This window comes from Rhodococcus sp. FG69, assembly GCF_057808915.1.
In genome coordinates this window covers 1-57,671 of sequence record NZ_JBMDIX010000025.1, presented here as the reverse complement: position 1 = coordinate 57,671, position 57,671 = coordinate 1, and the positions used below count along the sequence as shown (strand labels likewise).

Below are 57,671 nucleotides of genomic sequence, written 5' to 3'. Positions count from 1 at the left end.
TCGATGCCATGACCCGAACCGCTAAGGACGGTGAGTTCACCGCCGCGAATCTCGAGCGGTTCCGTCACGAGGTCGTCGCTCATGTCGAGAAAGTTGGAGAGCTCCCCGGCTCGACGCGACGTCAGATCGAACGCGGCACCGAAGGCTACTGTGCAGGCGGAGCCGAGTTGACTGTCGATCTGGTTGCCCATCACCACGTCCAAGCCCAAGCCTTCGCACAGATGATGGATGCGCATCGAGTCGGTGAAGCCGGTGCGCGCGGTCTTGATGCTCACAGCGGTGGCTGATCCGCCGAGGATTTCGCGCGTCACTTCGGCCGGGGTGGTGACCGATTCGTCGGCGACAAAGGGAACATCGAGTTGCTGGACGAGCCAGCGACGACCGAGAACGTCGTCGGCCGGGCACAGTTCTTCGGCGAGGGTCAGTCCGAGATCGGCCATCTCTTTCATGGCGCGTGCCGATTCCGCTGCAGACCAGCCGCGATTACCGTCGACGTACAGTTCGACGCCGTCACCGAGTCCTTCGCGAAGTGCGCGCACAACGGCAGTGTCCAGTGCGACGGGTCGGCGGCCGACCTTGATCTTGAAGACCTCGATTCCGTAGGTGTCGCGCATTCGGGCGGCTTCGTCGACCATCGCTGTGGGAGTGTCGAATCCGAGCATGTGACTGACCCGCATTCGGTCGGTGTATCCACCGAGCAGTTCGGTGACGGGCACATCGAGGGTGCGGCCGAGCGCATCCCAGATGGCCATGTCGATCGCAGCCTTGGCCACCGGATTGCCCACGGTGCGGGTCAGCCTGGAGCGAACCACCTCTCGATCGACCAGAGTCAGACCGAGAACGGCGGGCGCGAACAGGCTGTCGATGACGGCCACCATTCCGCGCTGGGTTTCGCCATAGGTGAAGGGACGCGGCGGTGCGTCGGCGACGCCGACGAAACCGTCGTCTGTGTGCACGCGAACCAGCACGTGATCGGCTGCGTGCACCTCGCCGCTGGCGAACTTCAACGGCTTGAGGTACGGGATGCTGTACGGAATCGCGTCGACTGCAACGATCTTCATAGAACTGCCTTCGGATCGGGTGACGGAGAGTGCGTGTCGGGACGGGGCAGGACCCCGGCTTCTTCGAGTGCACCGACCAGAGCGTCGACGAGTGCCGACGGACGGTCGCGATGCCAGGCCAGTGCCAGATCGATGGTGCTCGCGCCGGCGATGTCGCGGAAGACGACCCCGGTGAGTTGGAGCGCTCGAACGGATTCGGGAACAAGGGCAACCCCGAGTCCGGCAGCGACCAGCGCCAACAGCACAGACGTGTCCGGAGCCTCGTGCTCACGCCGCGGGCTGAAACCCGCTGCGCGACAACTACGGATCACCGCTTCGTTGACCACCGAGTGCGAGTCCGCATACATGACGAAATCCTCGTACGCGAGGTCCGCTATCTCGAGTGCGGCCTCGGCCGCGTACCGATGATCGACGGGTACCGCCAGCAAGAGAGATTCGGTGGTGATCGTGCGGATCACCAAGTCGTTGCCAGCGACGGGCGGCCGCAGAACTGCCACGTCGAGCTGCTCCGAACGCAGCCCCTCGACCTGAGCGGGAGTGAGCAGATCCCCGTGGATTTCGAGGGCGACACCGGGCAGGCGTTGTTTGATCGCTCGGGCGATCGGCGGAAGTTGATCGAAGGCAGCGGTACCGGTGAACCCGATACGAACCAACCCGTAGCGCCCCTCGGCGATGCGTCGAACACCGTGGGTGCTGCGCTCGATGCTCTCCAGATTCCGCACGGTCTCGCGATAGAAGAACTCCCCTGCCGGCGTGAGGCTGACCTGCCGAGTGGTCCGCGTCAGCAGAGTGACGCCGAGCTCGGCCTCCAGTTGACGTACCGACTGGGAGAGAGCCGGCTGCGCCAGATGCAGACGCTTGGCTGCTTGGCCGAAGTGCCGGGTCTCCGCCACGGCCACGAATTGATACAGGTGCCGCAGCTCCATGGTGGCCTTTCTGTTCGGTCGACATTCCTCTACCGAAAGCGCTTCGGCGTGACCCTGCCCACAGTAAGCCGCGTATCCATTGATGACAAAGACCTATTTCGTACTCATTGATAAGCCAGAGCGATCAAAAAGCCATCCTGGTCAGGCCTAGGCAAAGCCCTGGTGTGACCGACACCACTCACTGTCAGAGTCGGAGGTAGCCGCCACACGACTGCACTGCAGCGGAATCGAACGACAGCGAGGACACGACCATGACGGAAATCCTGGATCAGGCACACGCCGCCATCGACGGCGCGGTGGTCGACGATGCCGACGCCGGCGTATTTCGAGCCAATCGAAGCATCTTCACCGACGAGGAGATTTTCGAGCTGGAGATGAAGCACATCTTCGAGGGCAACTGGATCTACATCGCGCACGAGAGCCAGATTCCGAACAATGGCGACTACTTCACCGTGCACATGGGTCGTCAGCCCGTGGTCATCACCCGCGACAAGGACGGCGAGCTGCACTGCCTGATCAACGCCTGTGCACACCGCGGGGCGATGTTGTGCCGTCGAAAGACCGACAATCGCCCCACCCTCACGTGCCCGTTCCACGGCTGGACGTTTCGCAACGACGGAACGTTGCTCAAGGTCAAAGACCCCGAGGGGGCCGGCTACCCGGCTACGTTCGACATCGACGGCTCGCACAACCTGACCAAGGTGCCCAGATTCGAGAGCTACCGAGGATTCCTGTTCGCGAGCCTGAGCGACGACGTTTCGACACTCGGCGAGCACCTCGGCGACACCACCAAGGTCATCGACATGCTCGTCGATCAGTCACCGGACGGCCTCGAGGTACTGCGGGGATCGTCGACCTACACGTTCGACGGCAACTGGAAGGTGCAGGCCGAGAACGGTGCCGACGGCTACCACGTCAGTGCGGTGCATTGGAACTACGCCGCGACCACCTCACGACGGAACAACGGCGAATCGAAGAACACCACCAAGGCTCTCGACGCGGGCGGTTGGGGCAAATCCGGTGGCGGCTACTGGTCCTACCCCAACGGGCATCTGTGCCTGTGGACGTGGGCCGCAAACCCCCAGGATCGTCCACTGTGGGACCAGATGGACGCGCTGAAGAAACAATTCGGCGATGCCAAGGGCGAGTTCATGGTCAAGGGCTCGCGCAACCTGTGCCTCTACCCGAACGTCTACCTGATGGATCAGTTCAGCACCCAGATCCGGCACTTTCGTCCGATAGCCCCGGACAAGACCGAGGTCACCATCTACTGCATCGCGCCCAAGGGCGAATCGAAAGCTGCTCGCTCGCATCGAATTCGGCAATACGAGGACTTCTTCAACGCATCCGGCATGGCCACCCCGGACGATCTCGAGGAGTTCCGCTCTTGCCAGCTGACGTTCCAGGCCACCAATGCGCCCTGGAACGACATGAGCCGCGGTGCCGAGCACTGGCTGACCGGGCCGGATCCTGTGGCCGAGGCGCTGGACATGCACGGCGTGATCTCCGCGGGAGTCAAAAACGAGGACGAAGGCCTCTTCCCCGTCCAGCACGGCTACTGGCGCACAACGCTGCTCGGCGCCATCGAGAAGACTGCCACCGAGAACCAGGTGAAATGACATGACCTCCACCGAAACCCGAATCACACAGAGCTCGATCGAGCAGTTCCTCTACCGCGAGGCCCGCTATCTGGACGATCGCGAGTTCGAACTCTGGCTCACCTGCTATGCCGACGACGTCGAATACTGGATGCCTTGCTGGGGCGACGACGATCTGCTCACCGAGGATCCACAGACCGACATCTCGCTGATCTACTACGAGAACAAGGGCGGCCTCGAGGACCGCGTGTTCCGAATCCGTACCGAGCGATCCAGTGCCACTTCGATTCCCGAACCGCGCACAAGCCACAACATCAGCAACGTCGAGGTCATAGAGCGCCGCGGCGATCTGGTCGATGTCCGATTCAACTGGCACACGATGTACTTCCGGTACAAGACGATCGATCCGTACTACGGTACGTCCTTCTACACGATCGACTTCTCGGGTGAATCACCGTTGATCCGCCGCAAGACCGTCGTGCTCAAGAACGACTACATCCATCACGTCGTCGACATCTATCACTTCTGATCGCGAAAGGAGAACCCTCGTGAGCCATTCCGTCGCACTGTCCTTCGAGGACGGCGTTACCCGATTCGTCAGCTGTTCCGACGGCCAGACCGTCGCCGACGCCGCCTACCGGTCGCGAATCAACATTCCCCTCGACTGCCGGGACGGGGCGTGCGGAACATGCAAGGCACGGTGCGAATCCGGCGACTTCGACGGTGGGACCTACCTCGAGGACGCGCTGAGCGTCGACGAGTCCGAGCAGGGCTACTGCCTGCCGTGCAGCATGACTCCGAAGTCCGACCTCGTACTCCAGATCGCCAGCACCTCCGCGGTTGCGAAAACCCAAGCGGCGACGCACGAAAGTGTGGTCACGGCAGTCGATCGACTTTCTCCGACGACGGTCCGCCTGGCCGTCGAGGCACCACAGGCCGGCGAACCAACCTTCCTGCCCGGCCAATACGTCAACATCACCGTGCCCGGATCGGAGCAGACGCGGTCGTATTCGTTCAGCTGCGTGTCCGGATCGAACGAGCTCGAATTTCTGGTCAAACTCACCCCGGGCGGGTCGATGTCGACTTACCTCGCCGACGTCGCAACCGTCGGGGACAAGATCTCGTTCACCGGACCGCACGGCAGTTTCTTCCTTCGGGAAGCACAACGGCCCGCACTGCTGTTGGCCGGCGGTACCGGGCTGGCTCCCATCCTGTCGATCCTGCGCACCCTTGCAGCCGAGTCATCCTCACGCCCAATTCATCTGGTATATGGGGCGAGCACCGACGAGGACGTCGTGTTACTCGACGAACTGACCGAACTCGCCTCGCAGCTCGACATGTTCACTTGGGATCACTGCGTGTCGGATCCGACGAGTACAGCCGCGAACAAGGGTTACGTAACCTCGCTGCTGAGCGAGGAGCACCTGCACGGCGGCGATGTTGCTGTCTACCTGTGCGGACCACCCCCGATGGTCGAGGCTGTGCGGTCGCACTTCGCCGAGTCGGGGATCGAACCGACCGGCTTCTACTACGAGAAGTTCGCGCCGTCCGCTCCGGCCATCGACCGGCCTGCTCCGCGCAGCGAGCCTGAAACCATGGTTGCCGAAACCGTCGTGGCCGAGCCGGTGACAGCGCAGGTCGCCGTCGCCGCGGAACCAGAACTCCGCACCGGCGACGAGTCGACCTCGGACGCTCGCTCCCTGTGCGGCCGAACGGTATACGACACTCGTTCCGAGAATCCCCTGCATGCCGTCAACGCGGTTTCGACGAGCGACGAGGCGAATGCGATGAGCGCGATCGCGGGGCAACGCATCTGGCCCGCCCAAGACGTCGAGCCGTCTATCGATCACGTCGAACCGATCTCGGATGCCGTCGACTACGAGATCGGCGAGGAACATCCCTCGGTGCACGAGTCCGACGCGGTCTTCGAAGCCCGGCGCGCATTGGAACTCGGCGCCCTGGAGTTGGTCATCGGCCGGCTCACGTCACAGCAGATCGCGGGCTACCGTCTGCTGGCCGACGCCACCACCCGCTACGTGGATGGCGACCGCTTCGTCGACGCCGCCGCGTACACCGAAACCAACGCTGCGTTCCACGACTACCTGTTCATTCAGACACGCAACGAGCATCTGCTGCAGGCGTATCGGGCCCTCGGAGTGGAGGCAGCAATGGAAGATGTGCTCCGCAATGCGACGTGGTGCGATCCGTTGTGCGCACAGGATCACCTGGACATCGTCGACGCCTTCGAGGCCGGCGACCGGGGCCGTGCCCGTACGTTGATCGCCGATCACGCGGACCGGTCCAAGACCACGATGAAGCGCGCCATGCACGATTCCGCCGTGAGCAAGCGTCCGAAGTTCGTCAGTCCGGGCCGCTTCACCGGAAAGGTCGTGCTGATCACCGGCGCGGCCCAGGGCATCGGAGAATCTGTCGCTCGCAGAATCGCTGCGGAGGGCGGCGCGCTGATGCTCGCGGATCGATCCGAACTCGTCGAGGACCTGAACGAGGAACTCACGCGCGACGGCTCCGAATCAGGCAGCGTGCTGGCCGATCTGGAGACCTGGGCGGGGGCGTCGGCCGCAGTGGACGCGGCGCTCGCCACGCACGGACGGATCGACATCTCCATCCATGTGGTGGGCGGGACCATTTGGGCGAAGCCGTTCGCGGAGTACGCGCCGGAACAGGTCGAGAAGGAGATCTCGCGCTCGCTGTTCCCCACGTTGTGGTCGTGTCGCGCGGTGATCCCGCACATGATCTCGCAGGGAGCCGGAACCATCGTCAACGTGTCCTCGGTGGCGACCCGCGGAGTACACCGCGTGCCCTACTCAGCAGCCAAGGGTGGAGTCAACGCCATCACCTCGGCGCTCGCCCTCGAAGCTGCTCCCCACGGCGTTCGGGTGGTCGCCACCGCGCCGGGAGGTACGGAGGCACCACCGCGCCGAGTCGCTCGCGGACCCGCGCCGTCCACCGATCAGGAGCAGCAGTGGTACCAGGCCATCGTCGACCAGACCGTCGACTCGTCCCTGCTCAAACGCTACGGGACACTGGACGAGCAGGCCGCAGCTATCTGCTTCCTGGCCTCCGACGAGGCGTCGTACATCACCGGAACGGTACTGCCCGTCGCCGGCGGCGACCCGGGCTGAGTGCGCGCGATGTCGGTTCGATCGCGGGACGTACCCGCACGTCACCGATACGGTGAGCTGATGTCCTCCTCGCCTCTGATTGCTCGCGGCGAACTGCTCGATGCGCTGGTGAGTGCGGTGCACGACGCCGCCGAGCGGTCGACGTTCATCGTCGTCGACGGGGCGGCGGGTGTCGGGAAGACGGCCGTACTGCGAGAACTGGCCGCACACCTGGACTCGTCCGAGCCTCGGACATCCCTCCGGCGAGTCTCCGCTGTCCCATGGGAGACGAACCGGCCATGGGAGATCGCTCGTCAGTGCTTTCCAGCAATCGACACCTCCGATGCGGAGAGCCTGCCGGAGCGGATCGCCGACCGCTTTGCCTCAGCCACGCTCACCGCCGTGTTGATCGATGACGCACAGGACTCCGACGCGGATTCGCTTCGAGCTCTCGCCTCGACGGTCCGTCGCTACCGAGAATCCAAGATTGCCGTCGTCTGCACGCGCCGGATGCTACCCGCGGGAAACATCGACTCGCACGACGTTCTCGATCGCGCGGCCGATACCCGGTTCGTCGTCGAGCCGCTGCAGAACGACCATGTCGCGGGACTCGCTGCGATGCAGGGCGTCATCCTCTCCCCCTCGTCGGCGGCCCACCTGACCGCACACACCGGCGGGCGACCGAAACAGGTGTTGGCGCTGCTGCGCGAACTGCCCTCCCACATGTGGACGGGCGTGCGTCCCGAACTACCGGCGCCTGAGTATGTGCAAGCAGCCGTTCGAGCGGCGCTGGGCGAGAGTTCCGCCGACACCGTCCGACTGGTGCGCGCGGTGGCGGTGCTCGACGGTGCTCGACCGCTCGCGACGGCATGCGCGGTGGCAGAGATCGACGTTCCCTATCCTGCAGTCGATCCGGCGGAAGCATTGGGTTTGATCGTCGTGCGTCGCCGATCGGGTATCACCCTGCTCGAATCTCCGGACGGAATGATTCGCGCGGCCGTGCTGGCCACCATGAGCAGAACCTGCGTCGCCGACGTCCACAGGGCCGCAGCCGAAGCCGAAGCCGACCCCGCCGATCGACTGGCGCACCGAGCAGAGGCGACGCCTTTACCCGAACAACTCATGGCCGACGAACTCGAAACCCTTGCGGCCGAATGCGCGCGGACCGGCGAATGGGCCAATGCTGCGAGACTCTTCATGCTCTCCAGCAGGGCGTCCAGCGAACCCGGCCTGCGCGAGGACCGACTCGTGCGCGGCGTCGACGCTCTGATCGGAGCCGGTGATGTCCGCGGAGCCTCGGACTACATCGCCGAGATCGAAAGTCTGCACGAAACACCCAGCCGCAACGCTGTTCTTGGATATCTGGCCATTCTGCGAGGTCGCCCCCAGGAGGCCGACGCCCGATTGACCCGGGCATGGCAGCTCGTCCGCACCCGCCACGAACACGACGTCGCGGCCGTCATCTGCCATCGCCAAGTACTACACAACCTCGCCCGCTGCGACGGGCATTCCCTCGTTCTCTGGGCCGATCGGGCCGTCGAACTCGTCGGTGCCGATCATCCGACGGCGGTCGAGGCGCAAGCAATTCGAGGGCTCGGCCTAGCAGGCACCGGTCGGGTTTCCGAGGCCCTGGCCAGTTACGACGACCTGTGGGGACATGCCGGTACCGGGGCCGTGGGGCAACGGGTCCAGATGGGCGCGGGATGGCTGCACCTGGCCACCGACTCCGTAGAGCTGGCGCGGGCCGAGCTCGAAGCCGCGGCACCGACGGACTTCCTCGGCGGCTCCACCCGAATTGCGCTGTGGGCGAACGCGTGGCTGGCACGCACCTACTTCGTCACCGGTGAGTGGGACGCCGCATTGCGGATCGTCGGACTCTCCTCCGACCTGGCGGACAGTTCCGGCGCCGCCCTGATCGTCCCGCTTCTGCAATGGACGGCGATGCAGATCCATGCTCTGCGGGGTGACTGGGATGCCGCCGCGTCGAGCTCGCGTCGGGGCGATTCCGGCGCTCGAGACTACGAAATCATGCGTATTCCGACGGCTCTGGGTCGTGCGGCGATCGCCGAAGCACGAGCCGACTATGCCGGTGTTCTGCGTGCGTTGAGTCCGCTCACGCAGCAATGGGCACAGGCGGATGTCTCCGAACCGGGCTTCTGGGCGTGGCCGGATGTGTACGCCAACGCCCTCGTCGTGGAGGGCAGGCTCGACGAGGCCGATGCATTCCTCGCTCCTCATGAAGTCCGGGTGGCCGAACGCGGCCACCGATCCGCGCACGCACGTTTGGCCTGTGCACGTGGCAGATGGCACGGCGCAACCGGCGATTTGGTCTCTGCTCGAGCTTCTTTCGAAGGTGCACTCGATTCGCTCATGCCCCTGCCCCTGGTGTACGACCGTGCCCGCGTGAACTATGCGTACGGCCAAACACTGCGGCGTGCAGGCAAGCGACGCGAGGCCGATGTGGTGATCTCCGCGGCACGCGAAGACTACCTCTCCCTCGGCGCCACGACGTACGTCAGGCGGTGCGATCGAGAGCTGAAAGCAGGCGGAGTCCACGCGATCCTCAAGGACAGACCGCACAACGCATTGACCCCGCAGGAGGACGCGGTGTCCAGCCTCGTCGCCACGGGCCTGACCAACCGAGAAGTGGCCGCGGAGCTGTTCCTGTCGGTGAAAACCGTGCAGTTTCACCTCACCCGTGTCTACGCCAAGCTCGGCGTTCGTTCCCGTTCCGAGCTGGCCGCGGCCCGTGCGACCGAAACATCGCCATCTTGACTGTGCTCCAACAAATTTCGACGACCACCCTGGGTCGTTCCTAGGCAAATCGCCAGTGTGACTCAGCACACATCCAGACACACTTCTCGTAACGCACCGATCGTGCGCAGCACTCGCCCGCCTTCACGGGCTCCCTCTACCGAAGGACAGTCGATGAGCTCACCGACAATTCCGACGCCCCGCAGCACAGCCCCCGGGGCCTGGGCCAGCGGACGTCACCGACGCAGCGTCATCTGGATCGTCGCACTTGCCACTGCAGCAATCATTTTCGACGGATACGATCTGGTTGTCTATGGAACCGTTCTCCCGACGCTGCTGGCCGATTCGACCCAACTGGGTGCTCTCGGTCCCGAGCAGGCGGGTGCCCTCGGCTCCTACGCCCTGATCGGAGTCATGGTAGGCGCGTTGACGGCCGGTGCCTTCGGTGATCGGATCGGCCGTCGGCGCACGATGCTGACGTGCATCGTCTGGTTCTCGGTCGGCATGGCTGCCACCGCGTTGGCCCAGAACATCACCACGTTCGGAATCCTCCGGTTCGTCACTGGAATCGGCGTTGGCGGGCTCGTCGCCACGGTCGGTGCGATGATCGCCGAGTTCGCGCCGCCCGGTCGCCGGAATCTGTTCAACGCCATCGTTTACAGCGGCATTCCGGCCGGCGGTGTCCTGGCGTCCCTGGCCGCAATTGCCCTGCACGACACCATCGGCTGGCGTGGCCTGTTCTGGATCGGCGCGCTGCCCCTGGTGATCCTGTTGCCCCTCGCACTGCTACGCATGCCCGAATCCCCGCGTTGGCTACTCGCACGCGGCCGCAATGCCGATGCTCGGGATGTCTGCGCGAAGACGGGCATCCCAATGCCCGAGGCAGAACCCATTGTTGCGGGTGACCGTGTCGGATTCGCTGCACTAGCCCGCACACCGCTGCGTCGACCGACCGCTCTGCTGGGCTTGATGAGCTTCTCCGGCCTGCTGCTCACCTACGGGCTCAACACCTGGCTCCCGCAGATCATGTCCGAGGCCGGATACAACGCCAAGGGATCACTGTCGTTTCTGTTGGTTCTCAACGGCGGAGCCATCATCGGCGGATTGATCGCGTCACGGGTCGCCGATCGAACGGGACCGCAACGCGTGATAGCGGTCACCTTCTGTCTTGCAGCACTGTCGTTGGTGTTGTTGACGTTGAGCTTCCCGCTCGGCGTGCTGCTCGTCGCGGTGGCCGGTGCCGGCATCGGCGCGATCGGCACCCAAGTGCTGATCTACGGCTTCGTCTCGAACTACTACCCCACCACGGCTCGCGCAGCAGGCGTCGCGTGGTGCGCCGGCTTCGGGCGCCTCGGCGGCATTCTCGGGCCGCTGCTCGGCGGGTTCCTGCTCGGTGCCGGAATTGCGTCCTCGCAGGCGTTCTACATCTTCGCTGTCGTTGCCCTGCTCGGGGCCCTGGTGACCACTGCGGTGCCTGCCCTGCGATCGATCCGCAGCACCGACGCGGCCCGGATCGAAGCCGACGAAGCTCCGGTGAAAGTGACCGAATGACAGGGGTCGACGAGCGCTCGGCTGGCGTGGTCCGGCACGTTCCCCGGCCGCCGAGTCTGCGCGCACTGCGCGCGGATTTCAGCGGTCGGTACATCGGTGCCGGAGCGACCGGAGTGCTGTTCTCGGCAACCGGACCGGTGGCGGTGATCATGGGTGCGGCGGCGGCCGGCTCACTCGGTGCGCAGCAGACGGCATCGTGGATTTTCGGGGTCTTCGTACTGAACGGGATCCTGACGGTCGCCGCGAGTTGGGCCTACCGAATGCCATTAGCATTCTTCTGGACCATTCCAGGGACGGTTTTGGTCGGAGAATCCTTGACCACCCTGTCCTGGGCCGAGGTGGTCGGGTCCTATTTCGTGACTGGTGTGCTGATCGTCGTGCTCGGCGCCACCGGTCTCGTCGCGAAGCTGATGGCGTTCCTCCCCCACAGCGTCGTGATGGCCATGGTTGCCGGGGCATTCCTGTCGTTCGGAACCTCACTCGTGCAGGCGGTATCGAGTGATATTGCGGTTGCAGGAGTCATGGTTGCTGCCTGGGTCGCCCTGACCCGGTCGGGTACCTGTTCGATCAGAGTGCCGCCGGTGTTGGCCGCGCTTGTGGCAGGTCTCGCGGCGCTGGCAATGACGGGTGGCTTCGGCGTGGTGACGGGTCCGGCCGCGCAGCTACCCGTGATCGGATGGCCCGATCTGGTCGCGCCGGTGTTCAGTTGGGATGCCATATCGCAGCTGGTGATACCTCTCGCCGTCACCGTGGTTGCCGTCCAGAATGGTCAGGGCGCGGCTGTACTCGGCGCGGCTGGACATCGACCGCCGATGACCGTCGTCACCGTCGCCTGCGGGGTGTGGTCGCTGCTCGCTGCGCCGTTCGGCGCAGTGTCGACGTGTCTGGCCGGTCCCACCAACGCACTACTAGTTGCTGTCGGCGAGCGCGAGCGGCAGTACATCGCGGGCATGACGTGCGGTGCGATCGCCATCGTGGTGGGTGCGCTCGCACCGCTGCTGGTGCGGGGGCTCGCTGTGGTCCCAACGACATTCATCGCTGCGCTGGCGGGACTGGCGATGCTCGACGCCTTACGCGGGGCATTTTCGGCTGCGTTCGTCGCCGTCGACCGGCCGGTACTTGCACCCCTGATCACCTTGTTGGTGACCGTTGCCGGATTCGACGTTGTAGGTCTCGGTGCGCCGTTCTGGGGATTGATCGCCGGGGTAGCGGCGACGTACCTTCTAGACCGACGGCCCTGATGGCGTTTCGGCAGTGCAGAATTCGGCAACGACATCGCCGACGCGATCCGGCAGGGTATCGATCCCGGGGAGATCAAGCTCGCGGTGCCAGGCGACGGCGAGAGACCGGTCATCACCGTCAACACCAACCCCCGCACGGGAACATTCACCGTGGCGCTGATGCCGGGGGTTGCCACCGAGGCACTCGCGCAGGCCAATTCGCGGGTTTCCCCCCCCTAGGGGCATTGGTCGGGTCACGCACCTCCGAACTCCACGACAGTCTTGCTCATCGGCAGCTCGTCCTTTCGAACACCTTCGTCGGACGGGTCGACCGGTACTGCGTCCACTGCGGGGTCGAGTGCCATCAACTGATCGAGGGCTGGGCCGTCACCAGTGAGGACGAACTCGTCGAATACGTAGGGAAGACCGTCTGCGACGAGAGCCGATGGCTGGTTCATCAACTGGAAATGGAGGTGCGGGCCAGTCGAGCTACCCGAGTTTCCGGTCCGCCCGATTTCCTGGCCTGTCGTTACCTTGTCTCCCACAGCGACTGCGACACTCCCTGGTCGCAGATGGGCGTAGAACGCGTAGACATCGTCCGACAGTTTCAAGATGACGTGGTTGCCGTCGGCCTCCTCGATCGTCACCGGCCGCGGTGCCGTAAGGCTTTGATCCTTGAAGTCGTTGGCAACTTCCACGACTTCGGCGTCCGCCACCGCCCATACGGGCTGATCGTAGGTGAACCAATCCGCGTTCTCGGTCGGGTCACCCCCGACGAGAAGATTTCCGTCACCTAGGCGGTTGAAGTCGATTGCGAATCGCTGCGCGACCCACAGTGAATTGTCGATCGGTTGGGCTGTTCGCCGGTGAGGACCGTCGCAGCAGCTCCCCACCGCCATCCATCCTGCCCCTGCCAGCGGTGGGCCGATCGAAATCGGGCCGGTTCGATCGACATCCGCCTCGGCGCCGTCGTAAGTGATCGATTCCGGCACCGGCAATCCCGGCGGCACCGACACTGTGACACGGTGTTCGACCCGTTCCGGAATGTCCCGTACATCGTCGAATTCGACATCCATCCACAGCACACCCACAGTCGACGGTTCCAAGGTGTCGGTCGGACCGGCTCCTCCGACCAACAAAGACATCGCGGAGGTCACCCCATTCTCATCCAGTGACGCGAGGACGCCTCCACCGTCGGCGTCGAGCACCTCGACTCCGGTGACTGTGGCCGCGATGGGAAAGCCATTTATCAGTTGCACCTCGTACACCAGGTGAACACGACCGTCGGATCCGGTGAACCACCGCGGCAACGACATCACCTGCATTACTGCGGGCGTGAATTGTTCCGGTGTGTTCGAGGAACCCGGCTCCGAGGACACGGTGGTCGCGGTGCCGGTGACCTGAGAATCCTCGGCACCGCAGGAAACTGCTGTTCCACACAGTGCCAAGGCGATCACCATCGCAGCCGATCGTCGGAATATGGGTGATCGCATTGGTGTAGAGCGAACCCACGGAGACGTTGGCGATTCAGTCATGGCGGCCCTTTCCTCAGCCAGGATTACACACTCGGCGCGCAGTGACGGCGCAAACCGGCAACTCGACCGCAGGATGTCGAGCCCGCGCTCTCAGGCTGTCCGAGCTGCGTGTTCGCCCACTTCGGCTGAGCGAGATACCGAGCGAACTCGCTGAGGAGCACATCAGACGAGCTAGTGCATCGATCGGAGATATGCTGGGCACGCTCAGGCACACCAGCGCACGACGAAGGACCCGAAGATGCCGGATTCGCGTTCTCCTCGGTCGATAACAGATGTACTCGGATCGCCTCGATTCTGGCTTGCTCCGATACTCGTCGTGTCGGCGTTGATGTCGCTGTTGGCTGCGCTGTATCTCGGTGGGATCCTCAACCCACAGGACAACCTGCGCGACTTCCCGGTGGTTCTGGTCAACCAGGACGAGGGCGACACCGTCGAATCCAATGGTGCGACCACGGTGCAGAACATCGGCAACGACATCGCCGACGCGATCCGGCAGGGTATCGATCCCGGGCAGATCAAGCTCCTGGAGACAGGACCTGCCGAGGCTCGAGACCTCCTGTCATCGGGGGACGCCTACGGTTCCATTGTCATTCCATTCGATTTCACCAAACGTGCCTTGATATTCGCTCGCGCGAGCGTGGTGCCAGGCGACGTCGAGAGACCGGTCATCACCGTCAACACCAACCCTCGCGCGGGAACATTTACCGTGGCATTGATGCAGCGTGTTGCCACCGAGGCACTCGCGCAGGCCAATTCGCGGGTTGGATCGGCGCTCACAGCCGAAGTCGATGCGCAACTTCAACCCTCGGGCGATGAACTGACCGGAGCGGCCAGACTTGCCCTCGCCGAACCGATCAACGTGATCGTCACACCGTACGACCCGCTGCCCGACGGCACCGGCAGCGGCCTTTCCGCGTTCTATTACGCGTTGCTGCTCGTCCTCGCCGGGTTCACAGGTGCCACGATCGTCAGTGCGCTCGTCGACGGACTCCTCGGTTTCACCCCGACCGAATTCGGTCCGCGAGTGATTCATCGAGGTCCCACGAACATCAGCCGTACCGGCACCCTGGCCGTCAAGTGGCTGATCATGTGCGTGGTCGCCGCTGTCGTCTCGGGGCTGTACCTGTGGATCAGCACCTCTCTCGGTATGCCGTCGCCTCACTCGTTCGCGTTGTACCTGTTCGGAGTGTTCGTGATCATCGCAGTCGGTATCACTGCATTGTCGGTGATGTCGGCGTTCGGTACAGCCGGGCTGCTCATCAACCTCGTGGTGTTCATCGTTCTGGCTCTGCCGTCCTCCGGAGGTACCTTGCCGCTCGAAGCCAGCCCGACGCTGTACGGCTGGCTGGCGCAGTTCGAACCGATGCACCAAATCTTCCTCGGCACCAGATCTATCCTGTACTTCAACGCACGACTCGATTCCGGACTTCTGCATGCTGTTGTGATGACCGGAATCGGTTTGCTGATCGGTCTGGTCGGTGGACTGCTGTTCACGCGGCTGTACGACCGCAAAGGCTTCGATCGTGCGCCATCCACCGGCCGAATCGAGGCGTGACAACGTGGACGACTACTACGACTTGGGTAGCCACTCCCGACGGATCACAACTTCGGTTCCCGATGCGCAAACCTGGTTCGACCGAGGGCTGGTGTGGTCGTACGCGTTCAATCACGAGGAGGCCGCGAAGTGCTTCCAGAACGCGATCGATGCCGACCCGTCCTGCGCGATGGGCTATTGGGGATTGGCGTACGCACTGGGACCCAATTACAACAAGCCTTGGGAGTTCTTCGACGAGGCCGATCTGACGACGACCATGGCTCGTACTCACAGTGCCGTCGACACGGCCGCCGAGTTGCTCGGAGATACTCACACGATCACGGAGATAGGGCTCGTCAAGGCGCTGCAGCACAGATTCCCCACGGATCGAAGCGACCATTCTGGCCCAACGCCCTGGGCTGTGTGGAATGTCGACTACGCCGACGCCATGCGCGAGGTCCACCGCATCGACGTGGCCGATCTGGACGTCGCGACGTTGCTCGCAGATGCACTGATGAACCTGACACCCTGGGAACTCTGGGATCTCCGCACCGGCGAACCGGCACCGGGCTCGCGCGCAGTGGAGGCCCGGGCCGTCCTGGACCGTGCGCTCGAATCCGACCGCGGTCGGGTACACCCGGGAATACTGCACATGTACATCCACCTCATGGAGATGTCCGGCGTACCCGAACAAGCATTGGTCGTTGCAGACAGACTGCGCGGACTGGTTCCCGATGCCGGCCACCTTCACCACATGCCGTCGCACCTGGATGTTCTGTGCGGGGACTATCGCCGCGTCGTCAGCGCAAACACGGACGCGATCGTCGCAGACGAGAAGTTCCTGCACCGTGCGGGACCGATGAATTTCTATACTCTCTACCGCGCACACAATTACCACTTCAAGATCTACGGGGCCATGTTCCTCGGGCAATCGGCGGTTGCCATAGACACCGCGAGCCAGCTCGAAGCTGCAATTCCAGACGAACTGCTCCAAGTCGAAAGTCCGCCGATGGCTGACTGGCTCGAAGGTTTTCTGGCGATGCGCGTACATGTCTACATCAGATTCGGTCGCTGGCAGGACATCATCGACCTGCCGATGCCCTCGGACGACAGCCTGTACTGCGTCTCGACTGCAATGCTGCACTACGCGAAAGGCGTTGCATACTCGGCAACGTCACGGATCGAATCGGCCGAGCGCGAGAGTGAATTGTTCGCGGGGGCACTGACACGAGTCGCCCCGACACGAATGCTGTTCAACAACACCTGTCTCGATATCCTCGCTGTCGCCGCTGCAATGTTGGAGGGCGAGCTCGAATACCGCAAAGGCAACTACGACAGAGCCTTCGACGCACTGCGCCGATCGATCGAGTTGGACGACGGCTTACCCTACGACGAGCCGTGGGGATGGATGCAGCCCACTCGGCACGCGTACGGCGCGTTGCTCCTCGAACAGGGGAATGTCGAGGAAGCGGCGGCAGTCTACCGTGCCGATCTCGGACTCGACGCTACTTTACCTCGGGCACAACAACATCCGTCGAACGTGTGGGCTCTCCACGGCTACCACGAATGCCTCCGACTACTCGGTCGCGACGACGAGGCCGCCATTGTCGGACAACAGTTGAAGCTCGCTGTTGCGATGGCCGACGTCCCGATCGAGTCATCGTGCTTCTGCCGGCTGACCGCACCACCGAACGAAGAACCGGGAGGTCACTGCTGTTCGGTGTAGGCCGCTCGCGTCGCACCCCCACCCGCACCGAACGACTCATTCGGTCACCCGCGCGACCTAACGCGCAGGTTCCAGCGACCGCGCAGGTTGCAACTTGCGCGTGGGCTGAAAGGTGCGCGTCGCACCCCCACCCGCACCGAACGACTCATTCGGTCACCCGCGCGACCGAACGCGCAGGTTCCAGCGACCTATTACAGGTGGCGACTCGGGAATCTGCCGAGCTGTAGCCCTCGCATTCGAGAGAGAGGGCGCCGACGTAGTCACGTCCGAGACGAATCGCAGTGCTCGCGTCTTGTGACCAGCGCTCGAAAACCATGGGCGGGTTGGACATCGTAGTCAACAATGCTGTTTTTCAGATGGCTCAGATGGGCGGATTCGCACATTTCACCACCGAACAATTCGACCGCATACTCGAGACCGACATCTATGCACTGTTCTGGATCTCGAAGCAGGCCTCCGCGATCATGATGCCCGGTGCGGCCATCATCGATACCGCATCCATACAGGCGTCCACCCCGCCACCGGAGTTGCTCGACTATGCAACGACGAAGGCAGGGATAGTTGCTTTCACCAAGGGATTGGCGGGCGGTCTTGCCTCACGCGGCATTCGGGTCATGCCCGCGACGATGCCGTTCAATTGAGCTGCCGCAGAACCGTAGTCGCCAAGCCTTGGCGTCAACCACGTCCCATGTAGGGCATTCGGTTGGCCATGATGGTCATAGTGGGGACCGAGACGTCGAGTGGCAATTCGACGAGATGCGCGATGGCGTCGGCGACGTGGATCGGATCGAAAGTGGGTTCCGGTCGGGTCGAACCGTCGGCTTGCCTGGCCGAGTGCGCGAACCCTGCCGTCATGTCGGTGGCAGCGTTGCCGATGTCGATTTGGCTGCAGCAGATGTCGAAGTCGCGGCCGTCGAGTGAGATCGACTTGGTCAACCCCGATACACCGTGCTTGGTCGCCGTGTACGCGGCGCTGGCAGGTCGTGGGGTGTGCGCGGAGATCGAACCATTGTTGATGATCCGGCCCCCTCGTGGAGTCTGGGCCTTCATGATCCGCACTGCTTCGCGTGCGCACAGAAAGACGCCGGTGAGGTTGGTGGCGACGGTCTCCGACCACGCTTGCGGGTCGATCTCGTCGACACTTCCGGACGGCCCGAACGTACCGGCGTTGTTGACGAGCACATCGAGTCTGCCGAACTGCGCCGACACCCACCCGAACAGTTCGTGCACCGACTCGACCGAGGAGACGTCACACACGAACACCGCTGCCCTCTCGTGCCCCGCAGCCGTGTCGTCGAGACTCCGTGCGTTCCTGCCGACCAGCACGACGTGATGGCCAACCTCGAGGAGCCGGACAGCCATCGCCCGTCCCAGCCCGGAGCCTGCGCCCGTCACGACAACCACGCGCGAAGCGCGTCCTGTAGGTGTCACCATCATCTCCAATCCCATGAGGTACGAGATCAGTCCACGGTTCGCTGTGCGACAGTGTCGATGACACCGCGCAGTTCGTGCCGCTTGCTGACCCCGAGTTTCGGATACACATGGTAGAGGTGTGAACCGATTGTGCGAGGAGAGAGATGTAGCTGCTCACCGATCTGACGGTTGGTCAAGCCGTCCGCCGCGAGAGATGCAATGTGCTGCTCCTGTGCGGTGAGCGAGCTCCAGCCGCCCGCGGATTCCCTCACCAGCGAACCGCGCGATCCCCCGGCCGCACGTAGCTCAGCGCGCGCGATATCTGCGAACATGACAGCGCCGACATGTTCGAAGGTCTCGAGCGCTGCGGACAGAAGCGGACGCGCATCGGTGGGACGGCGCGTGCGGCGCAACCACTCGCCATAGTGCATCTGCGCTCGCGCTCGTTCGACGGGCCACTCGTCTGCGTCGGGATCCAATGCCGCAAGCCGGTAGTGCCGTTCCGCAGTCTTCGTCGTCTCGCTGACCAATGCCGCGGCCAAGTGGCGGAGCAGCCGAATCCGCATCGGCGGGCGCGATCCCAGTGCGCGACCGATAGTCGTAACCGACCTTCTGGCAGTCGCATGCTGACCACTCCGGGCTCCAGCCCATGCAAAATCTGCCAGGGCACGCGCAGATTGAACACTGTGCAGGGGTGTGCCGTCGGCACCGAATAGACCTTGCAGCCGCTCGAAGGCACCCTCGAAATCTCCCCGGGCACAGGATATCGTCGCCAACACGCGTTGCAGGTCCACTGCGAGCGCAACGTTCGCGCGCGGTTCGAATAGCGCCGCGGCCCGTGCGACATGGTCGTCGGCACGCGCGAGATTGCCCCGATAGGTCTCGATCGTCGCCCGATGAGTCTCGACCGTAGCGTCGACAAGCGCCATCCTGCCGACTGCCGCGACATCCGAGGCCTCGTCCGCAGCCGCATCGACCTCGTTCCAGCGGCCGGTGTCGATCAGCGCACCGACACACGCGGCCATTCCCATCGCACCTACTCCGAGGCTCCCGGACTCGCGGAGAGCGCTGATCCCCTGTGTGAAGTAGGTCAACGCGTCGACGCTGTTCTCGCTCAGGTACGCACGGGTCCCTTCCGACAGAAGAACTGAAATTTGTGCCGAGATCGACACTGCCTCGGCGCGGTGTTCCACGGTCTCCGTTCCCAACGTCGACGAGGAGTATTCGGTGATCAGGCGACGCACGGACTCTTTCGCTGCCTCCGGCATCGGCGACATGAAGTCGCCACCGTCGGATATCGTTTCGGGCAGTTTCTCGGCCAGCCGTCGAAGCTCCTCACGCCGCGCCTCTCCGCCACTGAAGTGCGCGGCACCGACGGCTGTGAACAGAAGAGCCAGCACAAGGCTCTCGTCGGTCGGCGCGTCCTCGGTGAGGGTCCGGCGGATGACGTCGAAAGACTCATCCGGATGCGCGGTCTGCAAGAGGATCGATGCGGTGGGTAGTGCTGCAGCACTACGGATATCGGCCACGTCGGTTGTTCGTCGGGCCATGCCGGCCAGCGCGAGACCCCATCGAGGGTCACCCGCCATGTATGCCGCGTTCGCTGCCATGGCGTATCGCCGTGCTGCCTCGTTCACGTCCGGTGAGCACCGGCCCGCCCGCTCCAAGGCGCGAGCTACCTCGAAGAATCCACCCCGACGCTGTGACAGTTCGGCGGCATCCTCCAGCTCTCGTGCAACGGACTCGTCCGTGCCCTCCGCAGCAGCTGCCCGGTGCCAGGCTCGACACGGTGGATCATCGTGAAGTTGCTCGGCGAAGTCCTCGTGCGCGCGGCGACGGGCGTCGACGGTGCAGTCCGAGTAGGCAGCTGCACGGGCCAGTGGATGGGTGAACTGGACCCGGCGATCGTCGACAGTAATCAGACCTGATCGTTCGGCTTCTGCCCACACCGACAGGTCGGAGCCGAACCCTGCGGCTTCGGTGACGATGTCTACGCTCTCGTATCCCGAACCGGACGCGGCGTACAGCAGGAGTGTGCGAGTGTCAGGAGCCAGAGCGGCGAGCCGATCCGAGAAAATGGACTGCACCCGGCGAAGACGGTCGAGTCCCGCACCCGCCAGCATGCCACTGCCCGACCGCGCCACTGCGCGGCCGAACTCGATGAGCGCGAGCGGATTGCCCTCGGCCTGGAAGATGATGTCCAGCCGGGCAGCATCGGACGGGATCCCTGGCTGACGGTCGAGCAGTACCGCCGACTCGGCGTCGGTCAGGCTTGGAACTTCGACAGCGGGCACTCCGGGGTCGACGCCGTCGGGAACTCGATGTCCGCGTGCGCTGCAGAGCGTCGTCATCGGCCCGGCGACGCGGCGTGCGGCATAGACGACCAAGTCGAGTGAGTCCCTGTCGAGTTGATGTGCGTCGTCGACGATCAGAACCAGGCCCCGTTCGTCCGTCAGTAGTTCGAGAAGATGAAGCACGGCATGTCGGCAGGCGAACATGTCGATCGCGGCGGGCATGGGCGCGCGCCCGAGCACCTCGTCCAGTGGCCTCCTGATCGCTGCGGGGAGTCGGTCGACGTACGACAGGACAGGCCACAGAAGCTGGTGGAGTCCGGAGAACACCTGCTGGGTTTCCGCATCGACGCCGGATGCCTCCAGGACACGGACCCCGGCGCTGGACGCGATGTCATGCGTGTACCGCAGCAGGGTGCTCTTGCCGATTCCAGCCTCACCCAGAAGCCACAACACCCGGTGTCCGCTCCCAGGCTCCCGAGCGAGCCGCGCCAGGGACTCGGCCAGGTCGTCCCGCCCGATCAACGGCGCGCCGAGCGTAGGTCCGTCGATACGACTGCCCGCCATGCCCACCGCCCAATAGTTCTCGCCTCGATCGCCGAAGTCGACCCATTGTGGCACCGGACGCTCATGCATCGACAGTCGATCGACTGATGACCGACGCAGTGGTCGCCACGGATACTTCGAACTTCGGGTCTGGTCGAGGGAGTGTGATGTCCGAAGTTCGAGTGGTGATCGCCGACGACGATGTTCTGTTGCGAGAAGGCTTGTCGAGCCTGCTCACCCAGGCAGGACTCGAGGTTGTCGGCCAAGCCGGTGACGCAGATGAACTTCTGACGTTGCTCGGCCGGGAGCAACCCGAGTTGGCGATCATCGATATCAGGATGCCTCCTACGTATACAGCCGAAGGACTCGATGCCGCGGTGCGAATCCGAACCGAATACCCGGGTGTCGCAATGCTGCTGTTGTCGGCGCACGTGGAGGTGGATCACGCGCTCGAGCTGCTCGAAGGCGGTGACGGTCGGAAGGGAGTCGGTTACCTCCTCAAGAGCCGAGTAACCGATATCGCCGACTTCGTCTCCACCATCGACCGAGTAGCGGGCGGAGCGTCGGTGATCGATCCCGCACTCGTCTACGAGCTGGTAGCTGCCAGGCGACGGAATGACCCACTGGGGGCTTTGAGTGCCCGTGAGCGAGACGTGCTGACCCTCATGGCCGAAGGCCTGTCGAACGCGGGCATCGGCCGAAGACTGTGGATCACCGAGGGAACCGTCGAGAAGCACGTGCGCAGCATCCTCACAAAGCTGGACCTGTCGGAGACGGCGGACGATCACCGCCGGGTCCGCGCGGTGATCATGTACCTGGACACAGTCGCTTGAACTGCAGTCATCGGAGCAAGTTCTCGATAGCGGTCGCCGATAGCTCGAACTTCTGCAAGTACCCGATGGCTGAACTGTTTTCGACCAATTCGGCAAAGTCCTCCTCGTCGTGTGTCGACACCAGAATGATCGACGGCTTCGGGTGCAACGCGGCAGCATCCAGGGCCTCCACGACGTCGAATCCGCTTTCGGCTCCGAGGTCGATGTCGACCAGTACGAGATCCGGATGGGCCGTGACCGCCGTATCGACCGCGTCCGCCAACGTCGAGGCAGTTCCGACGACGGCAATGCCAGCCTCTTCCAGCACCCGGCGAGCAGCAACGCAGAACGCGTTGCTGTCGTCGACGATCAGGCAGCTGAACGATGAGGACATCACCTGGTCGAGAATGTCAGAGATCGCGAGGCCCGACATTCCGGCTAGCGGTAATTCCACCCGCCGGTATTTCCGATGACTACCGAGGTCGCGCGCCGCGACCGTCTCATCGCTATGGTGCTTCGACCGAGCTCACCACCGGTGGCATGGGGAATCGTTCTGGCTGCGGCCATGATCGCCACGGAGATCTTGGTCGTGCTCACGCTCAAACGAATCGCACCCGAAAACGCGTTCGGGGCTGTCTTTCTGTTCGGAGTGCTCGTCGTGTCCGCGGGTTGGGGCTTCCGGATGTCGATCGCCACCTCAGTGGCCAGCGCAGCCGCGTACGCCTACATCCACGTCATCGAGAGTAGCGAGAGCCTCGTCCCTGCCGTTATCGTCTTTCTGGCACTGGCTCTGCTCACCAACACTCTCGTCGGTCAATCGCGGCTGCGCGCCATGGAATCCGACCAACGTCGCCGGGAGGCCGACCTGTTGGCGTCGCTGGCGCGCACAATGCTGCGATCGAACTACAGCCCGGAGATGCTCGACGCAGCCGGGACTCGGCTGTCGGACGTTCTCGACCTGCCCTACGCAGTGTTGGGGCCTGAAACCGCATCCGCTTCTTCAGATCAGAACAAGATTCTTCTCCGAGACGGTGACGTCGTCGTTGGGTCCCTTCTCGTGCCGTCGACACTCGACCCGACCGACCGTCGCCGGATCCGACGCGTAGTGCCCTCGCTCGAGGCCTTGCTCGCCGCCGCGAGGGATCGGCAAGTGATGCACGAGCAGACCATCGCATTAGGGCGTCAACAAGCGTCACTTCGCCGCGTCGCTACGCTCGTAGCACTACGGGCCGAACCGGACGATGTGTTCCCCGCTGTCGCTCACGAGCTCGCCGACGGTCTCGACATCGAGCATGTCTCCGTGGTTCGCTACGACGCCGACAGGTGCTACACAATCCTGGCTCTGCGCGACGACAACGCAGACGACCCCCGTTTGACCGTCGGGGATCGATTGCCGATCGGCGGACACAACGTAGCCACCCTCGTCGCGACCACCGGCGATGCTGCGGAAATCGATTTCAGCACTGCGACAGGCGACATAGCGACGCTGTTGGCCGGTCGCGGAATTCGCCGATCCGTCGGCGTCCCCGTCGGTGTCGACGGCATCACCTGGGGTGCGGTGATCATAGGCGCCACGTCGACCCGTCGTACCGAGGACACAGGCACACGCGATCGGTTGAGCGACTTCGCCGACCTTCTCGCCACCGCCATCTACAACCATGAGACACGACTCGAGCTCACTCGGTCCCGAACCCGCGTGGTCACTGCGGCGGATCAGGCGCGGCGCACCATCGAACGGGATCTGCACGATGGTGCCCAACAGCGAATAGTGTCTCTGGGAATGGAACTACGGGCCGCGCAAGCCGCCGTTCCCGAAAACCTCGCCGGGCTCCGAAACAGTCTGGACCGCAGTGTCGAAACCTTGTCACATGTGCATTCGGACCTTCGCGAGCTCTCGCGCGGAATCCATCCCGCGATCCTCTCCCGCGGCGGTCTCGGTCCGGCGCTGAAGACGCTCGCGAGGCGCAGCCCCGTCCCGGTATCTTTGACCGCCGAGATACCCACTCGTCTCGATGATTCGATCGAGGTGGCCGCGTATTACGTTGTGGCCGAAGCCCTGACGAACACTGCCAAGTACGCAGACGCGACGGAAGTCGACATATCCGCCCGCGTGACGGATAGCGATCTCGAACTCACCGTGGCCGACGACGGTCGGGGTGGCGCGGACCCGAACTCCGGGTCCGGATTGATCGGTCTTCAGGATCGAGTTGCTGCCGTCGGGGGTAGCTTGACCATTTCGAGCCCACCCGGCACTGGAACCGTTCTCTCGGTGCGAATCGGCCTCACTACCGGGTAGCAGGTAGTGACGTCCCCGGTATCCCCTCCCCCACATTGGACGCCAGCAGCGACGATTTCGCCTCCGACAAGGACGAGTGTTCTCGGTACACCCCGGCACCACACCGAAGCACTCGACCAGCAGGAGGCCACCATGCCGTACATCACCACCACCGACGGAACCGAGATCTACTACACCGAGCAGGGCACCGGAAAGCCGGTTCTCTTGAGCCACGGTTGGCCTCTGTCGTCGGATGCATGGCAGCTCGAGCTCAAGCTGCTCGCAGACGCTGGCTACCGCGCCATCGCCCACGACCGCCGCGGGCACGGCCGCTCTTCGAGGACCTACACCGGGAACGACATGGACACGTACGCCCGCGACCTCGCCGAACTGGTCGAGGCTCTCGACCTTCAGGAACTCACGCTCATCGGCCACTCCACCGGAGGAGGCGAAGTGGTGCGCTACGCAGCTCAGTACGGCGGTAGCCGAGTCGCCCGCGTCATCACCGCAGGCGCCGTTCCGCCCATCATGCTGAAGTCGGAGTCCAACCCGGAGGGCACCCCGATCGAGGCCCTCGACGACATTCGCAACGGAGTCCTCACCGATCGCTCGCAGTTCTACAAGGACCTCGCCGAGCCGTTCTTCGGAGCCAACCGTGAAGGTTCGAAGGTCTCGCAGGGAGCCAAGGACGACTTCTGGCGGCAGGGCATGCTCGTCAATCTGGCTGCTGCCTACGACTGTGTGAAGGCTTTCTCGGAGACCGATTTCACCGAGGACCTGAAGGCGCTGACCGTCCCCATCTTCATCGCGCAGGGCGACGACGACCAGATCGTCCCCATCGCCGCTGCCGCGCTGAAGACAGTTGAACTGGTCAAGGACGGCACACTGAAGATCTACCCCGGCGCACCGCACGGCATCTACGGCGAGTACCAGAAGGCCTTGGACGCGGACATTCTCGACTTCATCGCGAAGTAGCACAAGGCCCTGCCCGGGTGGCGATCCGTCAGTCGCCGCCCGGGCCTTCCCTCGGAAGGCAGTGACTTTCATGACCTCCAGACACGTGCGGTCTCTGCTCGACGCAGCCCCGCAACACTCGAGCGAGCTCGGCTCGATCACCAGGCTCACAGCGGACGACTTCCCACTGCTGACCGGGTTGTCGATCAAGCGTCTCGTCCTCGAACCAGGAAGCATCCGTGAACCACACTGGCACGCCAATGCCGACGAGCTGGGCTACTGCATCGCCGGCTCGGTTCTGATTTCGATCCTCGACAACGGAAGCGCCTTTTCGTCTTTCACCATCGACGCCGGCCAGATGTTCACCATCGAATCCGGGTCACTGCACCACATCGAGAACGTAGCCGACACCACGGCCGAGTTCATCATCGCGTTCTCCGACGAACAACCCGAGGACTTCTCGCTGAAAGCGGCTTTCGGGACCATGTCCGAGGCGGTGCTCGGCAACACTTTCGGCCTCGACGCAGCGGCCTTCACACCCATGGCACTGTCGACCTCAGCAGCTGACATCGTCCAGCGCACCGGACCCGCGGTCATCCCGGACACAGCCGGATTCGGCAATCCACACAAGTTCGACCTCGAGGGTATGAGTGCGCCGATCAGCCAGCCGTACGCACACGTGAGGACGTCTCGGACGCAGTTCTGGCCCGCGCTGAAACACCTGTCGATGTACTCACTGACGATCGCCGAAGACGGTATGCGCGAGCCACATTGGCATCCGATCACAGCCGAGATGGGGTACGTCCACAAAGGGCGTGCCAGGATGTCGATTCTCGACCCGGACGGTTCCGTCGACACTTACCTCTTGAAGCCGGGCGACGTCTACTTCATTCCGCGGGCATATCCGCACCAGATCGAAGTGATCGGTGACGACGAGATCCATTTCTTGATCTTCTTCGATCAGCCCACGCCGGGGGATATCGGATATCGTGCATCGATCTCGGCGTTTTCGCGGCCAGTATTGGCGGCCACCTTCGGCGTCGATCTCGATGCTCTGCCCGACTTCCCGTTCACTCCGTCGGATCCGCTGGTCGTGCCGCGAACCAACCCGGTCGATGCAGTAGAGGAGGCCGAATCATGAGCGACCTCGCATCGTTCCTCGACCCCTCGGTGCCGCCCAGTGGTACGGGCTGTGTCGAATGCAACCTCACCGGTAGCTGGTGGGTCCATCTACGGCGGTGCGCCAAGTGCGGGCACATCGGGTGCTGCGACGATTCACTCAACCAGCACGCGAGCGGGCACGCCCACACCACGGGGCATCGGATCATTCAGAGCTTCGAACCCGGCGAGGACTGGTTCTGGGATTACGGGTCGAACCAATTTGCCGATGGTGGGCCGACACTCGCGCCCCCCGAATCCCATCCGCCCACACAAACCGTCCCCGGCCCGGCCGAGCGGGTTCCGCGAAACTGGCAACGGCTCCTGGGATAGCACGAGTTTTCAACGCACCCGCCCTACTCCGATGCACGCGAGTACCGAAAGAGGCCAGGATGACACCCTCTGCGACGACACCGGGTTCCGCCCCGACGGACACGGTGTCCGCATGGGCACCGCTGCGCAACACTCTGTACCGCAGCCTGTTCGTCGCCCAGCTAGTGTCCAATATCGGTGGCTGGATGCAGACGGTCGGAGCACAGTGGTTCCTGGTCGAGCGCGCGGCATCGACGACCATCATTGCGGCAGTGCAAACCGCCAGCCTTCTGCCTACGCTTCTCTTGGCACTGCTGGCGGGCGCGCTGGCCGACGCGCTGGACCGACGAGTACTGCTGATCGTGGTCGGTCTCGGTTCGCTACTGACCGGAGGAGTACTCACCGCGCTCGCGTGGACTGACACGCTGTCTCCGTGGGGTCTGCTCGCGTGCACGTTCGTCTTGGGATGCTGGTCTTCGCTCGCCGCGCCCGCGTGGCAGGCAATTCAACCAGAACTGGTTCCCCGAGAACAGATTCCAGCGGCGTCGGCATTGGGCGGCGTCACCGTCAATGGAGCACGAGCCATCGGACCTGCGCTCGCAGGCGTATTGGTTGCCGTCGCTGGGCCTACGTTCGTGTTCGCCATCAACACGTTGTCGTTTCTGGCTACGGTCGGCGTACTGACCAGGTGGAAGCGCCCCACGCGAGAACCGGCCGATCGAGAAAGGCTCACGGAGTCGATCGTCACAGGTATCCGCTACATTCGGTCGGGCCCGATAGTCCGCCGAATCATCTTGCGCTCGGCGCTCTTCGCTTTTCCCGCTTCGGCATTGTGGGCACTTCTGCCATCGGCCACCTCGTCTGTTCTGCGACTGGGGTCTATCGGGTACGGCATCGTGCTGGGCATCCTCGGTGTCGGGGCCGTCATCGGTGTAGCAGTCACACCGATTCTGAGGGCCCACTTCGGTGCGAACAGTCTGCTGGCCGGATCTGCCGTGGCGTATTCGGTCGGAGTGGCTGCGCTTGCGTCGCTGCCGGTCTGGTGTGTGATTCCGGCACTCATGGTGTCGGGAATAGCGTGGATCACCACCCTGACCGCGCTGAACGCGTCCATTCAGCTTTCCCTCGCACCATGGGTGCGGGCTCGCGGAATGTCGATCTATCTGCTGGTGTTCATGGGGTCTCAGGCAGTCGGTTCGCTCGCGTGGGGGTGGTTGGCATCGAGAATCGGCATTGTCGACTCCCTGGCGATAGCAGTGGGTGCGTTGATACTCGTGGCTGCAAGTGTGTCGGTGCTGCCGCTACGCCCCGAGACCGGAGTTCTCGACCGTGCGGCCTCCATGGCGTGGCCAACTCCGACAGTCGTCTTCGAACCTGTGCCCGAGGACGGACCGATACGGGTCACGATCACGTATCGCGTCACCGACGACCTCAGAGGGCAGTTCATCCAGTCGATGTCCTCGGTTGGCCTAGCGCGTAGGCGGACCGGGGCTTATTCGTGGAACTTGTTTCGCAGTCTCGACCACGGCGACATGATGATAGAGCAGTTCGTCAGCCCATCCTGGAGCCAGTATCGGCGGCAACGAGAAGAACGTTGGACCGGTTCCGACCACGAAGCAATCGACAACGCCATGAAGTACGTGGTCGGCGGATCGACCACGACCGAAGCACACGATGTCGCGGTGTCGTTACGAGCGAACAAGAGGAGCGCGTCGAGTCACGACCGATCGCACGTGCACGACCGGGGAGCAGTGCGATGAGCCCTATCGACGGTCAGGGTGAAACGTCCGGATCCCGTCGGTAGCCACCGAGTGGCGCAGCTGTACAACAGACGTGGCGAGATAGTCCAATCGCTGTGGCGCATACCCAGGGCAAGATTGCTCCGGACGGGCACGCGGCGAGACGCCGCACCCACTGACCACAGCGGAGGCGACGCACTGCACTCATGAGGTTGCATGCAGCACCCGGCGCCGCACAGCGCCCGGGAACATCACCGATATCGCAAATTGCCAATTCGAGAATTCGAATCTAATTTGAATCTAATTTGATCACGCCCAGACACCACCCACTCTGGATACGCAGAGTTGGTGGATTTTGTGCGTTGAGTACAAATAATAATTGGTTTCACAAGTGCCACATACCTCCCAACTATACTGCGCCACAAGACTTTAGGTTTGCACAATCGAATGAAGGGATGACTCTCACCGTCGAGGGAAAATACACCTCACCAAGAGGGAAATCGACGAGTGAGGCCATAGAAACCCAAACGATTCTCCGTTTAATCGACGCGAAATATCCACCTCTTAAGTTTCAACTCATGACGAGAAACCGGATGATTTTCAATGCTTTTCAAATGAACACCGTGTCGCATACGTATCACGGTCTGTGGCGGAATCCGAAGACCACTCAGGTGCATTTCGATGCTCTCGATACCTGGGTGGACTTGGCCAAGACGTTGGAGCGCGGTAAGTACGATGCTCTGTTCTTGGCTGATGTGGTCGGTATCGATCCGGCGTACGAGGGCAAGTGGAACGCCTACATCGAAGAGGGCCTGCACATGCCCTGTCACGACCCGGCTGCATTGTGTGCCGCGTTGATCGGTGCCACGGACAACCTCGGTTTGACGTTCACCAGCTCGATTCTGACCGAGCATCCGTTCAGCTTCGCCCGCAAGATGTCGACGATGGATCACCTGAGCAAAGGCCGCATCGGGTGGAACATCGTCACCAGTGCCACGCACTCGGCAGCTCAGAACTACGGCTACGACAAGATCGTCGAACACGACGAGCGGTACCGATGGGCGGATGAGTACATGAAGGTCGTCTACAAGCTCTGGGAAGGGTCCTGGGACGACGGCGCGGTACTCGCCGATCGCGAGGCCGGCGTCTACGCCGATGCCGACAAGATCCACCGGGTCTACCACCACGGCGAACGCTACAAGGTCCTCGGCCCGCACATGGCGTCCCCGTCCCCGCAGCGCACACCGGTCATGTATCAAGCGGGGTCGTCCAAGGTGGGACGGGAGTTCGCATCGCGCCATGCCGAGGCAACGTTCGTGGTGTATCCGACAGTGGAGGGTGCCCGCAAAGGTATCGCAGAACAGCGAAAAGAGACTGTCGCTGCGGGTCGTGACGCCGGTGACCTGAAGTTCATTCAGGGGTTCTCCTTCGTCGTCGGTTCCACCGAGGAAGAAGCATGGCGTAAGTCCGCCGAAATCGACGAGGACATCAGTTACCGCGGTTTGGCGGCGCACATCGGCCGGGACATGGGAATCGATGTCTCGGGTCTGGATCCGGACATGCCGATCGAGCAGACCTCGATGTCCGGAGTGCAGGGATATGCGCGGATGTTCGAGGACTCCAACAACGGGCAGAAGGCGAAGGTATCCGATCTCGTCGGAGCACTGTCGTACGCAAGCCGGATGGTCGGTACTCCCGAGCAGATCGCCGACAAGCTCGAGCAGTGGCAGAATGCCGGCGTCGACGGTGTCAACCAGATCATTCAGTACTTCCCGCAGTCGGCCGAGGACTTCGTCGAGCACGTCATCCCGGTCTTGCAGGAACGTGGTTTGGCGCAGAAGGAATACGGGACAGGAACGTTGCGGGAGCGGATGTTCCCCGGGATCGGACCGCGTCTACCCGATCGTCACGCAGCCGCGAAGTACCGTGGTGCATTCGTCCGTGACGCCGAAGTCAGTGGTGCAGGCGGAACCCACGTCACCTGGGACACCGCAGCCGTCTGATCTACCGTCCGGCAGCCTCACAGTCGACGAGCTGGGCCGCGTTCAGACGCTGGGCCCAGCTCGTCCTGACGACTCTCTACTCACAGGAACGGCTTTCGCTCATGTCCCACACTCACACTGCCCGTCGTCTCGAATTGACCGACGCAGCCGACGATCCCATGGCGCTCCGGACGACTTTCGCGTTGTTTCCGTCGGGAATAGCCGCTGTGTCCGCAATCGTCGACAACGAGCCCGTGGTTCTCGTCGCATCCTCCTTTCAGGTCGGCATTTCGGCCGATCCACCTCTGGTCCTGTTCGCGGTACAACACACGTCGACGAGCTGGCCCAGGCTGAAGACACGTGATCGTGTCGGCGTCTCGGTCCTCGGCGAAGCACATGACTCCGCCGCACGACAGCTCTCCTCCAAGACAGCACAACGGTTCGACGGAATCCCCACCACCGCACTTGAATCCGGCGCCCTCCTGATCGACGGAGCACCTGTCCATCTCGAATGCAGCATTCACTCCGAGGTGTCCGCCGGTGACCATGACGTCGTACTGCTCCACGTACATGCAATGAGCAGCACCCCTGAGACCGACCCCCTCATCTGGCACGGATCTGCATTCCGTGCGCTGGTACCGCACGCCGCCACCTGACGTTCACCGTCCTCTTACCCGAGGCTTTCCTGAATTGGACCGCTGATGCCCGATACCACGATCATGCACGTCTGCCTCGATAGTTCCGCTGCGTCGCATTATGAAGATCCCCTGTGGCTCACTGCCGAACCAACGTCCGACAGCGTCCGGATTCGGGCGGCCGACCTCGCCGAATCCCAGGAAATACGGAGGCGCTCGAGGCGGGCTTGCGAAGCAGCGGGCCATGAGGACACAACCATCTCCGTCATCCTCGTATTGGAAGTACATATCGCCACCGAGGCACGCATTGCACGCAAGGAATTGGCCGCATCTACTGTTGGACGGCCCGAGTCCGTGCGCTACGTCGGCACATCATCCGGTCTGGCGGGTTTGATCGCAGATATCAAGGCTGCGTCCGTTGCTGACGGCGTAGTGATCGTGCCTGTCGTCGACTCGTACCGAGCGGCCGTCCGTCGACGCGTCCTCGAGGAGGTAATGCCGTTGCTCCCTGCCCACGTTGTCGGTCGCCGCACCGAACGCGATGGGCGACGCTTGACTGCGTGATTCCTACACCGCGGATCGATGGCAGCAGTAGCACCAGGGTAGACACGCTTTGTAACGCTGACGAAATATGGCGGTCAACGGCCGACGTTACATTCCACATCACATGCGATCGAAGGCGCAAAGGAGGTCCGGGTGCCGTACTGGTCCACGTCCGGACTCGATCCACGAGACCAGGCCCGTTACTGGGGTGATGTGGTGTGCGAAGCATTTACACCTCTGTCTCCGAAACGAGGCCGCTCGCAACGAGAGCGCAGCGCTAGTCCTGATGGGGTCCTTGGCTGGGTCGACTCGAAGGAACTCTCGACAGTGAACTGCGCCGAGATAAGTTCTGTCACCCAAGTGCTCGAACACGGACGCCAGGAGGTGGCCAGGGCACCCCTCGACGCCGTATTCGTCAACCTGCAGCTAGTCGGAACGTGCTTCGCAGAGCAAGATGGCCGCCAGTCTCTGATCACCCCGGGTTCTCTGACCGTGTTCGATACGACTCGCCCATACCAGATGGAGTACCGGGAACCGGCATCCGAGGCGATGTGGAAGGTCCTCTCGTTTCGCATTCCCCGAGATCTCTGGAACCCCGACGCGGTCACCGGCGGCTCGATCGACACCATGTCAGGTCCCGGCACACTCGTCGGGACGATGATGACGGCCCTGTGGCGCGAACACCCGAACCTGGACCCACTGGCTTTGAAGACCATCGACCGATCATTCGTCGACATATTGTCCGCAGTCGCCGGATCGGGAATCCGACGCAGCGACTCCGACACGCAGTCGCGCGATGACGCCCTCCGGCTCATCATTCGCCAATACATCCGCGCAGCAGTGCCTCTCGGGAAGATCAGCGCGGAATCGGCAGCCCGAGAGGCATCCATATCGACCCGGTCGATGCACCGCCTGTTTCAAGCCGTCGGTACCACGTTCTCCGAATGCGTTCGCGACGAGCGACTCAACGGCGCAATGCACGACATTGCAACTTCCGACAGCTCGGTCACCCTCAGCGCGATCGCGGTACGCTGGGGCTTCTACGACAGTTCGCATCTGACCAGGGCATTTCGTCAACAGCTCGACTGCACCCCCAACGAATACCGCACCCGACATCGTGGCAATCCCGTGCTGTCGGAACCGGCTGACATGGTCGGGCGCACCCGAGGCGAATTCGCCGGGCCTCGGACTCGCTGAGGGACGCACACGACACAGCATGGTCCCGATTACGGGCCGCCTGTCAGCGCGGACTCATCTCTCGTCGGTGTGCTGATCCACAGCATGCTCACCGTGAAACTCAGCTCGACGAGAGTCAGCAGCAGCGACAACTGCATCGACGACGACATCGACGCGGTGGCGACATTCAGGTTCGGAGTGGTCGCGTGAGTTCCGTGCTGGGCGCCGTGCCCGGAGCCCATCGCGGACAGATGCACAGCGACCATCAGCGTCGACATCGTCGCTGCCGTGGCCCATGCTCTGGCAGTCGGTCCGCGTACGAGGTGCACACCGCACCACACGCAGCCGGTGGCCAGGACTACGACAGCCACCCGCTCCGCACCGGTGAGCGAACCGATCGATGGGATATGCAGTGCCGCAGCAGCAATCGACAGCGCAAGTGCGCTTGCTCCGCGCACCGTCACGCCGACAGGAGAGCACACCGCCTGTTTCTCTGCTCCGGTCCCGACAGCGATAGCGACGGTGCGCGTCATTCGCGGTGGCGACCCATCTCGGCGTACAGCTGCGGTGAGCGGGAACGCAAACGTATCGACGCCACAACACCGAGAACTGCGACGACCAACAGTAGGCTCGGGAGAATCCAGACCAACGCCCCTCCCGACGCGATGAGTAGTCCGAAATTCGCAACCGCGTAGGCCAGGATCGCGCTCAGTGCAACGCCTGCAGCGAGGGGAGCGACGACGGTCCGTAGAACATTGCTGTCCAGCTCACGGTTGCGGGCGAAGAAAGCAACGATCGCAAACGAGGACAGCGCCATCAGTGCGATCACGCCGAGAGTGCCGAGGTTGGTCAGCCAGGTGAAGAGAGCGAGAACGGGGTCCTGGGCGGTGACAGCGAAGAGCCCGACGACTACGAGCGCGAGTACCGACTGAGCAACCGAACCGACATGCGGACTGCGATGACGCGCATGCGTGTGCCCGACGCCCCGCGGCAGTATTCCTTCCCGACCCAGCGCGTATGCGTAGCGCGCAACGGCATTGTGGAACGCGAGCACCGCGGCGAACACACTGGTGACGAAGAGCAATCGCATGATGGTGGTGAACCACTCCCCTATGTAGAAGTTCGAAAGCTCGAAGATGAAGGTAGTCGGATCCGCCAATTGCGCGACGAACGCCGGAATATTCTGTACGCCTGCGCCATTGATCATCAGGAATGTCACGACCGTGTAGACCAGACCGATGGTCACCACGGACAGAAACGTCGCCCGCGGAACCGTGCGTTTGGGGTCCTTCGCTTCCTCGCTGTAGATCGAGGTCGCCTCGAAACCGACAAAGGAGGCGAAGCAGAACAGAAGCGCGATCGGCAGCGAGCCGCTCATCAGTGCACTCGGTGTCAGCGGGGTGATACTCATCGACGCCGTGCCGAAGTCACCGCCCTCGAAGGCGATCACCACGGCCAAGATGATGACGACGAGAAATTCGGCGGCCACGAGAACCGAGAGCACCTTGACCGACAGGTCGATCTGGCGATAGCCGAGGACGGCAACGACTGCGACCCCGATGACGACGTAGACCCACCAGTCGATGGAAACGTCGAATTCGTCCAGGACGAATCCGCTGAGCGCAGCGCCGAACAATCCCCACAGTCCGACCTGCATCGCGTTGTAGCTCAGCAGTGCCAGATATGCCGCGGCACCGCCGAATTGCTGACGTAGACCGCGGGTGACGTAGGAGTAGAACGCCCCAGTACTCGTGTGGTGGCGAGCCATGGCGGTATACCCGACAGCGAACACGAGCAAGGTGACGACTGCGACGGCGTAGGCGCCTGGCACACCCGGTCCGTTGCCCAGCAGCATCGCCACCGGCGCACCGCCTGCCATGGCAGTCAGAGGTGCGGCTGCAGATATGACGAAAAACGTCACACCGAGGACGCCGATGGATCCTCGACGCAACTGATGATCGTGAGCGTGGTGACTCTTTGCAGGATGCTCTGTGGTCATGGGAACTCCATATGGGAGGTGAGGTGGGTGGTGTGGAGATAGAGACGTCAGTGGCAATGTCGTGCGTTGCCCGGCACGTCGAGCGTGGGGTTTCGATCGAAGAACCCGACCGGTTTGAGGGTGAAGCCGCTGTAGTCGACGGGCATGATCGGCCAGTCCTCGGGACGCGGGTAGTGCGTGAGGCCGAACGTGTGCCACAGAACGATGTCCTTGTTGTCCACGCTCCGGTTGCCCGCCACGAACTCCGGCAGTCCCGATCCCCCAGGATGCTGGTTGACGAAATCCCCTGATGCATACAACTCGTTCGGCGAGTACTGCGTAACCCATAGATGTTTGGTCGCGAACGCCGCCCGCCCCGCCACCGAGGATTCCGAATCGGCCAACAGTGTCGGGTTTCCTTCTGGATGCAGCGCGTACGCAACCGGACGGCCAAGCCGGTTCGAGACGTTCGGGTTCACGACATGCCATACCCGCCCAGCCCGGTTGTCAGCCATACGTTGCGCCTCGGACTCGTTGTGCAACAGAGTCTTTCCGAGCGTGAAAGCATTTCCGTGCGGATTGTCCTCGCCCATCGGCACACGTACGCATTCGATCTCTTCGACGCTGTTGCCGAGGCCGTCGACCATCATGTCGAGCCGAGCGCTGAACAGGTGCTGATGATAGGGCGCACCCAGGCCCGGGGCTATCTCCGACGCGTACGGGTAGTCCTTGCCCGGGTAGGCGGAGGTGAACACGATACCCGTTGCCTTGACTTCGAATTCGATGGTTCCATCGAGGTAGAGGTACCAGAAGAACCCGTAATCGTAATTCCCGATCGTGGTGAAGAAGGAAATTACCAAACGACGTTGGCGACGTGTTTCACTCGAACCTGCCCACTGGTCGGAGTGCTTCCAGAGAATACCGAAGTCCTCTTCATGCATGCAGATCGCGTTCCGCAATGTACGAGGTACACCCAACTCGTCTGCGATGACAGCGTCGAAGTACGTGATGTCACCGACGCAGTCGCATCCGAGTTCGAGTGCGTTCGCGTACCTACCGACCAGGTATTCACCGGTGTCGAAGTAGTTCTGCCACGACCGCACTGGCGAGGGGTCGCCGTAGGGTACGACCATCTCGGCGATGGACGCGCGGTGCACGATCGGCCGTACACGGTCACCGTCGACGAAGCCGATCTGATGGAGTACGAGCCCTTCGCGAGCATCGAAACCGACTCGGAAGGACCACTTCTCCCAGTCGACACGATTGCCCGTCACGGTAAAGCTCGGGCCTTCGGGTTGGGTGATCTCGATAGGTCTCTGCGTGGTGCGGGCCGGCCCTGCAACGGCAGGGTCGTCGAAGTTACCTGACTCTGCTGGGATCGGAACTGCGCCGAAGTCGTGCACTTCGGTGACCTCGCGAGATGCGACGTCGACGAACGCAACGAGACCGTCGATGGGATGTGCCCACGGGTGATCGCCGGGGTGCTGCTGCAGAAACGCGAGTCCACGAAGAATGCGTCGTCCCTCTTCGCCGGGGTAGTCGAACACCCCGGCGGACAGCGGAGCGACCCGGACCTGCGCGACGTCGACGCCCCTGGTAGCCAGGGCGGTCAACCATCTCTCGTCGACGCTCAGCAGTTCCTCGACGAGGCCGAACTCTTCGTCCAATACCGGCAGCTGACCAGCTGTTCGCGTGTCGAGGACGTGATGCGAAACCACGACTCGGTGTGTCACCGAGACGACCACATCGATCGACTCCGGCTTGGTGGGGTCGAGCAGCATTGCACGAAACCGTCGGTCACGGTCCATCGGTCCGTCGCCGTACAGAAGCGCTTTGTCAGGCTCGAGCAGACCTACATAGACGAACCGAGATGTGGAAGCCACCACACCGGCCGCTACCAGGATTTCGCGCACAGCCGATATTTCACTCTCGGTTGCCATGGACAGTTCGTGGTCGACTGCGTCGGGACTGATCGCCATCGGTGTCTCCGTTCAAAGTGTTGTGCCGCAACGGTACCCGTATTTCCTACGTTTGTAGAAAATAATGGGTGCAATTTGTTACGTACCGATTCGCATCGGGTTAACTATTCTGCAACCTTGGGGCAAGTGAGTCCCAGGAAACAGCCCACGCTTGAATGGACATCACTGGGAGGTGGCGAACAGGATGCCCAAGAAGGTCGATCATGACGAGCGTCGGCGCGAAATCGTCGGTGCCGTCTGGCGATTGCTGGCCACTAGAGGGCTGTCGGCGCTGAGCATGCGCGCCATCGCCGACGAAGCCGGTTACGCCAACGGAGTGCTCGGCTACTACTTCGCAAACAAGGACGAGGTCCTACAGGTCGCGTACGAGCACATCTACAACGCAACCAACGGGCGCGTCGAGGACAAGAGCGGCGACGCCCGCGGAGTGGATGCACTTCGCATCCTGTGTCGCGAGATCCTCCCACTGAACGAGGAGAGCTTGCTGGAGGCACGGATTGCCACGAGTTTGTGGCAGCGCGCGATGTACGACCCTGTGATCGGCCGGATCAACATCGACGCCTGGAACGACTGGCGGGCGCGGATAACCGGCTTTCTCCAGCAGGCCCTCGACGACGGGCACATCCGAGATACGGACGTCGCTGTGGCCGCCGACAGGGTGTTGTCGATGCTGATGGGAGTACAGGTCATGGCTGTGCTGAATCCAGACGCGATGACTGCGTCACACCAGGTTCGCATGCTCGACGACTGCATCAGCGAGCTCCAACAAAAGTGAGCTTCGACAGACTGTGGATTCATCCGAACGGTGATGGCGTGAGCGTGTACTTGGTCTGCAGGTATTCGTGGATCCCCTCGGCTCCACCTTCGCGGCCCAGACCGGACATCTTCCACCCCCCGAATGGCGCGGCCGCATTCGACACGACACCGGAGTTGAGGCCCATCATTCCTGTGTGCAGACGCTCGATCATGCGCTGTCCACGCGTGAAGTCCTCGGTATACACGTAGGAGACCAGCCCGTACTCGGTGTCGTTGGCAAGCGCGACGGCCTCATCCTCGGTGTCGAAGGTCGAGATGGCGAGAACGGGTCCGAAAATCTCTTCACGCAGGATGTCGCTGCCAGGTGTCACATCGGTCAGGACTGTCGGCGCATAGAAGGTGCCGGCGCGCTCGATCGCGGCGCCGCCGGTGGTGACGGTCGCTCCGCGTCGCACGGCATCGCTGACCAGCTCGTCGGCCTTGGCGACAGCTTTGGCGTCGATGAGAGGTCCGATCGTGACGCCATCCTCCGTACCGCGCCCGACCTCGAAACCGTCGACTCTTTCGGTGACCCGACGGGTGAATTCCTGCGCAATCGATGTATGCACGATGAACCTGTTGGCCGCCGTGCACGCCTGGCCGATGTTGCGAAACTTCGCTGCGATGGCGCCGTCGACTGCTTTGCCCAGGTCAGCATCTCCGAATACGACGAACGGTGCGTTTCCGCCCAGTTCCATCGACGTGCGCAGCACCCCGGTCGCAGCCTGACGCATCAGGCTCTGACCGACCGGAGTGGAGCCAGTGAACGACAACTTGCGCAATCGCGGGTCGGCAATGATCGGTTCGGACAAAGCAGATGACGACGACGTCGTGACAACATTGACCACGCCTTCGGGAAGACCGGCCTGCTGCAGAATCTCAACCAGCAGCAAGGTCGTCAGCGGCGTCAACGCTGCCGGCTTCACGACGACTGTGCAGCCGGCGGCAAGGGCGGGCGCAATCTTGCGAGTGGCCATGGCCAACGGGAAGTTCCACGGCGTGATGAGGAAACAAGGCCCAACCGGATGCTGGGTGACGAACATTCGGCCGGTGTTTTCCGGGTTCGGGCCGTACCGCCCCTGTATTCGACTGGCCTCCTCGCTGAACCAACGCAGAAATTCTCCTCCGTACGCGACCTCTCCCCTGGCTTCGGCCAACGGCTTCCCCATTTCGATCGTCATCAGCAATGCTAGATCTTCGCGACGTTCCTGCAGGATGTCGAAGGCCTGACGCAGGATCTCGGCGCGTTGGCGCGCAGGAGTGGCGGCCCACGAGTCGGCAGCCGAGACGGCCGCATCGAGTGCCGCCATACCGTCGGCTGGGGTGGCGTCGGCGATCTCGCGGATGACCTCCCCCGTCGCAGGATCATGGACGGGCAGAGTCGCGTTCGACGAGGACGGACGCCACGATCCACCGATGAAGAGGCTGTCTGGGACCGACTTCAGCAGTTCGGCCTCGAGGTCGTTCATACCAATTCCTTTGTATTGGAGGTGTTCTGCGGCAACATGTTCGCGGCGAAAAAGCTTGCCAACTCTTCGGTCGCACCGAGTGGGAGCACCTGGGCGACGTACTGGTCCGGCCTGACGACGACGATCGCCCCGTCGCGGTCGATTCCGCGTTCGTCGAAGATGTCGACAACTGGATCCGTGGCATAGACCTTCTCGTAGTCGACCAGTCCGAACGGGCCGCCGCGAGGAAGGAAGATCGAGGGAACCGCGCCGAGGTCGACCGAGGTGTGGGCTTGCTGATACACGACCTTGATGTCGAATCTGCTGTCGCCGTCGGTCCCGATGGGTGTGTAGCGAACAACCGGCGATTCGGGCGACTCCTTCAACCAGTCGGCCAACTCGTCCAGTGCCGGACTGGAGGAACGATTGCCTGCCGCGGAATCGGCGAACACGTATATGCGCCAGCGTCCGTCGGCGCGATGATGATGACCGAGATGCACCGGATTGGCGTCGCACACACGCACCACAGGCGCAGACTTGAAACGCTTGCCGAGCGTGAACCCCCTTGCCAGGTCCTGATGGACGGCGCCGCCGACGATCATCGACTGCTCGTACTCGGTCATGAAACCAGCCGGGAACTCTGCAGTCTTGACGTAGAACTCCTCGAGCTCCGACGGGTTGTCGAAGTCCTCGGGTCGCTTCGCCATCATCGTCGACCATTCTTTGTCGAAGTCGATCAAGTTCTGCGCGATAGCCTGCCGCTCGGCGGTGTACGTCGCTAGGAGACTCTCCGGGCTGCGACCTTCGAGCACGTGACCGAGCTTCCACCCGAGGTTGAACCCGTCCTGCATGGACACGTTCATGCCCTGACCGGCCTTCGCGCTGTGGGTATGGCACGCATCGCCTGTGATGAACACGTGCGGCATACGGGTGCCAACCTCGTCTACCGGTACGTCGTCGAATCGGTCGGTAACCCGATGCCCTACCTCGTACACGCTGTGCCAGGCGACATCCCGCACGTCCAGGGTGTACGGATGCATGATCTCGTTCGCGTGAGCGATGATGTCCTCGATGCTCGTCTTACGGACGTTTCCGTTGTCGTTCTCGGCAACCTCACCGAGATCGACGTACATCCGGAACAGGTGACCGCCTTCGCGCGGGATGTGCAGGATACTGCCGCCTGAGCCGGACTGTATCGCGCACTTGGTTCGGATGTCGGGAAAGTCCGTGACAGCGAGTACGTCCATGACGCCCCACGCGTGAAATGCTTTGTCCCCGATAGGCGTGCATCCGATGATGTCGCGAACGGCGCTACGCGCGCCGTCGGATCCCACGACGTACTTGGCACGCACAGTACGCAACTGGCCTGCGGAGTCGGCGCCGGTGCGCTTCAGCGTGACGGTGACCGGATACTCGCCTTCGCCTACCTCCAGCGCGCAGAACTCGTACCCGAAATCTGGCTTCATACGAGTGGGCGCGTTCGCCATGACCTCGGCGAAGTAATCGAGGACCCGCGCTTGGTTGACGATGAGGTGTGGGAACTCGCTTATACCGGTCGCGTCGTCGGGGGTTCGCGCTGCGCGCACGATCTTCGTGGAATCGTTCGGATCCGGCTTCCAGAAAGCCATTTCGGTGATTCGATACGCCTCGTCGGTGATGCGGTCCGCGAACCCGAAAGCCTGAAACGTCTCGACGCTGCGCGCCTGGATTCCGTCGGCCTGCCCGATGGCAAGTCGGCCTGTCCGCTTCTCGATAATTCGTGTTGTCACCGAGGGGAATTGGGAGAGTTGTGCGGCCGTCATCATTCCTGCTGGGCCGGTGCCCACGATGAGGACATCGACCTCGTCGGGCAGTTCCTCGGGTCGGTCGATACCGGTTCCGGCTGCATTCGCGATGCGTGGGTCACCCGAGACGTAGCCGTGGTGGTGAAATTGCATTGTCAGACCTGTGCCAATCCTCTAATCGGGCTTACTGATTGTTCGCTTTCGTGATCCGGCCCCAGGGGAATACCGCTGCGATCGCGCAGCAGCGCGGTGGCCACGAGACTGCAGAGAACCATCACCACGAGGTAGATGGTGACCGCGGTCGTCGTTCCAGTGGCGCGGACGAGTGCCGCGGCGATCGTCGGGGCGAACGCGCCGCCGACGATGGCGCCGATCGCATAGGAAATCGACACTCCCGAGAATCGCACCGACGCAGGAAACAGCTCCGCGTACAGCGCAGCCTGGGGACCGTAGGTGAATCCCAGACCGATGGTGGTGAGTACCAGCCCGAGCAGCAAGACCCAGACATTACCGGTGCTGACCAATGTGAACAGCGGAATCAGAGCTGCGATCAGCAGAACCCAGCCGACGAGATATGTCGACCGACGGCCGATGCGGTCACTCACCCACGCACCGATCCAGGTGAAAACCAACCAACTCACAGCTGATCCCGCCACTGCCCACAGAACAGGACCGCGATCGAGTCCTACCGGGCCGTCGGGATTGGTGGCGTAGTTCTGGATGTAGCCACCCGTGGTCATGTATCCCACAGCGCTGTTGCCTGCGAATACCAGCGCCGCGACGATGACGAGCTTCCAATGACTGCGGAAGAGTTCGACGATCGGTGTCTTCGTCTGTTCCTTGCGCTCGGCGATCTCGAGAAACACCGGACTTTCCTCGACCCGTCGGCGGATGTAGTGGCCGATCAGGATGAGCACGACCGACAGCAGGAATGGGACGCGCCAACCCCACTGCTCGAAGGCATCACCGGGAGCGATAATCGTCATCAGAGCCATGACGCCGGACGCCAGCAGCAACCCCAACGGCACGCCTACCTGCGGTGAGGCCCCGTACACGCCTCGCTTGTTGTCGGGGGCGTGCTCGACCGCCATCAGCACAGCACCACCCCATTCTCCGCCTGCCGAGATGCCCTGCAGGATACGGAGAAAGATCAGCAGGATCGGTGCAGCGATTCCTATTGCACCGTAGGTCGGCAGCAAGCCCACCAGGGTTGTCGCGACGCCCATCATCACCAGCGTCACCATCAGTACGACGCGGCGGCCGTATCTGTCCCCGTAGTGGCCGGCCAAGAAGGCACCGAGCGGCCGGAAAAGAAAGCTGATTCCGACGGTCAGGAACGACAGGATCGTGGCAACACCCGCGCCCGCAGGCCCGAAGAACAGGTTGCCGAACACGAGTCCCGCCGCGGCGGCATAGATGAAGAAGTCGTACCACTCGACGGTCGTTCCCACCACTGCAGCGAAAACGACGCGTCGGCGTTCGCGATCAGTGATGTGGCGGCCGTGTTCCGACGGGTGCCGGGGCGGTGCACTCATGGCTACTCCTTGATTGATGCTCTACGCGGTGTCAGAGGGCACGGCGTGGGATCATTGCGATCTGCGTCACTCATCGTATACGATCTGAGATATGATGCAAGGGTTGCTACCAAGGAGGAACATGCACAGCGAAACCCACGCTGCAGTCGGCACGGCAGCGAACCCTTCACCGACAAGGCCCGGCAAAATCGTTGCGGTGCACCTGAGTTACGCCTCTCGTGCAGATCAGCGCGGTCGCCGACCGGCCCATCCCTCCTACTTTTTCAAGCCGTCCAGTTCCGTGGCAGCCACCGGCGGAACGGTCGAACGGCCCGCAGGCACCGAGCTACTGGCATTCGAGGGCGAGATCGCTCTGATAGTGGGTAAGCCCGCGAACCACGTATCGATCGACGACGCCTGGAGCTACATCGCGGGGGTCACCGGGGCCAACGACTTCGGGGTGTACGACTTGCGGGCGAACGACAAAGGGTCGAATGTCCGATCGAAGGGACGCGACGGCTACACGCCTCTCGGACCACACGTCATCGACGCCGATTCGGTAGACCCGTCGGGGTTGCGACTGCGAACCTGGGTCAATGGTGAGCTCGTCCAGGACGACACCACCGCCGACCTCATCTTCTCGCTCCCCCAGCTGATTGCCGACCTGTCCCAGCACTTCACGCTCGAACCGGGCGATGTCATTCTGACCGGCACTCCAGCGGGTTCGTCGGTCGTCTCCCCCGGTGACGTCGTCGAGGTCGAGGTCGACGCCCCCGGAGGACAGGCGTCGGGACGGCTCGTCACCACGGTCGTTCAGGGCACGACACAGTTCGACGCCAGTATCGGGTCCACACCCTCGGTCGACGACGGACAACGAGCCGACGCGTGGGGTTCTCCGGAGGCTGCAGGACTTGCTCCGACACCGCGGCAGGGGTTGGCCTCGGATCTGCGCGAGAAGCTCACTCGTGTACCGGTTGCGGGCCTGTCCGCCCAGCTACGCAAGCGGGGGTTGAACAACGTGTCGATAGACGGAGTTCAGGCTCTGACACCGGGCACCAAGATCGTCGGTATCGCCCGCACATTGCGGTTCGTGCCCAATCGCGAAGACCTCTTCGTATCGCACGGCGGCGGCTACAACGCGCAGAAACGAGCTTTCGACGCGGTGGCCGACGGCGAAGTAATCGTGATCGAAGCTCGCGGCGAACTCGGTTCCGGCACACTCGGTGACATTCTTGCGCTTCGCGCGAAGGCACGTGGAGCGGTCGGCGTCGTCACCGACGGCGGAGTGCGCGATCGTGACGCCGTCGCGGACATCGGTCTGCCGGTGTTCGCAGCTACAGCCCATCCCGCGGTACTCGGCCGACGCCATGTCCCGTGGGACCACGACCTGACCATCGGTTGCGGCGGTGCAACGGTCCAGCCCGGCGACATCATTGTCGGCGACGGGGACGGCGTGATCGTCATTCCTCCTGCTCTGGCGGAAGGTGTCGCCGACGACGCACTCGCACAAGAAGAACAAGACGCCTGGGTTGCCGACCAGGTCGCCGCAGGACACGCTCTCGACGGCCTGTTTCCACCCAACGACGAGTGGAAGCAGAAGTACGAGTCCTGGCGGCAGAACCACGGAGCGCAACGATGAACCAGAGCAAATCGCAGATTGCATACCACTACGTCAAGGAGCGCATCGCGCGCCAGGAGTACACCCCTGGTTATCGCTTGGTTCTCGGTTCCATCGCCAAAGATCTGGACATGAGCGTCGTGCCTGTGCGCGAAGCTATCAGGCAACTCGAGGCCGAGGGGATGGTCACCTTCGAACGCAATGTGGGCGCCCATGTCTCGATGGTCGACGACACCGAATACCGCTATAGCATGCAGAGTTTGAGCATTCTGGAAGGTGCGGCCACCGCACTGGCCGCACGTCGACTCTCCGAGGACGACCTTCGTCGTGCGCGCACGGTCAACGAGCGCATGATCGAATCCCTGAAGGATTTCGACCCCCGCCAGTTCACCTCACTGAACCAGGAGTTCCACAAGATCCTGTTCGCCAAGTGCGTCAATCCCCGCATGGTGACGCTGGTGGAAGCCGAATGGGGTCGGCTCGGCCATCTGCGAGCGTCGACCTTCACCTTCGTACCGGGCCGTGCCCATGAATCGGTCCACGAGCACGAGAACATCGTGCGCCTCATCGAAATCGGAGCACCGCTAGGCGAGATCGAGAAGGCCGCGCGGCGGCACCGATCAGCAACCTTGGACGCCTACTTGATCCACGAGCACCCTGACGAAACTCTCGGCCTACCGGCCTACTGAATTCACCCTAGGAGTACGCATGACCGACACAGTTGCCGACGAGGGACAACACACCGTCCCCGCGGACCTGCCCAGCAAAATCCAGCACTACATCGGCGGACAGTTCGTCGACTCGATCGACGGGGACACCTTCGAGGTGTTGGATCCCGTGTCGAACGAGACCTACCTCACGGCCGCGTCCGGCAAGAAGGCCGACATCGACCGTGCCGTCGACGCCGCGACCAAGGCCTTCGAAGAGGGCCCCTGGCCTCGGATGCTGCCCCGCGAACGTTCGCGGATCCTGCATCGCATCGCCGACATCGTCGAGTCTCGCGACGCACGTCTTGCCGAACTGGAGTCGTTCGACTCCGGTCTGCCGATCACCCAGGCTCTCGGGCAAGCGCGTCGAGCCGCGGAGAACTTTCGCTTCTTCGCCGACCTGATCGTGGCTCAATCCGACGATACCTACAAGGTGCCGGGCAGACAGATCAACTACGTCAACCGCACCCCCATCGGTGTTGCCGGCCTGATCACTCCATGGAATACACCGTTCATGCTCGAGTCGTGGAAACTCGGGCCCGCGTTGGCAACCGGCAACACCGTCGTACTCAAGCCGGCAGAGTTCACCCCACTGTCCGCATCTTTGTGGGCCGGCATCTTCGAAGAAGCCGGACTGCCCGAGGGCGTGTTCAACCTCGTCAACGGCCTCGGCGAGGAAGCCGGCGACGCGCTGGTCAAGCACCCTGGCGTCCCGTTGATTTCCTTCACCGGTGAATCCAGCACCGGACAGCTGATTTTCGCCAACGCAGCTCCGTTCCTGAAGGGACTGTCGATGGAGCTCGGCGGCAAGAGCCCGGCAGTCGTGTTCGCCGACGCCGATCTCGACGCTGCCGTCGACGCCACCATCTTCGGCGTCTTCTCGCTGAACGGTGAACGCTGCACAGCCGGTAGCCGGATCCTCGTCGAGCGGCCCATCTACGACGAGTTCGTCGATCGCTATGCAGCGCAGGCGAAACGCATCAACGTCGGCTACCCACACGACCCCGCAACCGAAGTCGGCGCCCTCGTGCACCCCGAGCACTACGACAAGGTCATGAGCTACATAGAGATCGGCAAGAACGAGGCACGACTGGTCGCGGGCGGCGGACGGGCCGAGGGCTTCGAGGTGGGCAACTTCGTTGCTCCGACGGTGTTCGCGGACGTCAAGCCCGATGCCCGGATCTTCCAGGAAGAAATCTTCGGCCCCGTCGTCGCGATCACACCGTTCGACAGCGACTCGGAGGCCCTGGAGCTCGCGAACGGTGTCCGCTACGGTCTCGCCGCGTACATCTGGACCAACGATCTCAAACGGGCACACAACTTCTCACAGTCCGTCGAAGCCGGCATGGTCTGGCTGAACTCCAACAACGTCCGCGACCTACGCACTCCCTTCGGTGGCGTCAAGGCATCCGGGCTGGGCCACGAAGGTGGATACCGTTCCATCGACTTCTACACCCAGCAGCAAGCCGTTCACATCACCCTGGGCAAGGTCCACAACCCGACCTTCGGCAAAGCCGACTCCGCACAGCACTGACTCCCTCCCCGACCAAGGACTCTTCTGACATGACCATCACTCCCAACTCTCCGGAGCCTGTTGTGACACAGAGCAATCCGATCCGTTCGACGAACCCTGTGCCTACGCCGAGTGCCACTCCCCCGGACGTACTCCGATGCGCGTACATGGAACTCGTCGTGACCGATCTCGAACGCTCGCGCAAGTTCTACGTGGACGTCCTCGACCTCGTCGTCACCGAGGAAGACGAGAACACCGTCTACCTTCGGTCCTTCGAAGAGTTCATCCACCACAACTTGGTGCTGCGCAAGGGCCCTGTCGCCGGAGTTGCCGCATTCTCCTATCGAGTCCGCAGCCCGGCAGAGCTCGACAACGCGGTTGCCTTCTATACCGAACTCGGTTGCCGCGTCGAACGTCGCGCAGAGGGTTTCACCAAGGGAATCGGCGACTCGGTCCGTGTCGAAGATCCGCTCGGCTTCCCGTACGAGTTCTTCTACGACGTCGAACACGTCGAGCGTCTCGCATGGCACTACCACCTCTACACCCCGGGCGCTCTCGTTCGCCTCGATCACTTCAACCAGGTCACCCCCGACGTCCCGCGCGCAGTGGGGTACATGGAGGACCTCGGGTTCCGCGTCACGGAGGACATCCAGGACGAAGCCGGGACAACGTATGCCGCGTGGATGCGTCGAAAGTCGACAGTCCACGACACCGCCATGACGGGCGGTGATGGTCCGCGCATGCATCACGTGGCGTTCGCAACCCACGAGAAGCACAACATCATCGCGATCTGCGACAAACTCGGCTCACTGCGCATGTCCGACCACATCGAACGTGGACCGGGTCGCCACGGTGTGTCGAACGCGTTCTACCTGTACCTCCGCGACCCCGACGGGCATCGCATCGAGATCTACACCCAGGACTACTACACGGGTGACCCCGACAACCCGGTCGTCACCTGGGACGTGCACGACAACCAGCGCCGCGACTGGTGGGGCACGCCTGTGGTCCCGAGTTGGTACACCGATGCCTCGATCGTCCTCGACCTCGACGGCTCTCCGCAGCCAGTCGTCGCGCGCACCGACGACTCCGAGATGGCCGTAACCATCGGCGCAGACGGATTCTCCTACACCCGCAAACAGGACAGCGAAGCCATGCCCGAGTGGAAACAGGGCGAGTACAAGCTCGGCAATCAGCTCTGATCCGAGAGAACACCCACAGGGACAAGGACTTTCGATGCTCCCAGTAGAGACCATCATCGCGATCGCCGACGAGCTCGCAGAAGCCGAACGATCACGTTCGACGATTCCACGCCTGACTGCGCGATACCCCGACATGACCGTCGAAGATTCGTATGCAGTCCAGAACGAGTGGCGACGTCGAGGCGTGGAGGCAGGACGCAGGCTCGTCGGGCGCAAGATCGGCTTGACCAGCAAGGTGATGCAGGTGGCAACCGGCATCACCGAACCCGACTACGGCGCAATATTCGACGACATGGTGTTCGAGAACGGGTCGGTTATCGAGCACGATCGCTTCTCCAACGTACGAATCGAGGTCGAACTCGCGTTCGTTCTGGGAGAGGCGATCAGCGGCCCGCGAGCGACGATGTTCGACGTCATGAAAGCGACCGACTACGTCGTTCCCGCTCTGGAGATTCTCACCTCCCGCATCGAGATGGACGGTCGAACGATCGTCGACACCATCAGCGACAACGCTGCGATGGGCGGCATGGTGTACGGCGGCAACCCGACCGATCCAGCTGCGGTCGACCTACGGTGGATCTCGGCGCTGCTCTACCGCAACGAGACGATCGAGGAATCCGGGGTAGCCGCCGCGGTGCTCAATCACCCAGCAACCGGTGTGGCGTGGCTGGCGAACAAGCTGGCCCAGCACGGTGATCGCCTCGAGGCCGGTGAAATCGTCCTGGCCGGTTCGTTCACGCGACCTATGTGGGTGCACAAGGGGGACACAGTCCTTGCCGACTACGGACCGATGGGAACTATCTCATGTCGCTTCACCTGAAACCGCCCTTCCGCGAGGTAATCCGCGGATCGAGTCGCCCGCTCTACGGCGGCTGGATCACGACCGGTTCGCCCGTCGCCGCGGAAATCATGGCCGGATCCGGGCTCGACTGGGTTCTGATCGACATGGAACACGCGCCCAACGGCCTGGAATCGACTCTGGCACAGCTCTATGCGGTGTCTGGCTACGATGTCACTCCCGTCGTACGAGTGCCGGTCGCCGATCCCGTGATCATCAAACAAGTGCTCGATCTCGGTGCCCAGAACATCCTGGTGCCGATGATCTCGACTGCTGCACAGGCTCGTGATGTCGCCGAGGCTGCCCAGTATCCACCGATGGGCCGTCGTGGCGTTGGCAGCGCACTCGCCCGTTCCGCTCGGTGGAACCGAGTCGAGAACTACCTGGAGAACGCGACCGATCACGTTTCGGTAGTCGTTCAGATCGAAAGCACCGACGCAGTTGGCAACGCACGTGCGATCGCAGAGACACCCGGAATCGATGGCGTCTTCGTCGGACCGAGCGATCTCGCCGCGTCCATGGGCCTTCTCGGCCGACAAACCCATCCCGATGTCGTGGCCGCTGTGAAGGAGACTTTCGCACAGGTCGCTGCGACAGGAATACCGTTCGGTGTCAACGCATTCGTGCCCGACCAGGCGGACGAGTACGTGCGCGACGGAGCCGAATTCGTTCTGGTTGGAGCGGACGCTGCGCTACTCGCACGAGGTTCCGAAGATCTTGCACACCGCTACATCACCCGGCCGGGCCAGACGCCCCGCACGAGCTACTGAGTACGAAGTCCGTATCCCACGAGCACGAGGATCAACCATGACTATCACGTACGACAGCCTTCTCTCCGAGATCACCGCACCCGACGGCCGTGACATTCTCGACCCCGCGACCGGGGAGCTCATCGGAAAGGCACCCTTCCGCCCCGTCGACGTGCTCGACGACGCTATCGCCCGCGCCAAGGCAGTACAGCCGGCCTGGGCATCGCGCACCGACGACGAGCGCAAGGCCCTGCTTCTACAGGCGGCTGACGCAATCGACGCCGCTGCCGAACCACTCGCCGAGCTGCTGTCTCGCGAACAGGGCAAACCCCTCGAGGGACCCAACGCTCGCTTCGAGGTCGGTGCCTGTGCCAATTGGCTCCGCGCAACGGCCGCAACCGAACTCCCAGGTCGCACCTTGATCGACGACGCCGAAACTCATGCCGCGATCCACTACCGTCCCTTGGGCGTGGTCGGAGCGATCGGACCGTGGAACTGGCCGATGATGATCTCGATCTGGCAGATCGCGCCCGCCCTGCGTATGGGAAACACCGTAGTTGTCAAGCCCTCCGAGTACACGCCCCTCAGCGTCCTGGCTTTGGCGAAGGTACTCGATACCGTACTTCCGACCGACGTCGTCAACGTCGTTGCCGGCGAGGGTGATCTCGGTGCGCGACTGTCGAGCCATCCGGACATCGCAAAGTTGATGTTCACCGGATCCACCCGCACCGGGCAGGCGATCATCAAGAGCTCAGCCGATACCGTCAAGCGGCTGACCCTCGAACTGGGCGGCAACGACGCCGGCATCGTGCTCGCCGACGTCGATCCGAAAGCTATAGCTCAGGACCTGTTCTGGGGAGCCTTCATCAATACCGGACAAACATGTGCGGCACTGAAGCGGTTGTACGTGCACACGGATGTGTACGACGACGTCTGCCGAGAACTCGTCGAGGTTGCGAATGCGACCCCGATGGGCCGCGGCCTCGACGAGTCCAACGTTCTCGGTCCACTACAGAACAAGGCTCAGTTCGACATCGTCGCCGATCTGGTGGACAAGGCGAGAAGTTCGGGCGCAACGATCCTTACCGGCGGTGCACCCGACGCCGATGCCCCCGGGTACTTCTACCCCACGACACTGGTAGCGAATATCGACAACTCCAATCCGTTGGTGTCCGAGGAGCAGTTCGGGCCGGCGCTCCCCATTGTTCGTTTCGAGTCGGTGGACGCGGCAGTCGAGATGGCCAACGGCCTCGATGTCGGTCTGGGCGCATCGGTATGGAGTGCCGACCTCGGCGCCGCCCGTGCGGTAGCGGCGCGCATCCAAGCCGGAACCGTGTGGATCAATTCACACGGCGGTGTTCACCCGATGATCCCGTTCGGTGGAGTCAAGAAGTCCGGGTACGGACTCGAATTCGGAGTCGAGGGTCTTGCCGCCGTATCGGCACCTCAAGTAATCAACGGCTGATCCGCCGGAGTCGAAACATCCACTGTTGCAGGTCGATCGAGAGGTAAGTCCATGCCCATCACCACACGCACATCCGTCATTCGTCGGGCCCCGGGGAAGTACGAAACCGTCGAGGTAGAACTCGACGACCCGCGTCAGAACGAGGTCACTGTCAAGCTCGTCGCAGCCGGCCTGTGCCACTCCGACGACCACAATGCAACGGGTGACGTTCCCGTCGATGTCTATCCCTATGCCGGCGGGCACGAGGGTTCGGGCATCATCGAGGCGGTCGGGCCCGACACCCCGGGCTTCGAGGTCGGCGATCACATCGTGTTTTCGTTCCTCCCGGCGTGCGGTCGGTGCGAGTTCTGCGCTCGTGGTCTGTCGAACCTGTGTGATCTCGGAGCGTCACTGCTGACCGGGGCGCGCGCCGAAGATCCGACGAGTTTCCGAATGCATCTGAACGGCGAACCCGTCGGGCAACAGTGCGGCATATCGACTTTCAGCGAGTACACGACTGCATCCGTCGCCTCGGTGGTGAAAGTGGACAAGTCACTCCCCCTCAAACAAGCCGCTCTGCTCAGTTGCGGTGTCCCGACCGGGTGGGGATCGGCAGTCAACTCAGCGGCCGTTCGACCTGGTGACACGATCATCGTCATGGGAATCGGCGGGATCGGCGCCAACGCGTTGCAGGGCGCGGCGCATGCAGGCGCCACCAATGTCATTGCCGTCGACCCGGTGCCGTTCAAGTTGAAGAAAGCGCGCGAGTTCGGTGCCACCGACACGTTCGAGACCATCGAAGAAGCAACCGAGTACGCACGCTCGCTCACCAACGGCCAAGGAGCGGACGCCACGATCGTCACCATCGGCATCATCAACGGCGATCACGTCGCACAGGCACTCGATTCGATTCGCAAAGCCGGCACCGTTGTACTCACCGGGCTCGGCGATATCACTCGAGCCGGCGCCCCGATCCTGCTCGGAGACCTCACCTTGATGCAGAAGCGTCTGCAGGGATCGCTGTTCGGCGAAGCGAACCCCCGACGCGATATCCCGAACCTGGCACGCATGTACCAGCGAGGGCAGCTCGAGCTCGACGAACTGATCACCAAGGAGTACACCCTCGATCAGGTGGCCGAGGCGTACGAGGACATGCACGCGGGCAAGAACATCCGCGGCGTCATCGTGTTCGACTGATCGTGAGGCTGGGCCCGGCGCCCTAGAAGACTCGGAGACGAAGGTGATCCACCTCGTTGACCGACAGCAGCTCGCGATACCCATCAGGATCGACCCGAACCCGTGTCACGGACGTGTAGAACGGGTCGACGAAGAAGGCCTTCGCCGTCCCGATCACGTCCGACAGGTACGCGTTGATGACCCCTCCATGGCAGACGACTGCGGTCGTGTTGTTCGGCCCTTCGTCTATCAGGTCACCGATTGCCGCGAGGACACGCACGGAGAATGCGTCCAAGTCGAACGTATTGGACCCGATTCGTCCAGAGTTCATCTCGTCCCAGAGCGACTGCCGCACGGGGTAGTCGGTCATATCGATTCCGTAGTTTTCCCAACCGTCGTCGAGTTCCACCAGACGTCGGTCGGTTTCCAGTTCACACGAGAGTGCGCGCTCGACGAACTCCGCTGTCTGCACTGCTCGGCGCATGGTGCTGCTGACAAGACGATCGATACGGCCGTGGCGATCACCGCTCAGCGCCGAGGCCAGCAGCGCAGCTTGTGACCTTCCTTCCGGGGTCAGGTCTGGGTCCGCACCCGCCGGATCATGGACGTGAAAGGGCTGAGCATGTCTGATCAGAAGGAGTTGCATTCGAGGTCAGCCGACGCCCAATGCCTGCGTGACATTGCGGAGAGCCGCCACCGACTTCCAGTCGATCACTGCTGCGCAATTCCGCTCGAGCAACGCAAGGATCAACCGGTTCACCACGTCGTTGTCCGGCAGCACGTCGATCGCAGCGAGAGTGATGAAGAGACCGCTGAGCAGCTGGATCTGGTAGTCGCAGGTGGCTTTGGCAAGGTCGTATCCCGGGGCACGCTCAGCGAAGACCTCGGTGTATCGCTGCAGCAGTCGACTCTCGTGCGCACGCCTGTCCTCGATCCCCACACTGCCCGACATGAAGTAACCGACGTCGTACATCGGGTTCCGCAGACCCGTGACCTGCCAGTCGATGAAGATGGCAGCAGGTTGCCCTCCCGAGGTGTCGAACAGAATGTTGTCCACCCGAGGATCGCCGTGCGTGAACGTCAGGCTCCGTTGCGGAAGCGTGTGCCAGTCGCGGACCAGTGCCGTCGCCTCGGAGATCGCGCCGAGATACTCAGGCGGAAGGTCGTGCGCGAACCGCTGCAGAGCAGCCTGCGCGCCCGCTTCCGCCGCCGTCGACCAGTATTCGCATACATCGCCGAGGCGGATCATCCATGCCGGCGCTGTGTCCTCCGTCATCGGGAAGAACCCGGAATGCAATCTCGCCATCTCGACGACGACCGATTCGGCTTCGACGGGGCCGCAGCCCGCGATCTGATTGCCTGCCGACGTGGTCGTACTCAGATCCTCCATGACGAGATTGATGGTTGTCTCGTCACCGGCAACCCAGTACTTCAATGGGATTCGGCACGCATGACGATTCGAGATGTCGATGTAGGCGCCGATTTCACGGTGGTATGCCCCGCTACGAAGACCGTGCGCATGGATAGCGGGGTCACTCGGCCTGAGCTTGACGACGAGAGATGATGGCGCATCCCCGGCCGGTGTTGCATATTCGATGACGACTCGGACCGTGTCGCTGACGTTACCTGAACCGATCGGTGCGATTGAGATCGACGCGACCTCGGCACCGGGAATTCCCGAGTAGCGCAACACTGACTGTATCCAGGACTCGTCGATCTGTTCGACGACGTCGAGAAGTTGGGGCTGACAGTCGCTCATGACCATGATCCTTCGAAGTAGCCGGAATTCCAGACGTCGGTGATCACACCGGCATCGGCCTTGAATATTTCGATCCCACAGAGCTTCTCGCCCGTTGCTCGACGGATCGCGTTCCACGTCAACGACGCAAACGTCTCGTCACCCACCAGCGTCACCACCGAAAACTCCGGTTCGTGCGCGGTCAGATCGGCTTCGATACGCGCCAACTGCTGCTTTCTGCTGAGCGCAGTAACCGAGCCTGCCGCGTGCCGCAGCATCGGGTCACCGCAGATCTCGTACACCAGATCGATCTGCCGGTCGTTGTACAGCTCGAAAAGGTACCGCTCGACCAGATTCACCGGGGTGACGGTCATGCCGACACCGCCGCATTCTGGAAGGCCGTCACCGTCGACTGGAGCTCCGATGGCGTAGCACCGTGCAGGATCACGCCGTCGACACCCAGATCGAATTGGTGTCGTACCAGATCCGCACACCGCTCCGCCGAACCGGTTGCCGCACAATCCAACCACTCGGTAGGAATCACCTTGGCCAGTTCAGCGAACGTCTCTGTGTCACCGACCGCGTCCGCCCATCCCGGTAGATTCCGGACGACGTCGGACTGACGGAACACTTCGAGCCTGGCTGGATCCCAACGATTCGTCGAGACCAAGAGGTCGCCGTAGACCTGCAAGTAGGTGGCGATGCGGCCGACGGTTTTCTTCAGAACTGTCTGCTCGTCGATCTCATCGCACACCGTGGCATAGCAGGACCAGACCTGCACGCTGTTCGGATCTCGGCCCGCTTGTTCGGCCGCGTCGCGAACAGTCTGCACCGACCGTACAACGGTCTCGTCGGAGAAAAACGTGTGCAGAACGACCATGTCGTAGGCCCGGCCTGCCATCGCGAGGGTCTTGTCTCCGAACGCGGTCGTCGCGAGTGGGATGTGTTCGTCGAACGTCGGATCCAAGGACAACGTCGGAAATTTCCCGAGTGGGCCGTCGTAACCCTGGATCTTCTCGCCTTGCCACAGGCGCCGCATGATGCGCGCGAACTCCTCGAGCTGAACCGTGGTGGTCTGCGCGAGCCCCATCGCGCCGATCTGCGGCCGGAGGCCACGCCCCACGCCGAGCGTGAAGCGGCCACCGGTCAGTCGGTGCATCGTCGACCCGAACGCCGCAGTGATTGCTGGGTGACGGGTGTTGATGTTCGTTGCCGCAGTGGTGATGCCGATCGTGGACGTGACTGCGCCCGCTGCACCGGACAGCGCGCAGGCTTCCTTGACGTTGAGCCGTTCGGAGATGAAAGCCTGCCCGAGCCCCATCGCCTCGGCCTCCGCCAACTCGTCGAGCATTGTTCGTGGGCTCTCGACGTGGCCGCCCAGTGTGTAGAAGCCCAGTCGATCGACGCGTGCCTCGGTCATCGGTTGACTCCCTGCCTGATTCGAGGGTGCATGGCCAAATTCTCTTCTAGAGAACCGTGACCGTTCCAGTAGTCCCGTCCACTTCGATCTGTGCACCGTCGGGAATGCGGACGGTTGCATCCGTCGCCGAGACGATGCACGGGATTCCGAGCTCGCGACTGACGATTGCGGCGTGGGAGAACGGGGCACCGACATCGACGACGACGGCCGCGGCCGTGACGAACAACGGCGTCCAGGACGGGTCGGTGATGGGCGCGACGAGGATGTCGCCCGCGTCGAGTGCAGATGGATCGTCGGGCGACAGCAGAACCCGGGCCCGGCCACGGGCAATGCCGGTGCATCCCGAAACGCCGGCAATCGACTCGCCCTGAACGAGGAGTGTGTTGTGCCGATCTGCCCGCAGCGCCCACTCTTCGATAGGTGGTGCGGTGCCGTCGACGACGAACGGAGGCTGGCGGTCGAACAGATCCAAGTACGTCTTCTCACGCTCAGCAAGTGTGGAAGTCAGTGCCTTCGGGTCGGCGAGGTAGCTCTCGATCTCGTCGGCAAAGAGCATGAAAATGTGTTTGACCTCCTCCAACGAACCGGTGGCGACTCCGCGCTTGCCGAGTTCGAGTGCTGCCAAACGAATTTCGTGGATGAGCATCGCGGCGGTGGTGCGTCCGCGTTCGCGTCCACGCATCCAGAGTGCCGCTGCGTTCAGGACTGCTTCGAACTGAGCCGAGGCTGCCTCGTCGGACGCAAGCGCTTCGCGTACGACGGTCGATGCCGCCTCTCGCTGCGAGGCCCGTTCGGCGGTCTTCGCCGCCGGAGCCTCCGACTCGTCGACGTGACGCATCCGGTCGATGGTGCCCAACGCCAAAGCCGGGTTGACGCCCCACGTCGTGGCGCGAATCTCCCATTCGGCCGGCCCGCGAAAGTCCCAGTCGGTGAGGAACGAGTCGAGTTCCTGGACGAAGGCGACCACATCGGGATCTTTCGAGGCGGCCAATCGTTCGTACAAGTCGGCGATGCCCGCGTCGAACATGTCGGCAATCCGATGGTTGCGCGCCAGACGGCCCAGATCCCACATTCGGATCGATGGCGCGGCCGAGTCGATGTTGCCGATTCCAGCGACCAACGTCAGTGCCAATTCCGGGCGGCCGACAGCTTCGGTCAACTGAGCCATCGCCCCCAGGCCGACGCCCGACTTGAGGCTGGCCTCGATGTGATGCTTGAACAACCGACGCAGAACGGTCTCGAACGACGTCATGCGCGTGAACAACTCGGCATCGGACAGCGTGGTCAAGTCCGGCCGGTTGCTACGGATCTGCTCGATCTCGATGCGGTCCGCGTCGTACGCCGCAAGGTCGGTGGCGCCGAGTACCTGCTCTCCGAGCCACTGCCCGGCCTTGGCCTCGTATTCGGGGTTCTCGTCGAAGTCGCGGCGTTCGCTCTCGTAGCTGGGAATCCCCGGCATGTCGCCGAAGTACTGCAGGTCCACGGCATCCGCCGACATTCCGGGAACACGAACACCGAACAACCGCATGAGCGACATGTTGATGTAGAGGTAGCTGCCGAACGCAGGCAGAATGTTCATGGCAACGGTCTCGTCGTACAGATCCGCATCCCAGACTCCGCAGGCGACGAAGGCGTCGCGCCACCCGGGCTCGAGGCAGTGTTGGAATCCGACGGAAGAATTCAGCGGGCTGATGGGGTCCGGAAAGATCTCTCCCACATTCGCCCGTGAGTACAGCGGAAACACCTTGGATGTTGCGTCGTTGATCGGCCACTCGGCCATGTCGTACCTCTTTCGTGAAGATGGTTCCGAGGAGGCTGTCACCTCTCGGTCGCGCACTCGGCGCGGGCCATCGTCGCGCCGATTGGTTAGCGAACGAATATTCACAGTATTATGTGACTGCGATCACGGTGTCAAGGGCCAATTCCGCGCCAATTAGCCGAACCGGGTAACCGAAAGGGAGGATTGCGCGAAGTAGCTGGACAAAAGTGCGAACACTCAGTCACTATCGAAGGGACGATCAATGCGCACCTCCCATCGGTGTGCGTGAAAGGGGTTCTGCAATGCGCATTCTGGTGACCAACGACGACGGCATCGACGCGCCGGGCTTGTTCGCTGTGTCAGCAGCGCTCCACAAAGCGGGCCACGAGGTTGTCATCGGCGCCCCGAGAATCGAGAGCAGCGGAAGCGGAACCTCCCTGGGCACACTCGAGCACGGCGCTGTCGTGGCAGTGGAGTCTCGCCGACTTCCGGGTCTACCGACCGTAGAAGCGTTCGCGTTCGACTGTCCGCCCGCGTTCGCTGTCCTCGCGTTCTGCGCGGGCCAGTTCGGTCCGCCGCCCGAACTCGTCGTCAGCGGGATCAATCCAGGACACAACACCGGCCGCTCGGTGTTGTTCTCCAGCACTGTCGGAGCAGTTCTCACAGCGCAGATCGCCGGTATAGGCGGCGTGGCCGTCAGTTGTGGTTTCCCGCCGTCTCACCGATTCGACACCGCAGCCGAGGTGGCGGTCCGCGTCGTCCAGTGGATCGAGGACAACGATGCCCGCACGCTGACGCTCAACGTCAACGTGCCGGATCTCGACTTCGGTCAGCTCGACGGGATGCGAGTCGCCACCCTCGGCGTTCGTAGCCTTCTGGGGCTGAGAATCACCCGCGTGGACGGTGGCGTCGAACTGCGGCGGTACGACAACACGACGGGCCTCGCCGACGGAACGGATGCCTCTACGGTGTTGACCGGTTCGGTGGCTGTGACTGCATTGACGACAGTCGGCGCGGACGAGAGTGCACTTGCTTCGGCCCTGCGCACGGTTGTCGATGTGCTGGACACAGCGGCCGTATAACCGGAGCGCCTCCGGCGCAGTTGGGGGGGGGGGGGGGGGGGGGGGGGGGGGGGGGGGGGGCGGG

The 57,671-nt window shown here is 62.8% G+C and carries 46 protein-coding genes (1 of these 46 running past the window's edge); 29 read left to right on the top strand and 17 right to left on the bottom strand.

Translation table 11 applies throughout. The features are described from left to right. Positions 1-1,061, bottom strand: partial view of a mandelate racemase/muconate lactonizing enzyme family protein gene (locus ACODSO_RS19110; RefSeq protein ID WP_489038359.1) — the 5' portion only. The gene continues 43 nt to the left of window position 1, outside the view; 1,061 of the gene's 1,104 nt are visible here — the first part of the coding sequence; the start codon lies at positions 1,059-1,061; the stop codon falls past the left edge of the window. After that, positions 1,058-1,987, bottom strand: a complete 930-nt coding sequence (locus ACODSO_RS19105; RefSeq protein WP_489038358.1) for a LysR family transcriptional regulator — start codon at positions 1,985-1,987, stop codon at positions 1,058-1,060. Before ACODSO_RS19105 ends, ACODSO_RS19110 begins: the two co-directional genes overlap by 4 nt. Positions 1,988-2,238: 251 nt before the next feature. Between ACODSO_RS19105 and benA the strand changes: the two genes are divergently transcribed. The 6 genes from benA to ACODSO_RS19075 all read left to right on the top strand — a co-directional run bounded on the left by benA (position 2,239) and on the right by ACODSO_RS19075 (position 12,253). Beyond that, positions 2,239-3,606 (top strand): benzoate 1,2-dioxygenase large subunit, encoded by a 1,368-nt coding sequence (gene benA, locus ACODSO_RS19100; RefSeq protein ID WP_489038357.1) that lies wholly within the window; start codon positions 2,239-2,241, stop codon positions 3,604-3,606. Between the two features lies 1 nt (position 3,607). Then, entirely contained in the window at positions 3,608-4,114 is a 507-nt protein-coding gene (gene benB, locus ACODSO_RS19095; protein WP_489038356.1) for a benzoate 1,2-dioxygenase small subunit, read from the top strand. Continuing rightward, positions 4,086-6,728: a benzoate 1,2-dioxygenase electron transfer component BenC gene (gene benC / locus ACODSO_RS19090; protein WP_489038396.1), complete on the top strand. Its 2,643-nt coding sequence runs from the start codon at positions 4,086-4,088 to the stop codon at positions 6,726-6,728. Before benB ends, benC begins: the two co-directional genes overlap by 29 nt. Positions 6,729-6,788: 60 nt before the next feature. After that, positions 6,789-9,482, top strand: coding sequence for a LuxR C-terminal-related transcriptional regulator (locus ACODSO_RS19085; RefSeq protein WP_489038355.1), 2,694 nt, complete (start codon positions 6,789-6,791; stop codon positions 9,480-9,482). Positions 9,483-9,635: 153 nt separating this feature from the next. Continuing rightward, on the top strand, positions 9,636-11,012 hold the full coding sequence (locus ACODSO_RS19080) for an MFS transporter (RefSeq protein WP_489038354.1): 1,377 nt from the start codon (positions 9,636-9,638) through the stop codon (positions 11,010-11,012). Continuing rightward, positions 11,009-12,253: a benzoate/H(+) symporter BenE family transporter gene (locus ACODSO_RS19075; protein WP_489038353.1), complete on the top strand. Its 1,245-nt coding sequence runs from the start codon at positions 11,009-11,011 to the stop codon at positions 12,251-12,253. The genes ACODSO_RS19080 and ACODSO_RS19075 overlap by 4 nt, the downstream gene beginning before the upstream one ends. Positions 12,254-12,486: 233 nt before the next feature. Here the strand turns inward: ACODSO_RS19075 and ACODSO_RS19070 are convergent, their stop codons facing one another. Beyond that, positions 12,487-13,692 carry a M23 family metallopeptidase gene (locus tag ACODSO_RS19070; RefSeq protein WP_489038352.1) on the bottom strand — a complete coding sequence of 402 codons (1,206 nt, stop codon included), beginning with the start codon at positions 13,690-13,692 and terminating at the stop codon, positions 12,487-12,489. 313 nt (positions 13,693-14,005) lie between these two features. Here ACODSO_RS19070 and ACODSO_RS19065 point away from each other — a divergent pair, with 313 nt between their 5' ends. From ACODSO_RS19065 to ACODSO_RS19055, 3 genes are all read left to right on the top strand, one after another. Beyond that, complete coding sequence (locus tag ACODSO_RS19065; RefSeq protein WP_489038351.1) at positions 14,006-15,322, top strand: YhgE/Pip domain-containing protein; 1,317 nt, start codon at positions 14,006-14,008, stop codon at positions 15,320-15,322. Continuing rightward, a complete protein-coding gene (locus ACODSO_RS19060; RefSeq protein ID WP_489038350.1) occupies positions 15,291-17,027 on the top strand; it encodes a tetratricopeptide repeat protein in 1,737 nt (578 codons plus the stop codon). The genes ACODSO_RS19065 and ACODSO_RS19060 overlap by 32 nt, the downstream gene beginning before the upstream one ends. A 323-nt stretch (positions 17,028-17,350) precedes the next feature. After that, complete coding sequence (locus tag ACODSO_RS19055; protein ID WP_489038349.1) at positions 17,351-17,668, top strand: SDR family oxidoreductase; 318 nt, start codon at positions 17,351-17,353, stop codon at positions 17,666-17,668. A gap of 34 nt (positions 17,669-17,702) precedes the next feature. Here ACODSO_RS19055 and ACODSO_RS19050 read toward each other — a convergent pair whose 3' ends face one another. Beyond that, on the bottom strand, positions 17,703-18,461 hold the full coding sequence (locus tag ACODSO_RS19050; protein ID WP_489038395.1) for an SDR family oxidoreductase: 759 nt from the start codon (positions 18,459-18,461) through the stop codon (positions 17,703-17,705). A gap of 26 nt (positions 18,462-18,487) precedes the next feature. Continuing rightward, the gene (locus ACODSO_RS19045; RefSeq protein WP_489038348.1) at positions 18,488-21,352 is read right to left on the bottom strand and encodes an AAA family ATPase; all 2,865 of its coding nucleotides are present in this window, start codon (positions 21,350-21,352) and stop codon (positions 18,488-18,490) included. A gap of 92 nt (positions 21,353-21,444) precedes the next feature. Between ACODSO_RS19045 and ACODSO_RS19040 the strand changes: the two genes are divergently transcribed. Continuing rightward, positions 21,445-22,110 (top strand): response regulator, encoded by a 666-nt coding sequence (locus tag ACODSO_RS19040; protein ID WP_489038346.1) that lies wholly within the window; start codon positions 21,445-21,447, stop codon positions 22,108-22,110. A 7-nt stretch (positions 22,111-22,117) separates the two neighbouring features. Here ACODSO_RS19040 and ACODSO_RS19035 read toward each other — a convergent pair whose 3' ends face one another. After that, on the bottom strand, positions 22,118-22,483 hold the full coding sequence (locus ACODSO_RS19035) for a response regulator transcription factor (protein WP_489038394.1): 366 nt from the start codon (positions 22,481-22,483) through the stop codon (positions 22,118-22,120). Positions 22,484-22,558: 75 nt separating this feature from the next. Between ACODSO_RS19035 and ACODSO_RS19030 the strand changes: the two genes are divergently transcribed. The 9 genes from ACODSO_RS19030 (at position 22,559) to ACODSO_RS18990 (ending at position 32,884) form a co-directional block, all read left to right on the top strand. Beyond that, a complete protein-coding gene (locus ACODSO_RS19030) occupies positions 22,559-24,385 on the top strand; it encodes a sensor histidine kinase (protein WP_489038345.1) in 1,827 nt (608 codons plus the stop codon). Between the two features lie 132 nt (positions 24,386-24,517). Beyond that, complete coding sequence (locus ACODSO_RS19025) at positions 24,518-25,339, top strand: alpha/beta fold hydrolase (protein WP_489038343.1); 822 nt, start codon at positions 24,518-24,520, stop codon at positions 25,337-25,339. 70 nt (positions 25,340-25,409) lie between these two features. Continuing rightward, complete coding sequence (locus ACODSO_RS19020; RefSeq protein WP_489038342.1) at positions 25,410-26,459, top strand: cupin domain-containing protein; 1,050 nt, start codon at positions 25,410-25,412, stop codon at positions 26,457-26,459. After that, the gene (locus ACODSO_RS19015) at positions 26,456-26,809 is read left to right on the top strand and encodes a UBP-type zinc finger domain-containing protein (RefSeq protein WP_489038341.1); all 354 of its coding nucleotides are present in this window, start codon (positions 26,456-26,458) and stop codon (positions 26,807-26,809) included. The genes ACODSO_RS19020 and ACODSO_RS19015 overlap by 4 nt, the downstream gene beginning before the upstream one ends. Before the next feature lie 59 nt (positions 26,810-26,868). Beyond that, positions 26,869-28,548, top strand: coding sequence for an MFS transporter (locus ACODSO_RS19010; protein WP_489038340.1), 1,680 nt, complete (start codon positions 26,869-26,871; stop codon positions 28,546-28,548). Positions 28,549-29,105: 557 nt separating this feature from the next. Further along, positions 29,106-30,530, top strand: coding sequence for an NtaA/DmoA family FMN-dependent monooxygenase (locus ACODSO_RS19005; protein WP_489038339.1), 1,425 nt, complete (start codon positions 29,106-29,108; stop codon positions 30,528-30,530). Positions 30,531-30,631: 101 nt separating this feature from the next. After that, positions 30,632-31,165 (top strand): flavin reductase family protein, encoded by a 534-nt coding sequence (locus tag ACODSO_RS19000; protein ID WP_489038338.1) that lies wholly within the window; start codon positions 30,632-30,634, stop codon positions 31,163-31,165. Between the two features lie 45 nt (positions 31,166-31,210). Then, positions 31,211-31,708 (top strand): hypothetical protein, encoded by a 498-nt coding sequence (locus ACODSO_RS18995; RefSeq protein WP_489038337.1) that lies wholly within the window; start codon positions 31,211-31,213, stop codon positions 31,706-31,708. 132 nt (positions 31,709-31,840) lie between these two features. Next, entirely contained in the window at positions 31,841-32,884 is a 1,044-nt protein-coding gene (locus tag ACODSO_RS18990) for a helix-turn-helix domain-containing protein (protein ID WP_489038336.1), read from the top strand. A gap of 29 nt (positions 32,885-32,913) precedes the next feature. Here ACODSO_RS18990 and ACODSO_RS18985 read toward each other — a convergent pair whose 3' ends face one another. Genes ACODSO_RS18985 through ACODSO_RS18975 form a run of 3 tightly spaced genes read right to left on the bottom strand, consistent with a single transcriptional unit; the run spans position 32,914 to position 36,820 of the window. After that, a complete protein-coding gene (locus tag ACODSO_RS18985; protein WP_489038334.1) occupies positions 32,914-33,396 on the bottom strand; it encodes a hypothetical protein in 483 nt (160 codons plus the stop codon). Next, complete coding sequence (locus tag ACODSO_RS18980) at positions 33,393-34,862, bottom strand: APC family permease (protein WP_489038333.1); 1,470 nt, start codon at positions 34,860-34,862, stop codon at positions 33,393-33,395. The genes ACODSO_RS18985 and ACODSO_RS18980 overlap by 4 nt, the downstream gene beginning before the upstream one ends. 47 nt (positions 34,863-34,909) lie before the next feature. Further along, the gene (locus ACODSO_RS18975; protein ID WP_489038332.1) at positions 34,910-36,820 is read right to left on the bottom strand and encodes a primary-amine oxidase; all 1,911 of its coding nucleotides are present in this window, start codon (positions 36,818-36,820) and stop codon (positions 34,910-34,912) included. Positions 36,821-37,004: 184 nt separating this feature from the next. On the opposite strand from ACODSO_RS18975, the gene ACODSO_RS18970 reads away from it, so the two are divergent. Further along, a complete protein-coding gene (locus ACODSO_RS18970; RefSeq protein WP_489038331.1) occupies positions 37,005-37,595 on the top strand; it encodes a TetR/AcrR family transcriptional regulator in 591 nt (196 codons plus the stop codon). Between the two features lie 19 nt (positions 37,596-37,614). Here the strand turns inward: ACODSO_RS18970 and ACODSO_RS18965 are convergent, their stop codons facing one another. The 3 genes from ACODSO_RS18965 to ACODSO_RS18955 are packed head-to-tail and all read right to left on the bottom strand — an operon-like array spanning position 37,615 to position 42,382. Beyond that, positions 37,615-39,084 carry an NAD-dependent succinate-semialdehyde dehydrogenase gene (locus ACODSO_RS18965; protein ID WP_489038330.1) on the bottom strand — a complete coding sequence of 490 codons (1,470 nt, stop codon included), beginning with the start codon at positions 39,082-39,084 and terminating at the stop codon, positions 37,615-37,617. After that, a complete protein-coding gene (locus ACODSO_RS18960; RefSeq protein WP_489038328.1) occupies positions 39,081-41,000 on the bottom strand; it encodes an FAD-binding monooxygenase in 1,920 nt (639 codons plus the stop codon). Before ACODSO_RS18960 ends, ACODSO_RS18965 begins: the two co-directional genes overlap by 4 nt. A 2-nt stretch (positions 41,001-41,002) precedes the next feature. Beyond that, on the bottom strand, positions 41,003-42,382 hold the full coding sequence (locus ACODSO_RS18955; protein WP_489038327.1) for an MFS transporter: 1,380 nt from the start codon (positions 42,380-42,382) through the stop codon (positions 41,003-41,005). A 121-nt stretch (positions 42,383-42,503) separates the two neighbouring features. Between ACODSO_RS18955 and ACODSO_RS18950 the strand changes: the two genes are divergently transcribed. From ACODSO_RS18950 to ACODSO_RS18915, 8 genes are read left to right on the top strand one after another with little or no spacing between them, the layout of a single operon-like run. Next, positions 42,504-44,000, top strand: coding sequence for a fumarylacetoacetate hydrolase family protein (locus ACODSO_RS18950; protein ID WP_489038325.1), 1,497 nt, complete (start codon positions 42,504-42,506; stop codon positions 43,998-44,000). Continuing rightward, positions 43,997-44,668, top strand: a complete 672-nt coding sequence (locus ACODSO_RS18945) for a GntR family transcriptional regulator (protein ID WP_489038324.1) — start codon at positions 43,997-43,999, stop codon at positions 44,666-44,668. The genes ACODSO_RS18950 and ACODSO_RS18945 overlap by 4 nt, the downstream gene beginning before the upstream one ends. Before the next feature lie 19 nt (positions 44,669-44,687). Continuing rightward, positions 44,688-46,220, top strand: a complete 1,533-nt coding sequence (hpaE, locus tag ACODSO_RS18940; RefSeq protein WP_489038322.1) for a 5-carboxymethyl-2-hydroxymuconate semialdehyde dehydrogenase — start codon at positions 44,688-44,690, stop codon at positions 46,218-46,220. 29 nt (positions 46,221-46,249) lie between these two features. Beyond that, positions 46,250-47,401, top strand: coding sequence for a 3,4-dihydroxyphenylacetate 2,3-dioxygenase (gene hpaD / locus ACODSO_RS18935; protein WP_489038320.1), 1,152 nt, complete (start codon positions 46,250-46,252; stop codon positions 47,399-47,401). A 34-nt stretch (positions 47,402-47,435) separates the two neighbouring features. After that, entirely contained in the window at positions 47,436-48,221 is a 786-nt protein-coding gene (hpaH, locus tag ACODSO_RS18930) for a 2-oxo-hept-4-ene-1,7-dioate hydratase (protein ID WP_489038318.1), read from the top strand. Beyond that, complete coding sequence (locus tag ACODSO_RS18925) at positions 48,206-49,009, top strand: HpcH/HpaI aldolase family protein (RefSeq protein ID WP_489038316.1); 804 nt, start codon at positions 48,206-48,208, stop codon at positions 49,007-49,009. The genes hpaH and ACODSO_RS18925 overlap by 16 nt, the downstream gene beginning before the upstream one ends. A gap of 37 nt (positions 49,010-49,046) precedes the next feature. Further along, a complete protein-coding gene (locus ACODSO_RS18920; protein WP_489038314.1) occupies positions 49,047-50,453 on the top strand; it encodes an aldehyde dehydrogenase family protein in 1,407 nt (468 codons plus the stop codon). 57 nt (positions 50,454-50,510) lie between these two features. Further along, positions 50,511-51,629: an NDMA-dependent alcohol dehydrogenase gene (locus ACODSO_RS18915; protein WP_489038393.1), complete on the top strand. Its 1,119-nt coding sequence runs from the start codon at positions 50,511-50,513 to the stop codon at positions 51,627-51,629. 22 nt (positions 51,630-51,651) lie between these two features. On the opposite strand, the gene ACODSO_RS18910 is transcribed toward ACODSO_RS18915, so the two are convergent. The 5 genes from ACODSO_RS18910 to ACODSO_RS18890 are packed head-to-tail and all read right to left on the bottom strand — an operon-like array spanning position 51,652 to position 56,546. Continuing rightward, complete coding sequence (locus tag ACODSO_RS18910; protein ID WP_489038312.1) at positions 51,652-52,254, bottom strand: histidine phosphatase family protein; 603 nt, start codon at positions 52,252-52,254, stop codon at positions 51,652-51,654. Between the two features lie 6 nt (positions 52,255-52,260). After that, entirely contained in the window at positions 52,261-53,367 is a 1,107-nt protein-coding gene (locus ACODSO_RS18905; RefSeq protein ID WP_489038310.1) for an aminoglycoside phosphotransferase family protein, read from the bottom strand. Further along, the gene (locus ACODSO_RS18900) at positions 53,364-53,720 is read right to left on the bottom strand and encodes a hypothetical protein (protein ID WP_489038308.1); all 357 of its coding nucleotides are present in this window, start codon (positions 53,718-53,720) and stop codon (positions 53,364-53,366) included. The genes ACODSO_RS18905 and ACODSO_RS18900 overlap by 4 nt, the downstream gene beginning before the upstream one ends. Continuing rightward, the gene (locus ACODSO_RS18895) at positions 53,717-54,766 is read right to left on the bottom strand and encodes a TIGR03857 family LLM class F420-dependent oxidoreductase (protein ID WP_489038307.1); all 1,050 of its coding nucleotides are present in this window, start codon (positions 54,764-54,766) and stop codon (positions 53,717-53,719) included. Before ACODSO_RS18895 ends, ACODSO_RS18900 begins: the two co-directional genes overlap by 4 nt. 46 nt (positions 54,767-54,812) lie before the next feature. Next, positions 54,813-56,546, bottom strand: a complete 1,734-nt coding sequence (locus tag ACODSO_RS18890) for a PEP-utilizing enzyme (RefSeq protein ID WP_489038306.1) — start codon at positions 56,544-56,546, stop codon at positions 54,813-54,815. A gap of 281 nt (positions 56,547-56,827) precedes the next feature. Here ACODSO_RS18890 and surE point away from each other — a divergent pair, with 281 nt between their 5' ends. Further along, positions 56,828-57,607 (top strand): 5'/3'-nucleotidase SurE, encoded by a 780-nt coding sequence (gene surE / locus ACODSO_RS18885; protein WP_489038305.1) that lies wholly within the window; start codon positions 56,828-56,830, stop codon positions 57,605-57,607. Positions 57,608-57,671: the final 64 nt, after the last annotated feature.

Coding starts and splice junctions, on each gene's coding strand:
- ACODSO_RS19105 (WP_489038358.1), bottom strand. CDS start 1,987: ATGGAGCTGCGGCACCTGTATCAATTCGTGGCCGTGGCGGAGACCCGG.
- benA (WP_489038357.1), top strand. CDS start 2,239: ATGACGGAAATCCTGGATCAGGCACACGCCGCCATCGACGGCGCGGTG.
- benB (WP_489038356.1), top strand. CDS start 3,608: ATGACCTCCACCGAAACCCGAATCACACAGAGCTCGATCGAGCAGTTC.
- ACODSO_RS19085 (WP_489038355.1), top strand. CDS start 6,789: ATGTCCTCCTCGCCTCTGATTGCTCGCGGCGAACTGCTCGATGCGCTG.
- ACODSO_RS19080 (WP_489038354.1), top strand. CDS start 9,636: ATGAGCTCACCGACAATTCCGACGCCCCGCAGCACAGCCCCCGGGGCC.
- ACODSO_RS19075 (WP_489038353.1), top strand. CDS start 11,009: ATGACAGGGGTCGACGAGCGCTCGGCTGGCGTGGTCCGGCACGTTCCC.
- ACODSO_RS19070 (WP_489038352.1), bottom strand. CDS start 13,692: ATGGTGATCGCCTTGGCACTGTGTGGAACAGCAGTTTCCTGCGGTGCC.
- ACODSO_RS19065 (WP_489038351.1), top strand. CDS start 14,006: ATGCCGGATTCGCGTTCTCCTCGGTCGATAACAGATGTACTCGGATCG.
- ACODSO_RS19050 (WP_489038395.1), bottom strand. CDS start 18,461: ATGGTGACACCTACAGGACGCGCTTCGCGCGTGGTTGTCGTGACGGGC.
- ACODSO_RS19040 (WP_489038346.1), top strand. CDS start 21,445: ATGTCCGAAGTTCGAGTGGTGATCGCCGACGACGATGTTCTGTTGCGA.
- ACODSO_RS19035 (WP_489038394.1), bottom strand. CDS start 22,483: ATGTCCTCATCGTTCAGCTGCCTGATCGTCGACGACAGCAACGCGTTC.
- ACODSO_RS19030 (WP_489038345.1), top strand. CDS start 22,559: ATGACTACCGAGGTCGCGCGCCGCGACCGTCTCATCGCTATGGTGCTT.
- ACODSO_RS19025 (WP_489038343.1), top strand. CDS start 24,518: ATGCCGTACATCACCACCACCGACGGAACCGAGATCTACTACACCGAG.
- ACODSO_RS19020 (WP_489038342.1), top strand. CDS start 25,410: ATGACCTCCAGACACGTGCGGTCTCTGCTCGACGCAGCCCCGCAACAC.
- ACODSO_RS19015 (WP_489038341.1), top strand. CDS start 26,456: ATGAGCGACCTCGCATCGTTCCTCGACCCCTCGGTGCCGCCCAGTGGT.
- ACODSO_RS19010 (WP_489038340.1), top strand. CDS start 26,869: ATGACACCCTCTGCGACGACACCGGGTTCCGCCCCGACGGACACGGTG.
- ACODSO_RS19005 (WP_489038339.1), top strand. CDS start 29,106: ATGACGAGAAACCGGATGATTTTCAATGCTTTTCAAATGAACACCGTG.
- ACODSO_RS19000 (WP_489038338.1), top strand. CDS start 30,632: ATGTCCCACACTCACACTGCCCGTCGTCTCGAATTGACCGACGCAGCC.
- ACODSO_RS18995 (WP_489038337.1), top strand. CDS start 31,211: ATGCCCGATACCACGATCATGCACGTCTGCCTCGATAGTTCCGCTGCG.
- ACODSO_RS18985 (WP_489038334.1), bottom strand. CDS start 33,396: ATGACGCGCACCGTCGCTATCGCTGTCGGGACCGGAGCAGAGAAACAG.
- ACODSO_RS18980 (WP_489038333.1), bottom strand. CDS start 34,862: ATGACCACAGAGCATCCTGCAAAGAGTCACCACGCTCACGATCATCAG.
- ACODSO_RS18975 (WP_489038332.1), bottom strand. CDS start 36,820: ATGGCGATCAGTCCCGACGCAGTCGACCACGAACTGTCCATGGCAACC.
- ACODSO_RS18970 (WP_489038331.1), top strand. CDS start 37,005: ATGCCCAAGAAGGTCGATCATGACGAGCGTCGGCGCGAAATCGTCGGT.
- ACODSO_RS18965 (WP_489038330.1), bottom strand. CDS start 39,084: ATGAACGACCTCGAGGCCGAACTGCTGAAGTCGGTCCCAGACAGCCTC.
- ACODSO_RS18960 (WP_489038328.1), bottom strand. CDS start 41,000: ATGCAATTTCACCACCACGGCTACGTCTCGGGTGACCCACGCATCGCG.
- ACODSO_RS18955 (WP_489038327.1), bottom strand. CDS start 42,382: ATGAGTGCACCGCCCCGGCACCCGTCGGAACACGGCCGCCACATCACT.
- ACODSO_RS18950 (WP_489038325.1), top strand. CDS start 42,504: ATGCACAGCGAAACCCACGCTGCAGTCGGCACGGCAGCGAACCCTTCA.
- ACODSO_RS18945 (WP_489038324.1), top strand. CDS start 43,997: ATGAACCAGAGCAAATCGCAGATTGCATACCACTACGTCAAGGAGCGC.
- hpaE (WP_489038322.1), top strand. CDS start 44,688: ATGACCGACACAGTTGCCGACGAGGGACAACACACCGTCCCCGCGGAC.
- hpaD (WP_489038320.1), top strand. CDS start 46,250: ATGACCATCACTCCCAACTCTCCGGAGCCTGTTGTGACACAGAGCAAT.
- hpaH (WP_489038318.1), top strand. CDS start 47,436: ATGCTCCCAGTAGAGACCATCATCGCGATCGCCGACGAGCTCGCAGAA.
- ACODSO_RS18925 (WP_489038316.1), top strand. CDS start 48,206: ATGTCGCTTCACCTGAAACCGCCCTTCCGCGAGGTAATCCGCGGATCG.
- ACODSO_RS18920 (WP_489038314.1), top strand. CDS start 49,047: ATGACTATCACGTACGACAGCCTTCTCTCCGAGATCACCGCACCCGAC.
- ACODSO_RS18910 (WP_489038312.1), bottom strand. CDS start 52,254: ATGCAACTCCTTCTGATCAGACATGCTCAGCCCTTTCACGTCCATGAT.
- ACODSO_RS18905 (WP_489038310.1), bottom strand. CDS start 53,367: ATGAGCGACTGTCAGCCCCAACTTCTCGACGTCGTCGAACAGATCGAC.
- ACODSO_RS18900 (WP_489038308.1), bottom strand. CDS start 53,720: ATGACCGTCACCCCGGTGAATCTGGTCGAGCGGTACCTTTTCGAGCTG.
- ACODSO_RS18895 (WP_489038307.1), bottom strand. CDS start 54,766: ATGACCGAGGCACGCGTCGATCGACTGGGCTTCTACACACTGGGCGGC.
- ACODSO_RS18890 (WP_489038306.1), bottom strand. CDS start 56,546: ATGGCCGAGTGGCCGATCAACGACGCAACATCCAAGGTGTTTCCGCTG.
- surE (WP_489038305.1), top strand. CDS start 56,828: ATGCGCATTCTGGTGACCAACGACGACGGCATCGACGCGCCGGGCTTG.